Genomic DNA, 49,167 nt, shown 5'->3' with positions numbered 1-49,167 from the left:
ACTTCGAAGGCCGCTCCTGGCCGGGCTGGCATCACCACGTCATCCTGGTCACCGCCGCCCGTGCCTTCCTCACCGAGCAGCGGCTGGCCCCAAAAGCCGACACACCGGACTCACCCTCTACCAGATTCTCGACGCCCTCCAGGGCCTGCTGAACTGCTGGACCGGCATCTGCACCACTTGCCACCAACCTCTGCCCAGCATGGCCACACCAAGATCAAGACAAACCTAACGGAGTCCTACTAGTCAGGTTCGGCAGTTCGGGTGGTGGCCGCCTGGATGACGAAGTCCTCGTCGCCAGGCTTGAGCAGGCTGGGACGCCATGCGGCCCACTGAGGGTTGAGGCAGGCCGGGCCGATCGCGTTGAACCAGTGAATCACGTCCGGACGGTGTCCTCGTCGGCCTGCACCAGCTGCGCGATCAACCAATTGTCACGACCACCAGCACAGCGAACTTATGCGGTCACAGCGCTAGCGGTGTCCCAGCGCACCGTGGAGCGGTACGTCGCGGGGACGTTGAAGCGGATGGTGGACGACATACTGGTGCCTACGGGGGACGATGCGGCCGCCGCTCAGTCCCGTGCGGAGGTTGCCCCGCTGGGCGGGGTCCAGGGGCACGCGGTAGCGTCCCTGGTATGACCGGCTTAGGGCCCGTCCGGTGGAGCAGGCGACTGCTGGTTCGTCAGGCCGGTTTCAGAGTCGGTTTGACGCCAGGCGGCCCGTAGCTCGTGGACGGCGTGAACAAAGCCGACACAGGCACGGAGAACGCCTGCGGCGGCTTTGGGGAGACGGGATGCCGCCGTGAGGATCACACTGATACCTCCGAGGGCGGCCAGGATGTGAGTGACGCTCATGTGTACTACTGTCGTCCCGCTCATCGGCGGTACGGACGAATTCCTACAGCAGCCGACGCAACCGGACAGGGGGACAGGGTGGGCGTGCCGGGGCAGTTCAAGAAGCCGTCTCTACCGGCGGGCCGATTGCGGGATCTCAATGACGCCCTTCACGCGCTCCACCTGATCGCGGGGCAGCCGAGCCTGGAGACCATGCACCGCCTGCTGCAGAAGCGGATCTCACGGACGCGTCTGCACGATGCCTTCACCGAACCACGGCTTCCGCCGTGGGACACCGTCGACGCGCTGGTCGAGATACTTGCGACACGGGCTCCGGGCAGAACGCCTCAGGAGGTCCTGCCCGAGGTCCACGCCCTCTGGGTCCTCGCGTCCCAGCAGAGGTCCCTGCTCAATCCGAGCGGGCGTGAGGTGCAGGACGAAGTCATCGCGACCTTCGCACAACTGTTGGAGATCAGGCCGCGTGAGGTCGAGGCGGCGATGGACGTATCGATGCTCGACTATCTGGAGGGCTTCGATTCGTATGTGTTGTTGCAAGTCGTAGGCGCCCTTGAGAGATGTTTCAACCTCAAAGCAGGCGAGTTGGATGACGCCCACTACGCGGAAACCATCAGGGAAGTAGTGGCTTTGACCCTCTTGGCTCTGGAGGCCCCGAGCAAAGGGCCAACAGAATGATCAACGATGTGGCCCGCTTCCACCCGTCCCGGGGGCAGGGCATAGTGCACCGCGGTGCCCGAAGGAGGAGCCGTGATGCGGCTCGCGGCATCGCGATGCCGCAGGATGCTGCGGCACTGCGTTCGCAGATCATCCATGGCCCGCTCCAGCAGGGGCGGCGAGTGACTGCCGAGTGTCTGAGGGCCGGCCGACCCTCAGACACACCACTGGCGGGGACGGTTGTGGTCAGTGGCCGCCTCTCGGGGGCTCGCAGCCGGTGCCGTCGGGGTAGCCGCCGAAGGCGTCCGCCTCGGTGGAGTCACTGCCCATCGTGCCCTCCACACACCAGGGAGAGGCGCCGATGTCGATGAGGAAGCCGACCCCGGAGGGGCCGTCCTGGTACGCCTGCACCTTCCCGGCGGAGTAGCCGAGGCTGGTGAGCGCGCTGCGGACGCTGTCCAGGGCGAAGTCACCGCGATGGCGCAGCGGTTCGAGTGCACTCTTGACACGTCCGACAGCCGTGAGTCCGTCGCAGCGGCTCTGGCCGTGGAGAGGGAGGGGAACTCTGAAGCCGTGGTTCTCGGCGTAGTGGTCGGTCGGCGGCGCGGTTGAGCTGGGTGTAGTGGCGGCTGTGGGCGCCGTCGGCTTGGGGCTCTCGCCGGGGCAGGGGAAGTCCGCCGGTGTACTCGGCGTCGAGATGCCGGTCGGCGTCGGATGCGAACGCCGGTACGCGTCGGCGGCATTCCCTGCCCGCTGCGTTCCGCACCCCGCCGCCAGCAGAACCATCACCGCCAACGGCAGCATCCTGACCCGGGCCTTCGTTTTCCTTGGCGTCGTCACCCCCCGATCCTCCCTCGCAGGTCGGTGGGCGTCATGAGTCCTTCTACTCATCGGGTCGCCTCCGGCCACGCGGAGCACTATGGAGGCAAGGAAAAGCACGACCAGGACCAGGACAACATCGCCGAACCCGCGCGGCCGTTGCTCAGAGCAGCACAGGCCCATGAGGTGTCGGACGGGCTGTCAGAGGCGATGGACGGCGTCGGACGCTTCCTGCCAGTGCGCATCGCCCGCGTCCATGACGCGCACGCTGCGTGGACGTGGCTCCCGCTCGATCACCCGAGCAGGGCGGTGTACTACGAGGTGGAGTTCGGCATCTCCCGCGCGCTGGCGTACCAACCGCTCGACGTCACCCACGCCCCGGCACGGCGAAGGTCCTATGCCGAGGCCTTCATAGTTCATCGACTGGGCGCCTCCCGCGGTCCGTTTCCGTTGTGAGCGGGGTCTGGTGCGAGACGGAGCCATGAACATGTGACAAAGCGATGACAGGAACAAGATCATGTATGCCTAGGATGCCTCATGGATCGACAGCACATCTCACATTCCGGTAACCGAAAGAGGTAAGTCATGCATCCCCTAGGGCGTTTCGCGGCGGCAGCAGTGGTCTCCGCCGCGCTCCTCGGCGGCCTGGCGGCGGCCGCTCCCGCCGCCTCGGCGTCCACGTCCTCCGACCTCTGCGCCAGGAGGCACGGCAACCTGCCCAAGCCTGTGACGGAGAAGGTCGACAGGAAGGCCATCAATCTCCGTTCGAAGATCGGAGCCGTCAACTCTCCCTCGTTGGGCATCCTTTACAAGGGCACGAAGTTCAGCGCCCGTTGCCGCCTTGCCCTGGACGGCATCAGCTGGGACTACGGCAAGGTGCTGACCGGGGCCAACACGGGGAAGTGGGGCTGGGTCCCGTACGACTATGTGCGGAATGCGTAGGGACCAGGAGGCCCCAAGGCTTGCCAGCACGCCCATCGACCGCAGACTGTTCTCCAGTAGTGCGCCATGAACGACCGGCCAGACATCCCCGCGCCAGACCGCTCGCCCGGGGGTTTCCCTCCAGGAGATCGATAGGTCAACGGTGTTTGGGGCTCTGGGGATGAGGGCGCGTCGGCTCGATAGCTTTTCAGTAGTCCTGACGGGCTTGCGGTGCCCCGCCGGGGCAGTCGTGCGCCGCGGGCGGGCGACGGCTCCGGTGGGGCCTTCAACAGGAGACGTCGTGGGTGAGACCAGGGCGGGTTTGCTGCGACATACGCGCGCTTGCTCCGTCGACTGCCAGTATCCTCGTGGCGGACGTTCCCTGGCGCAGTTCGAACGGGCGGGAGAGTACTCAGGTCCGGGTCAAAGCAACTGCATTGGCCTTCGCCCGCACCGGGTACCACGCTGCCCCTCTGCTCTCGTGCGCGCGCCCGTTTCTTCCTCAAGCCGGCCTGCTGCTTGATCACCCAGCGGCAGCTCCGTTCATTGTGTTGCCGTTGTCAGCCGATGAGGGCTTGGTTGATCTGCCGGGTGGTCTGCGCGGCGACCCGGGGGTTGACGGCGGCGTAGGAGGTGTGGGCGTTCAGGCCGGTGGCCAGGGCCCAGCCACGCCCTCGCAGCCAGGTGGCGTCGTCCACGCCGAGCGCATCGCGGAAGACGGCTCGACTGCCGGCCGACATCAGGGTGAAGGCGATCACCATGTCGCAGGCCGGGTCACCGATGCCAAGCCCGCCGAAGTCGATGACGGCGCTGAGGCGTCCGTCGGCGGTCAGTAGGTTGCCGGTGTGGAAGTCGCCGTGAAACCACACCGGAGAGCGGTCCCATCCGGGGGCTCTCAGCGCCGTGTCCCACAGTTCGGTCATTGCTGCCGCCTCGAACACGCCGTCGACCTTGGCGATGGCGACCCGCGCCGCGTCATCCCGGTCGGACAACGGCCGGCCGGTGAGGTCTTCCCGGGTGTTCTCGGCGAGGATGTCCTTGGGTGCGAACCGCTACAGAGCGGCCAAGAACTGAGCCAGTTCAACGGCCGCCCTGGAGGAGTCGGCCAGTGCCTCGACGGTCGCCACCTCTCCGCCCAGCCAGTGGGACACCGCCCACGGCCATGGATAACCGAAGTCGGGGTCACCCACCCCCACCCCCACCGGTACCGGGATGGCCAGGGGAAGGCGGGGGGCGAGGCGCGCAGCCGGACGGACAGCTCCTCGCCAAGCCGCTAGATCACATGATCGGAGCCGGCGGGGTTCAGCAGCTTCAGGGGCAGCCCCGCCCACTGCGGGAACTGAGTGTCGACCAGGCGCCTGACCACCGCCCCATCGATCTGGGGGCGGGTGTCCGCAGTTCTCGCGACTACCAAGAGCAACTCCTGTGGTCGGCCCGCTCCGTGCGACGGGCAGTCCGAGCCATCACAGTGGTTCGCGGCTCCGCCTGTCGACCGTTTTTGCAACGCACGGCAACCTCATCGGAGCGTGGCCGGCACCCGGCACCCGGCATCACAGGCACTGAGGGGCGGTCCACCTCGTTGTGTCATGTGTTGTAAGGCCAGAGGCTGGACGACTCCCCCGCATGGCCACGCGCGCGCGAGGGAAGCCGGAGTGGACGTCATCCCCGCGAAAAACGCAGGTGGGGCCTGTTCTAGCGCTGGGGGAAGTGTGGACGATCACGTCATTTGGCTCTGTCGAAGATCTTGTGACGAAGCCGCTCTGAACTGGGTATCAACTGGGTGTGCGGTTCAGGGGATTTGGGGCGGTTGCTGCCGCATTTAGCCGGTGTGGTTCTGGAGTCGGTGGAGCGGGCCGCTGGGGTGGTCACGTTTCGTACGTCGTGCCGGGCGCTGCCAGCGCGGTGTCCGGGGTGCGGTATGCCGTCCTGGCGGGTGCACGGCCGGTACACGCGGAAGCTGCGGGATGCGCCGGTCGGGCTGACACCGGTAGTGATCGAGTTCGTGGTGCGGCGGTTCAAGTGCAGTAACTCCCGCTGTGCCGCTGTGACCTTCGCCGAGCAGGTGGAGGGCCTGACCCGGCTGCACGCCCGATACACCCCGGTATTACGGCAGATGATGTCGTCGATCGCACTCGTGCTTGCGGGTCGTCCCGGGGCCAGGCCGGCCGGGCTGCTGGGGACACCGGTGGCCAAGGACGTGCTCCTGGGCCTGCTCCATACCGTTCCGGACCCGCCGTCCGGCCTGGTCAGGGTACTGGGCGTTGATGATTTCGCCCTCCGCAAGGGCGACTCCTACGCGACCCTCCTGGTGGACCTGGAAGCCCGCCGCCCGGTGGACGTCTTGCCCGGCCGGGACGCCGAACCCTTGGCCTCCTGGCTCGCCGGTCACCCCGAGATCGAGGTGATCTGCCGCGACCGGGCCGGCGCCTACGCCGAAGGCGCCCGCACCGGGCCCCGCAGGCCCTCCAGGTCGCTGACGGCTGGCATCTGTGGCGCAACCTTGCCGAAGCCGTGGAGAAGACCGTCGGCGCCCACCACTCCTGCATCCACGCCGCGCTCACCCCGACCCCCGACATCCAGGAGCCGACCCCGACGACCCTGATGACGGCGGAGTCGTTGGAGCCGGAGCCTGACTTCGTCCCACCCGATGGCACGCTCGACGTCCTGGGCCGCCCCCGGAGGCTGGTGGCCCGGACCACCGAACGCTACGAGGCCGTCCAGCAGCGCCTCGCCGAGGGGAAGTCCCTGGCCGCGATCCGGCGCGAACTGCGGCTGGACCACTCCACCGTCCGCCGGTTCGCCCGCGCCCAGAGCCTGGAGGAACTGCTGGTCAAGGCCACCAACCGGGCCTCGAAACTCGACCCCTACAAGCCGTATCTCCATCAACGCTGGCGCGAGGGCTGCCACGACGTCCCGCGTCTCCACCGCGAGATCCAAGGGCAGGGATTCATCGGCGACGTCCAGAGCGTCCGCCGGTACTTCCGCCCGTTCAAGAAGCCGCACAGCCCGCTGCCGAAGTCACCATCCGCACCCCTGCCCCCGGTCAGGACCCTTCCCAAGCCGCGGCGCGTGGTCCGCTGGATCACGACCACCCCTGACCGGCTCCCAGAGGCCGACGTTGCAGAGCTCAAGGAGATCCGCACCGGCTGTCCGCACCTGGACCTCACCGTCCGGCACGTCCGCGACTTCGCCGCGATGATGCGAGACCGGAACGCCGAGGCCCTCCCCGCCTGGATGGACCAGGTCAAGGCCGACGACCTGCCCGCCCTGCACCGCTGGTCAACGGCTTCCATCGCGACCTCGACGCCGTCACCGCCGCCTTCGCCACTTCCTGGGGCTCGGGCCAGGTCGAAGGTCACGTCACGAGAGCCAAGCTCCTCAAGCGCATGGGCTTCGGCCGCGCGTACCTACCGCTTCTCCGCAAACGCATCCTTCACAGCCGATGACCGCGCAGTCGTCACAAGATCTTCGACAGAGCCCGTCATTCCCCAGGGGTGCGGTCACAGGATTCCCCAGGTTCTGGGAGGGGTGTGTGGGCGTCTGTCCTGTGGCTGAAGGAAACTGTTTCGACGGGCCGGGCCGGGACAGGGCATGATGCGCAGGCGTGACGACGATGAAGCAGTTCGTGATCCCGGCCGCTGCCCGCAACAACGCCGAGTGGTGCGCGTCGATGAGCCGATCGCACGGCTTGACGGGCGAGTTCGGAGTGCAGGCTTGGGCCGTCCCAGCCCGGCCGCCGCGGTACTACCCCGACGCGGTCACGCTGGTGCCGGCGGCCGATGCCGCCGCGCTGGTGGACCGGATCGATACCGCCGCTGCCGGCGCCTGTGTCAAGGACAGCTTCGCCGACCTCGACCTGGCGGGCGCCGGCTTCAAGGTGCTGTTCGACGCGCAGTGGATCCACCGCAAACCGAGCGCACCGACCACCTCACCGGATCTCTCCTGGGACGTGGTTCGGCGACCGGGACATGTTGGGGGCCTGGGCCCTTGCCTGGGATGACGGGGACGGCAACGCGGACCTCTTCCGGCCCGAATTGCTCGGTGACCCGGCCACGCCCGTGCTCGTCGGACACTCCGCTGACGGCCTGGTGGCCGCCGGGGCGGTGGCGAGCCGCAATGACCATGTTGTCGGAATCTCCAACGTCTTCGCGTTGGAGGGCGGTGCTGACCGGGCCTGGCCGGTGGTGCTTGACGCAGTGCACCGGCTGTTCCCGGCCCTGCCCGTGGTGGGCTATGAGCACGGCGCGGACCTGGATGCCGCTGTCCACCATGGCTTCGAGGCGGTCGGTCCGCTGCGGGTCTGGCTGCACGGGTAGTCGGTTCGCGGGGCAGTTCCAGTCGGCGCTTGTCCCAGGTGCCGTCCGTGTGGCCGCCGACGAACTCGGCGAGGGTACCTGCTGGTCTTGGTGAAGCGGCGTTGGCGCCCTGGCGGACGGCTTGGTGCCCGAGCGCCTGAGCCACGTGTGTGTCTTCCCGACGCCGACCGGGCCGAACAGAATTACGCACGCACCGGAATGTAGCCAGCGCAGGCCGCAAGATCACGGATCTTGGCGTAGGGCAGCTTCGGCGAGGTGTCGAAATCCAAGCCCTGCCAGGTGGCCTGCTGCTCGGACTTGGCCTTGCGCAGCCGTCGTTCACGAGCGACGGTCTCGCGGCGGGTAACCTCGTCCTGACAGAGGATCTGCAGCAAGTCGAGGTGCCCGAGTTCGCCCCTCTGCGCCTGGGTGAGGTGGGCGTCGAGAGTCTCAGCGCCAGGGTCTCCGCGGCGGCCGCGTCGTTGCCGCCGTAGTGGACCGCGACCAGTGTCCCCTCGATGGCCAGTGCCGCGTCAGGCAACGTTTGCCCTGTGTGCGGTGTGAGATATGTTCCTCGGCATGGGCGAGTTGATATTGATCAGGCACGGCGAGACCGCGTGGAGTCGGACCGGCCAGCACGCTGGCCGCACCGACCTGCCGCTGACCGAGGCGGGGGAGGCCGCGGCGCGTGCGCTCGCGCCTCGACTGGCCGGACGGGAGTTCGTCGCCGTCTACAGCAGCCCGCTAACTCGCGCCGTGCGGACGGCCGAGCTGGCGGGGCTGAGCGGTGCGGAAAACGACGCCGACCTGATCGAGTGGAATTACGGCCGCTACGAGGGGCTGACTGCCAAGCAGATCCAGGAGCTCAAGCCCGGCTGGGAGCTGTGGCGTGACGGCGTGGACGCAGGCGAGGACCTCGGGCACGTGACTGTGCGGGTCGACGCCTTTCTCGGCCGGGTCCGGCCGCTGCTGGACAAGGGTGACGTGGCCGTCGTCGCGCACGGTCATCTGTCACGCATCCTCACCGCGCGCTGGCTCGGGCTCGACGCGTCGGACGCGCGACAGTTCGGGCACCCGCATCCGGGGACGATCAACACGCTGGGTTACGAGCACGGGCTGCCCGTCGTGCTCGGGTGGAACGTGCCGTAGTAGCGACTGTCCACGCCCCGTCCGAGATATGCCTACTGCCGCATCAGGCGACGTTCGCCCTGTTCACGACCTCGCGTAGGCGCTCGTCCTGGGCGTGCTTGTTCCGCCGGATGAGGTAGCGGCGGATCATGCTGCCCTGAGCCTTGTGGGTGGGGTGGTCGGTGCCGTCCAGGGTGAAGTAGCGCAGGGCGGTGAACTGGGCCTCGATGCGGTTGAGCCATGAGCTGTTGGTCGGGGTGTAGGCGATCTCCACGTTGTTCGCCTCGGCCCAGTCGGCGGCGCGGCGGCAGCGTTTGGTGGTCAAGTGCGGGGAATAGTTGTCGCAGATGATCGCGATGCGGTTGCCGACGCGGTGGAGGGAGCGCAGGTAGCGGCAGAACTCCAGGAACTTGGAGCGATTCTTGGTCTTCTTGATGTGGCCGTAGAGCTGGTCTTTGCCCAGGTCGTAGGCGGCGAACAGGTGGCGGACGCCGTGCGGGCGGGTGTAGGTCGCGCGGCGTCGCCGTCGGGGTTCGCGGTCAGGGTCCTTGTGCTTGCCGCGGCGTTCGGCCCACTGGCGGCCGGGGTGGGGCTTGAGGTTGAGCGGTTGGGTCGGGGACGGGACGCCGTGCGCCCTTGCGGGTGTCGGTCTTCCCGTCCCCGCCCGCCGAACCGGACGTGCCCGTTGGCCGGGCATCCGGCTCTCCACGTGATCCGAGTGGGTCAGGTGAGGTGTTCGCTGACCTGGCCGACGAAGGCCATGTCGTCGTGGTCGGTCCGACGGAATCGCGCTCCGTCGGGGTCGACCTCGTCGATGTTCCATGGTGTGCTGATCTGCGCTCCGCGGTAGCGGTAGCGTTCGACCCGCATCTTCGCCGGGTTGTAGAGGACCATGCGGTCCTCGGCGATGTGGTCCGTTCCGTAGTAACGTCGCCGCAACTGCTTCCAGGTCAGGTGAGGGTGCTTACGGCGAATCCACCGAAGCATTCTCCACCACGCGTACCAGCCGAGGTGGGAGAACGTCTTCTTGGATGCGCCGTAGCGGAAGTAGCCTGCCCAGCCCCGCAGGACCGGATTGACCTTCCACAGCACCTCCGCCAACGAGAGCGAGGTCGTTCCCTGCCCCGTCAGCCTCTTGATCTTGTGCATCACCGATGCCAGCGCCTGCTTTGCCGGAATCGTCAGCACGACTCGACGTCCGTCGCCCCGGATCTTGCTCTGGATGTGAAAGCCCAGGAAGACGAAGCCGTCGTCTATATGGGTGATGTGTGTCTTCTCGGCCGAGAGAGTCATCTTCAGCTTGTTGGCCAGCAGCTCGCCGATCTGCGACTTCAGCGCTTCCGCGTCTGACCTGGCCCCGGCGACCATCACCACGTAGGGTCGACCCGAGGCGCGGTACTGGCCTTCCGACCAGCCCGTTTCCTCGGGCCGCCCTCCGAACCCGGCGTGCCCATTTCTAGGCACCGGGCTCTCCACAAGCCCCTTCAGGCTCATGGGCTTTCCTCATGCCGTGCTCGGCCAGGGAGAGGGGATCGCCGCTCCCCGGTAGCGGTAGCGGGTTGTCCGCACCGCGGCCGGATTGAACAGCTTCTTCTCTCCGTCGACAGGCCACCAGCCACCCCGGCAGTACCGACGGCGGAGTTCCTTCCAGCTGGTCTTGCGGTGTTTTCGCCGGAGCCATCCGAAGACCTGTCGCCAGACGACGGCGCGCAGGAACTCGAAGGTCCGGTGGGACACCCCCGGCCGGAAGTAGGCAGTCCAGCCCCGCAGCAGCGAATTGAGCTGCTTGATCAGAGCTTCGAGCGACAGGTTCACGTCCTGCCAGCAGATCGCCTTGATCTTCCCGACGCACGACCTGACGGCCTTCTGCGCCGGGTAGGTGTAGACGTAGTACTTGCTGGTGCCTCGCTTCCGGTGACGCTGGATGCGCCAGCCCAGGAAGTCGAGACCGTCGTCGATGTGGACCACCCTCGTCTTGTCCATCGCGAGCCGCAGCCCGAGTCCGGACAGTACTTCTGCCACCTCACCAAGCATGGCTTCGGCGTGCGCCCTGGTGCCAGACACCATGATCGCGAAATCATCTGCGTACCGGATCAGCCGGTAGTTAGCGAGTCCGTGACGGCGACGCTTGGCCCGCTCCACACGGTCTGTCCACTTCGCCGCGAAGTGCTCGTCGAGAGCGGACAGGGCCACGTTGGCCAGCAGAGGAGAGAGGATGCCCCCTTGCGGGGTTCCGGTGTCGGTGTTCCTCACATCGCCCGTTTCCCCGAGGATTCCGGCCTTCAGGAACGCCTTCACCACGGCGAGCACGCGTTTGTCTCCGATCCGATGCCGCAGCCGGTCCATCAGGGCCGGATGCGAGATTTCGTCGAAGCACGCGGCGATATCGGCCTCCAGCACCCACTCATAGGAGTTGGACGCCAGCAGCCTCATTTCCGCGACCGCGTCATGTGCTCGCCTGTTGGGCCGGAAACCGTACGAACACGGATGGAAGTCCGCTTCGTAGAGCGGCTCCAGCACCAGCTTCAAGGATGCCTGGACCACCCGGTCCCGGACGGTCGGGATGCCCAGCCGGCGGCGCTTGGCCGTTCCGGGCTTCGGGATCATCCGCTCCCGCACAGGCAACGGGCGAAAGCTCCGGTCCTTCAAGTCGGACCGCAACTCCGCGAGGAACTCCTCGACGCCCCGCACGGACTCCACGTAGTAGGCGGTCTGACCGTCCACTCCAGCCGTGCGTGCTCCCTTGTTGCCCCGCACCCGATCCCAGGCGATCAGCAAGAACGCCGGGTCGGTGACGAGATTGAACAGATCGTCAAACCTGCGATGAAGATCGCTCATCGCCCAACGGTGCAGCTTGGTCTGGATCTCCAGTACCCGGCGCTCGGCCTTCATCAAGACCCACTCCAGCTCGTCGGTGTTCACCAACGACCTCCCGGCATTCCAGCATCCTCCCTGCGAGCTTGCTGGCCCCCTTCGCCATGTGCGTACCTCTCGCACGCTCGGACTACTACGGGGCCTCCGCCCCGCCCCACGGTCATCAGCCGACGACGGACCTGCCCGCTGCTGACCTGGCTGGTCAGCAGGAAGGGCGACCGGGGACGGTTCCCACGTTCACCACACAACCGATCGACGAGGGAGGTGCCCAGCTGTTGCCCCGGCAGCATCGCCATGACTACGCCGCAGTCCTTCACCATGGCCTCCCCACCGGCGACTTCCCCCGGCTTCGGAGTTGGGCATCCCGAAGGGCCCCCACGCACTGCTGACCAGCCCATATCCACCAGATTGGAGCTGGCACGCCGTTTACGGAACTTTGGCACTGGTTCCTCTCGTACACCTTCTCGTCTCGCTTGCCGAACCCACGTCGTCTGGCAGTGCCGACGCGTCCCGGCGTTGTTAGGGCTGCTTCCCACCCTCCCCGGCGTCCCCCGGATCAGGCTGCCCTCAGCTTCACCCGACCGCTGCGACGGCCAGGCGGTGGAGTCCTTCCACCCCCACTCGGTTGTGCGGCGCCTCGTGGCGCGCGAAGTCGTCGGCGTAACGCACCAGTCGAAAGTTCGGCAGTCCCTTCTTGCGCCGGTACTGCCTGCGCCAGCGCGGACTCATCTCCTCGTTCCAGAGCCGGGCGAAGTGCCGGTCCAGGACGGAGAGATAGATGTTGGCCAACAGCGGTGAGGCGACCCCGCCTTGCGGAGTTCCGTTGAGACTGTCCGCAAAGCCACCGTGCAGTTCGACGACTCCGGCCCGCAGGAACGCACGGACCAGACGCAGGACCTTCCGGTCCTTGATGCGTTCTCCCACCAAGTCCATCAGAACGTGATGGTCGACGTTGTCGAAGCATGCGGTGATATCCCCTTCCACCACCCACTCGTAGGAGAGGCTGGTGAGATGGTGGATCTCGGCGATGGCATCCTGAGCCCGACGGCCAGGCCGATACCCGTAACTGGACGTGTAGAAATCGACCTCGAAAATCGGCTCCAGAACCAGCTTGAGGGCCATCTGCGCGACACGGTCGCGCAAGGTGGGGATCCCCAGGTAGCGGACCTTGCCGCCCTTCTTGGGGATCATCGCCTGCTTGACCGGCAGCGCGGTGAAGGATCCGTCCTTCAGCGAGGAACGCAGTTCCTCCAGGAACGGAATCACCCCGTAGTCCTCGACGTGATGACGCGTCACCGCGTCCACGCCCGCCGTTCTGGCACCCTGGTTGCCCGACACCCGCTCCCAGGCCACCAGCAAGGTGGACCGGTCGCAGATCAGGTTGAACACGTCGCCGAACCGGCGTTCCGGCTCGGCCCTCGCCCATCGGTGCAGCTTGAGCTGATGTTCGAGTACCCGTCGCTCGGCTGCGAAAATGCTCGGCCACGATATCGACGGCGCGTCGCTATTCAACAACGCTCCTCCCCGGCAGCAGCACCACTGCTATCACGCTGTCGCCCTTCCCCATGCGGCCGGCTTTCCCGACCTCGAAGTACTACGGCGACTCCGCCACGATCCGGCGCCATCAGTGAGCGTCGCACCTGCCCGCCGCCCGGCTGACTGCCGGACGGGGAGGGCGACGCCGGATCGCTTCCCACGTTCACTGAGGATCTCTACGACGGCTTCGGCACCCAGCTCTACCCCGGCGGCATCACCACGGACCGCACATCGCAGTCTTGGTCCGGGCCTCCGACCATTCAGAAGTGCGGTCGGAGAGGAGAGGCCATCGGACAGAGCACTCTCCAGTACCGCAAAGCGACCCATCCACCAGATTCGGCAGGCCGCTGACGACTCACGGGGCTTCAACCACTGGTTCAGTTTCCTTACACCCATTCCGTCTTCGCTTGCGGGCACGGACCGCCTGGTGGTCTCGGTCCACCCCTACGTTGTCGAGGCTGCTTCCGGCCTCACCCCCGACCTGGGGATCAGCCTGCCTCCAGCTTCAACCGGTCACTGCGATGACCAGCGGTGGGCTCCTCCTCCCACTCGATTCCTCAGCGCCTCGTGGCGCACGCCCGAACTCGTCCAGGCAGAAGATGACCTCGGGCTCGCCGGGCTCGGGCAGGACCTCGCCGTCGGCGATGGCATAGAGGTGCTCGACGCGAGCCTTCTTGGCGGCGTAGTCGGGGTCGTGGGAGGTCTTCCAGGTCTTCAGGCGTTGAAAGGTGACGTCTTCCTCGCGGAGCAGGATGCGCAGGCCCTCGTGGCTGATGTCGTCGACCACCCCCTCGGCGACCAGGAAATCGGCCAGCTTGACCAGGCTCCAGGTCGAGAACGGCAGGCCGTGCTCGACCGGCCTGGACTTGGCAATCTTCTTGATCTCGCGGCGCTCGGGCAGAGTGAACGTCCTGGGCCGGCCGCCCTTGTACTTGGGGTAGAGCGAGTTGAAGCCGTCGACGTTGAAGTTGTGGATCACATCCCGGACCCGATCGGGGCTGGTGAACGTCACTTGGGCGATCTTGGCCACGTCCATGCCCTGGGCCGATAAGAGCACCATCTGAGCCCGCCGCCAGGTCAACACCGATCCGGTTCCCCGGCGGATGATCCGAAGCAGCCGCTGCCCTTCGTCGTCATCGATCTCGCGGACCCGCACACGCTCAGCCACCCAGACGGCATGGCGTACAACGAGCCGCCCGGATCACCATCCGGACGGCTCGTCACAACAAGGCGAACGTTGCTTGATGCGGCACAGGTGCACTTGCACGGCCAGCATCTGCACCGGCACGTATTCGTGTGCTCCCGGCATCTCTCGCGCGCTGGCCGGGATGGGTCAGCGTGGATGTGGCTGGAAGACGTCCGCTCGGACGGGTGCATTTGGTGGCGGGCGACGCGGAGGGACGGTGGTGACGGTAAGCCAGGTGCTGCCGGTTGGGCCGTGCGGTGCTTGAGGCCGACGGCTCGTGTCTCGACCTATGGAAGTGAGTGGAAGCATGCTCCGTCGCACGCGACGCGTGATCTTCGGCCTTGGCCTCGTTCTCGGTACGGTTCTTGTCGCGCCCTCCGCGCAGGCGCGTACCGTCTCGGTGGCGGGCCTGGGGGACATCAGCTGCCTCGTCGGCAGTCAGACCGGTCACTACCAGCCGGGTCTCGCCTATACGGTCCGGCCTACTTCGTTCACCGGGCAGGGCAGTGTGTCGGGGTGTGTGGATCTGACAGGTCACGGCATTACCGGTGCGACGTTCACCACCAAGGGCAGTGGGACCGCGAGTTGCCTCACCGGCACGGTCTCCAGCCTGACGACCTACTACTGGAGCAACGGGCGGTCCAGCACGGTCAAGAACACCGGGGCGATCGAGGTCAAGCCTGATGGCATCACTGTGCTCGTGCTGACGGGCACCGTGGAATCCGGGCAGTTCAACGGTTCCACGGTCGTGCAGACCAAGACCCTGCTCAGCACCGATCTGACCGCGTGCCTGACGCCCCAGGGGCTGACATCGGCGGGCGGGCCGGTCACCGTGACGCTCACCCGGTAGCGGCAGCGGGGCTCTCCTGGCCGGCTGAGCGGGTGCGGGCAGGCAGAAAGGTGCAGGGCGCCGGTGCGAGCGCCGGACGGCACCACTGCGATCCCCGGCTTCTCGGAACGCACCGGCCGAGCCAGTACGAACCTGATGAAAGGAACTCCGTTGAACGACACCATCGCGAAGCGACGGGTTTTCGCCATGCTGGACGCGGACGGGGACGGCATCGTTTCGAAACACGAGTACCTCGCGCGTACCAAACACGTGGTGGCGGCGACGCGACGCGCAGAGAACGACCCCCTGGTCATCGCCGCACAGGTGGCCGGCGAGCAGGCCTGGGCATCGATGGACTCGAACGGCGACGGACGGATGACCTTCGACGAGTACGCGGCGTGGGCAGGTACCGAGGCGTTCGACAGCGTCTGCGAACCCACGCTCGGCGCGCTCTTCGACCTCGCCGACACCGATGCGGACGGCACCCTGACCCGGTCGGAGTTCACCATCCTGCGCGAGGCCCTGGGCAATCCCGTCGGCAATGCTCACGCCGCGTTCGATGCGCTGGACACCGACGGGGATGGGCGCATCAGCCGCGAGCAGTACCTCGCGTCGATCCGCGAACACGTCACCGGAGAAGGGTCTCCCATGGGCGAGGCCCTGTACAGCGACGTGACGGCGGCGCCTTAGTACTCCGTGGGAGTTCGCCATTCCCACTGGTCAGGGGCACTGTTTCGAGCCTAGCGGACTGACGGTGGGTCAGGACCGGGTTCGGTGAAGTCGCTGTGTGCGGGCGGCGAAATCGGGCACGGTCGGGGCGTGATGGCGAACTTCGTCACGGGACGCTGGACGGCCGAGCTGGAGGACTTGTTCCTGCGGGTGAGTGGGCGGTTCGGCCGGGTAGAGGTGCGGCGCCGGATGCGGGACTACGTCCGGGGCCTGCTGGGCCCGGTCGGCCGCAAGAACAGCCGGCCACTGGCCGAGTACGCCGGTCACACCGGTCCCTATGGGTTGCAGCATCTGCTGTCGTGGAGCCGATGGATCCCCGATGAGCTCCGCGATGACCTGCAGGACTACGTGGCCGAACGGCTCGGCCGCCCGGACGGCGTCCTGATCGTGGATGACACAGCGTTCATCAAGAAAGGCATCGTCTCCGCAGGGGTTCAGCGGCAGTACTCCGGTACCGCCGGACGGACCGAGAATTGCCAAATATGCGGTCTTCGCTGCCTATGCGTGCAGCCGAGGGCGGACGCTGGTGCTGCGGGTGGCTGCGTCCCGGCTGCCGATCTCCTGGATCACGGCGGACAGCGCCTACGGGCAGGACTGCTCCTTCCGCCGGATGCTCGGGGAAGCCGGCGTCGGCTACGTCCTGGCAGCTCCGAAGTCCCAGCTCGGCCGTTCCCTGCCAGGTGTCCACCGGGGCCGAGGGGTCACGGCCGCAACGGAACCGACGGTGGCCGTCAGACCCGCCGCTGCCACGAGGCCGATCGTCGCCCCGAGGGCGCGCAGCCGAGGCATGTGCCTGGGGAGCCGGGCTGTGGCGTTCGGTCGTCATTGCGGGTCTCCTCCCAGCGACCGTCGCCGACACGCTGTTGTGGGCGTACGAATGCGATGGCGTCTCAGCGCTGCCAGCTGCCGGCACCGCAGAAGCCGTACCGCTGTCCTGGGCGGTGCCAGCGAGCGGCGGTGCGGCACGGACGGATTCTGGGAACGGACTGGTGGGCGGCCCGGGCGAGGACTACGGCGGTCAGCGCGGCGAGTTCCTCCTCGTCGGCCTAGCCCTTCTCCACGCGGAATACGGGGACGGTCACTTCTGTGTACCTCACTGGGGTGGGTTGCCGTGCTTGCGCAAGGGCAGATCGGCGTGCTTGGTGCGGAGCATTGTGAGGGAGACGATGAGGGTCTGCCGGGTCTCGGCGGGGCCGATGACGTCGTCGACCAGGCCGCGCTCCGCGGCGTAGTAGGGATGCATGAGCTCGGCCTTGTACTCCTTGACCATGCGTGCCCGCATGGCTTCGGGGTCCTCGGCCTGGGCGATCCGTTTGCGGAATATGACGTTCGCGGCGCCCTCGGCGCCCATCACGGCGATCTCGTTCGTCGGCCAGGCGTAGGTCAGGTCGGCACCGATCGACTGCGAGTCCATGACGATGTACGCACCGCCGTACGCCTTGCGCAGGATCAGCGAGATCCTCGGCACGGTCGCGTTGCAGTACGCGTACAGCAGCTTCGCGCCGTGCCGGATGATCCCGCCGTGCTCCTGGTCGACACCGGGAAGGAACCCCGGCACGTCCAGGAAGGTGACGATCGGAACATTGAAAGCGTCACACATCTGCACAAAGCGCGCAGCCTTCTCGCTCGCCTCGATGTCCAGCACACCGGCCAGCACCTGCGGCTGGTTGGCGATGATGCCGACCACCTGGCCGTCGAGGCGGCCCAGCGCGCAGATGATGTTCCGCGCCCAACGCTCGTGGACCTCCAGGTACTCGCCGTCGTCGACGATCTCCTCGATGACCTTGGCCATGTCGTAGGGCCGGTTGCCGTCCGCCGGGACGAGGTCGAGTAGATCGTCGGAGCGCCGGTCGACCGGGTCGGAGCACTCCACCCGCGGCGGGTTCTCGCGGTTGTTCTGCGGCAGCAGGGAGAGGAGGTAACGCACCTCGGCGATGCAGGTCTCCTCGTCGTCGTACGCGAAGTGACACACACCCGACGTCTCGGCATGCACATCCGCGCCGCCCAGACCGTTCTGCGAGATCTCCTCACCCGTCACCGCCTTGACCACGTCCGGGCCGGTGATGAACATCTGCGACGTCTCACGCACCATGAACACGAAGTCCGTCAACGCCGGCGAATACGCCGCGCCGCCGGCGCACGGGCCCAGCATCACACTGATCTGCGGGATGACACCGGACGCCTTGGTGTTGCGCTGGAAGATGCCGCCATATCCGGCGAGCGCGCTGACACCCTCCTGGATCCGGGCGCCCGCGCCGTCGTTCAGCGACACCAGCGGCGCACCCGCCGCGATCGCCATGTCCATGATCTTGTGGATCTTCGTGGCATGAGCCTCGCCCAGCGCACCACCGAAGATCCGGAAGTCATGCGCGTACACGAAGACCGTACGGCCCTCGACCGTCCCCCAGCCGGTGATGACACCGTCGGTGTACGGCTTCTTCGCCTCCAGCCCGAAACCCACCGCCCGATGCCGGCGCAGCTGCTCGACCTCCTGGAACGACCCAGCATCCAGAAGCAGCTCGATCCGCTCCCGCGCCGTCAGCTTGCCCTTGGCGTGCTGCGCCTCGGTCGCCTTCTCACTGGGGCCGCGCAACGCCTGCTGCCGTACATCGGCCAGGGATGTCACAGCAGCTTGTATGGCACTCATCTTGTTCTTCCCTCTCTGCGGAGCAAATGACGGACCGCCAGGGAGCGGGTGGTGTGTTGTGTCGGGGGATTCGCCGCCTCACACCACCCGCGGTTTTGGTGCCGACCCGTTTACCGCGTGGCCTCTTGAGCGGGCGTGAGCAGAGAGAGCACGTGTTCGATGAGTCCCGTGGCGGTGGGGTAGTTCCAGAGGACGGTGACAGGCAGGTGGATGTCGAAGAGTTTCTGCAACCGTGCGCAGACTGCGGTTGTCATGACGGAATCCAGTCCGAGTTCACTCAGGGGCCGGCTGCGGTCCAGCTCGTCGGCGGGGATCTTCATCTCGCGAGCCAGACGACTCACGATCTCGTCGCTCACCCGCGTGGCCAGTTCCTCGGCAGGCAGGGCACGCCACTCGGATTCCGGCCGATTCAGGTCGGCGGCCGCCGTTCCCGACGGCGGAGCCAGTTCCTCCAGGATGTCCTCCTCCGTGTTTTCGTGGGCGGACCGGCCTGTGGGGTGCAAGGCGCCGAAGCGGGTGCCGGGCAGCCAGGCGCGCAGCCTTCCTTCCTCGTCGCTGATGGTGATGTCGACGACGTCGTTGGCCCGGTCGGTGAGACGGATGTCGACGTAGCCGGTCTCGGGTGCCTCGCCCATGACGCGTACCTCTCGGATGTGGGCGGGCATGCGCACCATCGGTTCCCCGCCGTAGATGACGGGAACGACGCCGAGAGCCGCGTCCAGCAACGGGGCCCAGGTGATCTGATCGCCCGGCACCGCCGGGGCATGGATCTTGGCTCGGATGATCCCGTCCCCGGCGAGCAGCTCTTCCACGGTCCAGGGCCACGCGATGCCTTCTACGCCGATGGCGTCCAGACGACCGATGACGATGGACTCGTCGGCCTTGTGCAGCCCTTCGGGCTTCTTGACCGTGATCTGTTCCACGGGGAACGGAGCGGCGTTGTCGGCCATGGTGCTGGAGGTCGTGTGCACGAGCCAGTTGCCGGGTCCGTGTCCGGCGACGTTCGTGGGGCGAGTGCTCAACCGGAGCGTCAGCCCTTCCTGGACGACCTGCACTTCGCGCGGAGTGGCCAGTGCGATCGGGAACTTCAGCGAGACATCGAACAGTGCCTTGGCACCGCCCTGGCCGGGGGCCGCCTCCAGGAACGTGTGAATGATCGACGATGCCGGAACGATGGAGGTTCCGTGCAGGGCGTGGCCACCGGGGAAGGGACGCGTGGCGTCGTCGAGGTAGGTGGTCCAGACACGGACCGGGGTGTCGATGCCCACGTCGACGGGGCGTCCGAGCAGAGTGTGTCCGGTGACGTCGTGCTGCTGCGGCGTGGCGGCAGCCGCAGGCAGTTGGGCGTCGAGCCAGTGACGGCGGTGCTGCCAGGCGATCGGCGGCAGTTCGGCCAGCTCCCCCTCGCCGTGGAGTGTGCGCCAGTCCACAGCCTCGCCGTCGGCGTGCAGGGCGCCCAAGTTGGCCAGCACAGAGCGTAGTTCGGGCTTGTTCCGGCGCAGGGTGTGTCCGACGTGCCCCGCGGATATCTCCAGATACGCAAGGGTCTCTGCGATCGAGTGGGCAACCACGGGGTGAGGGGAGACTTCCAGGAACCTCCGGTGGCCGTCCTCGACGGCGGCGGTGACCGCCTGCGCCAGCCGCACCGGGTTGCGCAGGTTGGCCACCCAGTACTCCGCGTCATGCTCGGCCCGTGTCCTCGGGTCCGCCGACACCGTGCTGTAGAGCGGGACAGCGGGCCTGCGAGGCGACAGTTCACGCAGCGCCTCGCGTAGTCTCCCCGTCAGCGAGTCCATGTGCGGGCTGTGGAAGCCCACGTCGGAATTGACCTGCCGTATGGGCAGTCCCCGCCCGCTCCACTCCTGGACCAGCGCGGTGACCGCCCCCGCGTCCCCGGAGATCACCGTGGACGTGGGCGAGGAGGCGATGGCCGCGCCCAGTGCGGGGTTGTCCGCGAGCCGCTCGGCCACCTCGGCGAAGGGCAAAGCCACCATCGCCATGGCCCCCTGACCCGCGACCTGCCGGAGCAGTGTGGAACGGCGGCCGCTGAGCCGGGCGCCGTCCGCCAGGCTCAGGGCACCCGCCACCACCGCCGCGGCGATCTCCCCGACCGAGTGCCCGATCACCGCTGAAGGCCGGTGCCCGCTGGCACGCCAGACCTCGGCAAGACCGACCTGGACCGCGAAGATCATCGACTGGGCTCTGTCGACTGCCTCGAAGTCTCCCTCTTCGATGGCCTGACGGGCAGAGAAGCCAAGTTCCTCTTCGAATATCGGGTCGAGCTCATCGATAACCGCCGCGAACTCGGTACTCATGGTGAGCAGTTCACGGCCCATCCCCGCCCACTGCGAGCCGTGACCGGAGAACACCCACACCGTGCCCTTGTCCGTGCCACGGCGCACCAGCCCCTCGACCACGGCCTCCGGCAGGTCTTCGGCACCTTCCGCCAGCGCGCGCAGTCCCTCCACCAGCTCCGCCCGGCCGGCTGCCACCACCACCGCGCGGTGGTCCAGATGGGTACGCCGGGTGGCAAGCGTGTGTCCCACAGCCGCCAGCGGCGTGTTCGGGTGTCGCTCCAGCCAGTCCGCGAGCCGTCCCGCGTACGCGGACACTCCCTCCCGGGACCGATAGGACAGCGGATAGGCCGTCAACGGCACATCCGCGGCGCCCTCCGTATCCGCGGATGCCGCGTCCTGCTCGCGCACCGCGGGAGGAGCCTCCTCCAGCACCACGTGCCCGATGGTGCCGCCGTATCCGTAGCCGGAAACACCCGCACGGCGCGGATGGTCGCCCTTGGGCCACGGCTGGTGCTCGGTCACCAGACGCAGCCCCCATTCCTCCCAGGGGATGTCCGGGCTCGGTTCGCCGGCCAGCACCGTCGCGGCCATCTCCGCCTCACGCAGCATCAACGTCGCCTTGATGATGCCCGCCACCCCCGAGGCCGGTTCGGCATGCCCGATGTTCGACTTCACCGAGCCGATCCAGCACGGCTCGTTCGCCGGACGCCCCGCGCCGAACACTGCGTGCAGCCCCGACGCCTCCACCGGATCGCCCAGACGGGTACCGGTCCCGTGTGCCTCGATGTAGCCCGCGGTCGCCGGGTCCACACCCGCACGCTCCCATGCCAGCTTGAGCAGTTCACGCTGGGCGTCCGGGTTCGGCGCCATGATGCCGCTGGTGTAACCGTCCTGTGCGACGGCCGTTGCTTTGACCACCGCCAGGATCCGGTCCCCGTCGCGCTGCGCGTCCGACAGACGCTTGAGTACGAGGACGCCACAGCCCTCGGCCCGCCCGTACCCGTCGCCCTCCGCGTCGAAGGGCTTGCTGCGCCCGTCGGGAGACAACGCACCCGCCGCCTCAAGGGTCAGCGTGTACGCGGGCGACAGGATGATGTTCACGCCGCCGGCCAGCGCCAGCGACGTCTCTTCGGACAGCAGACTCTGGCACGCCAGATGAACAGCCACCAACGAGGCCGAGCACGCCGAGTCGAGCACGAAACTCGGCCCGTGCAGGTCCAGGACGTGCGACACACGGTTGGCGATGCCCGTCAGCTGCGCCCCGATTCCGGTCCAGGGCTCGATGCGCGGCAGGTCCTCCAGCAGCCGCCGCCCGTAGTCGTCCGAGCAGGTCCCGATGTACACCCCCGCATCCGTCCCGGCCACCGAACGCGGCGCCATGCCCGCGTGCTCCAGAGCCTCCCACGCCACCTCCAGCACCAGACGCTGCTGCGGATCCATGAACTCGACCTCACGCGGTGTGATCCCGAAGAACTCCGCGTCGAAGCCATCGACGTCGCCGATGAAGTTTCCGGGACGTTCAGCCCGGCGCAGTGCCTCGCTGAACTCCGGGCTGATCTTCGTGTAAGGACGCCAGCGATCCTCAGGGGTCTCCTCGACGGCTACCTTGCCCCCGGACAGAAACCCCCAGAAGGATTCAGGCGAATCGATGCCGCCTGGGAACCGGCAACCAATGCCGACCAAAGCGACTGCCTCTTTCTTCTCCACTGCCGTTCCAATCCATGAAGTGAGGACTTGCAGGGAATCAGTGCCAGAATTCATCGTCACCTGGAGCGGTCAGCCCGGGAGTGGCACAGCCACCGGCGGCACGGACCGTACCCGGTGCAGGCCGAGGTTCTCGTGGATGTCGAGCGCGGCGGTCGAGCGGTTGAGCGTGATGTAGTGCAGGCCCGGCGCGTCTTCGGCGAGCCGGGCGGGGAACACCGCGTTGCTCAGTTCGGCGAAGCGCCGGATGCCGCTCTCCCGGTCCGGCGACCTCGGATGGCGTTCGGGGAAGGCCGCCACACCGACGCCGAAGTTCACTGGCTCCGTATGTCACCGACACAAAGGTCGGGGCGTACGACTCTATGCGTCGTATCGACCTCCACAGCGACTGCTCCGTGCGTGGGGACCGGGGCGGGAAGAACTCGAATGAGTACGAGGTCCGGCCCGGTTCCGGTAAGCGGCGGGGCGGCGTCGGCGGATTCATGCGGTCAATCCCTCCAGGTGGGGTGCGACGGCCCTTGTCGAGGCCGGCCCGTAGGTGTCCTCGACGCGCCGCAGCACGTTCGCCGGATCGGCGGTGTATCCCTGGGCTCCGAGCCCCTCCAGCGCGAGAGAGGCAAGGGCGCACCCGAGCCTGGCGGACAGATCCAGCGGCTCCCCCCAGCACACCCCGGCAAGGAATCCGGCCCGGAAGGCGTCTCCGGCACCGGTCGGGTCCATGATCTGCCGTGGTGTCGCGGCGCGGACTGTGCGCGGGGCCTCACCTGCGGCCTCCATGCGTACGCCGGCCGCGCCGAGCGTGGTCAGCCACACCCCTACGCGGGACAGCACGTCGGCGTGTGACCAGCCCGTACGCTCCTGGAGCAAGGATGCTTCGTACTCATTGGTGAAGAGCCATCGTGCTCCGGTGACAAGCTGACGGGCTTCGTCGTGGCCGAGCCGGGCCAGCTGCTGCGAGGGGTCGGCTGCGAACGGGATGCCCAGGGAGCGGCTTTGCTCGGTGTGGATGAGCATGGCGGCCGGGTCGTTCGGGGAGATGAGCACGGCACCGATGCCACCCGCCCGTCGTACCACCTGCAGGAGGTCGATGTCGCGTGCCTCCGCCATGGCTCCGGAGTAGAAGGAGGCGATCTGGTTCTCCTCCCTGTCCGTCAGACACACGAATCGTGCGGTCCGACGCTCGGACGAGATGTGCACGAAGTCCGTGTCGACCCCGGATTCCTTGAGCCGGACGCCGTACTCGCCGAAATCCCCGCCCGCCGCTCCGACCAGGACCGGTGCCTGGCCGAGGCTGCCGAGCCCGTAGGAGATGTTCGCAGCGACGCCGCCGTGCCGGATTTCCAGGTCATCGACGAGGAATGAGAGCGAGATGGTGTCGAGCTTCTCCGGAATGAGCTGTTCCGTGAACGTCCCGGGAAAGGCCATGAGGTGATCGGTGGCTATGGAACCGGAGACGGCTACACGCACGATGACTCCTGGTGTTCGAGGGGGCGGCGGATGTTGCGGGCGGGTCTCCGCGCGCACGCGCAGCGGCTCACCGGTGGGCAGGCCGCAGGTTCCCGCGCAAGCCGGAACCCCTCGCCGACCTCCATCGCCCAGCTCAACTTTGCAGACCCAGCAAACGGCCATGGTAACGACGTCCAGGTCCCGTGTAATCAGGGTTAACCCTCAATTCCCGTGTTTCTTCGGCTGATTAATCGGCAGGCTGAACAGCGTTGACAGGCGCACCGTGTTGCGTAGTACACTCACGCAGAATTCAGCTCAACTGACAGTTGAGAAGATTCAACTGTGGATGACCGACGGGAAATCGCAACCGACGGGAAGTCAGATGAATCATCCGTTCCTCGATATGCTGGGCAGTTTCGGAACCAGCGAAGCGATGATCTTCAACGGGTCCGCCAGCTCTTATGCGGACCTGTGCGACATGGTTGCTTCCTGGGCGCGGGAATTCGATCGGTGCGACGTGCGCCCCGGGCAAGTGGTCTGCTTGGAAGCGGCCTATACCCCCGCTTCCTGCGGGGCTCTCCTCGCGCTGATGGCACGCCGGGCGATCGTCGTCCCGCTCGCTCCGCTGCCGGCCGCGAAGCGGGCCGAGTTCCTCGACCTGGCGCAGGTCGAGAAGGTCGTCAGCCTTGATGCCGACGGCAGCCCGACGATCGCTCCGACCGGGGTCACGGAATCCCACCCGCTGTACGGACGCCTCAGGCGGGCGGCGACCGGTGGTCTCGTCCTCTTCAGCTCCGGAACCTCGGGGCGCAGCAAGGCGTCCGTGCTCGACCTCTCCAAGGTGCTCGGCCGGTACGGCGCCCCGCGGCGGGCGAAGCCGAAGCGCACGTTGTGCTTCCTCACGCTCGATCACATCGGTGGGATCAACACGTTCCTGCACACTCTGAGTCAGGGCGGCACGCTCATCACCATTCCCGAGCGGACCCCGGAAGCGGTGTTCTCCGCCATCGAGCGGGATTCGGTGAACATTCTGCCGACGACCCCGACATTCCTCAACCTCGTACTCATCTCCCGTGCATACGAGAGATATTCGACGCGATCACTGGAACTCATCACCTATGGCACGGAGCCCATGCCGGCGCACACATTGCGACGGCTGCACGATGCCCTGCCGGATGTCCGTCTCAAGCAGACCTACGGACTCTCCGAACTCGGCATCATGCCCACTCGGTCGCGCAGTGACGATTCGCTGTGGCTGGAACTGGGAAAGGCCGGTTTCGACTACAAGGTCATCGACGGTGTGCTGTGGATACGCTCCGACATGGCCATGCTCGGCTATCTCAACGCGCCGGCCGACTTCGACGACGACGGCTTTTTCAACACCCAGGACGTCGTCCAGCTCGACGGTGACTACGTGCGCATCCTCAGCCGGAAATCGGAGCTGATCAACGTCGGCGGGGAGAAGGTGTACCCGGGCGAGGTGGAGAACGTCCTGCTGGAGATGGACAACATCGCCGAGGTCACGGTGTGCGGTCTGCCGAGTCCGGTGACGGGCACGGTCGTGAAGGCCACCGTCCGGCTGGTCGAGGAGGAGGACCACCAACAGGTCTCCGCTCGCGTACGGGAATACTGCCGCAGCCGTCTGGAGCCGTACAAGGTGCCGCTCTCCGTGGAGGTCTCGACCGCGCGGCAGTACTCCGAACGCTTCAAGAAGATCAGGGCTTCCCGGTGAGCGGGGCCGACGAGGAGCCTCGGGTCGCTCTGGTCAGCGGGGGGAGCAGAGGACTCGGCCGACTGCTGGTCGAACGCCTGCTCGCCGACGGGTGGCGGGTGGCCACGTTCAGCCGCGAACCCGCCGTCGGCCTCGGCGTGGACGCCGGCGGCGGGTACGACGAGAGCAGATTCTTCTGGGGACGCGCCGACCTGACGGACCCGGGCTCGCTGCGGGCGTTCGTCGCCGAGGTGCAGCGCCGGTTCGGACGCCTGGACCTCCTGGTGAACAACGCGGGCCGGCTCCACGAGGGCCTCCTTCTCACCACCCCGCTGACCAAGGTCACGGAGCTGATCGCGGTGAACCTGACCGCCTCCGTCGTCCTCGCCCAGTGCTGCGCGAAGCCCATGGTCAAGAACGGCGGCGGAGCCATCGTCAACGTGTCGTCGATCAACGCAATCAGAGGCTTCCGTGGCGTGTCGGTCTACGCCGCGGCGAAGGCCGGCGTCGACGGCTTCATGCGAAGCCTGGCCCGGGAGCTGGGCGCGTTCGACATCCGGGTCAACTCCGTGGTGCCGGGCTTCTTCGACAGCGACATGACATCACACGTGCCCGAACAGCAGCGCAAACGCATCGAGGGCCGCACCCCGTTGGGGCGCCTTGGCACCGCACAGGAGGTCGCCGACGCCGTCCTCTTCCTCGCCTCTCCCGCTGCCCGGTTCATCACCGGACAGTCCATCGTCGTCGACGGAGGAATCACATGCTGAAGACCACCGAAGTCCGCACCATCGTGTACGAAGTCGTCGCCGCCCTGCTGCGCGAGGACAGCCCCGAGGTCCCGGAGCTGTCCGGAGACCAGGAGCTGAGCGCCCTGGGCCTCAGCTCGCTGACGCTGGCCCGGCTGGTCATCGAACTGGAGGCGGCCACCGGGGTCGACCCCTTCTCCGAGGATGTGGTGCTCTCCGACGCCAGGCACCTCGACGACCTGGTGGGCGTGTACGAACGCGCCCTGGCCGCCTGCGGCGCCTGACGGACGGGAGGAAGAGATGTCCAAGCCGTCGAGGGAGACCTTGATCGTCGTTGGTGACCGCTTCGAGGAGTTCCTGCGCACCCCGGGCACCATCGCGGCGTCGGCAGTGGGGGCACGTCTGGAGGCGGGGGACACCGACGGCCTCGACCTGATGGCCGGTCAGGGACTGTCCGCGGAACTGCTGGCGGAGCTGGACAAGCACTGGTCGGCGCAGAGGCCCGCCCCGCTGGAGCTGACCCACAAGCGGCGGATGAAGAATGTGATGGTCGGCGAACCGACGAGGGCCGACGACTGCTATGAGGTTCCGCTCGTTCTCGACGAACGGTGCGAGACCCTGGAGGACCATCTGACGGGCCGGCATATTCCGGCCGTCGCACTGACCGAGGCGGCCCGGCAGACCTGGACCGCGGTGACGGAGAGGTTCTTCCCCACCGGCCTCGACCCGGCCAGGTTCGTGATCGACGACTTCCACGCGTCGTTCCACGCCTTCGTCTTCCCGCTGCCCGCCACGCTCGGCTACGAGGTGCTGGAGCACGAGCCGGGCACCGTGCAGCATCGCTTCCACTCCATGGTCCGCGTGCGCCAGTCGGACGCCGTCGCGGCCGAGATCGAGGTCCGCTTCCGCGTCGTGGCCGAGAAACTCGCGGACAAGCAGGAGGCCTTGGTCGCGCGGCAGGCCGTGGCCGACTGCCTCCGCGGGTGAGCAGCGCCACCCGTGTAACACCACACATAACCACCAACCGAAGCAGGAGTCAGTCAATCGTGAGCGCCACCGGAAACATAGGGAACTTCACCACCGTGGACACGGCCCCGGACAGCGGCTGGTTCATCGGCTTCATGGACATCGCCAACGCGCTTCCCGAGTACCGCGTGATGAAGGACGAACTGGCGGCCGCCATGGGCGACCTGGACGGCAAGACCGTCCTGGAGGTCGGTTGCGGCACCGGGGACGACGCCAGGGAGGTGGCCGCCCTGGTCGGTGAAGGCGGCAAGGTCGTGGCGACGGACCTGAGCACCACCATGCTGGAGGAGGCTCGGCGGCGCAGCGCGGGGTCGACGCTGCCGGTCGAGTTCCGGGTCGCGGACCTGAGCGGTCTGGACTTCCCCGACGACACCTTCGACGCCGCCCGCGCCAAGCTCGTCCTGATGCACTGCGAGGACATCGAGAAGGGCCTCGACGAACTGGTCAGGGTGGTCCGGCCCGGCGGCAGGATCGCCGTGTTCGACTACGACTTCGACACCACCATCGTCGATCACCCGGACACCGAGGCCACCCGCCGGGCCATGCGCTGCTTCTCCGACGGCCATCGCAACAAGTGGAGCGGCCGCCAGCTGCTGCGGCGGATGCGGGCCAGGGGCCTTCAGGACGTGACGATTTCGCCGCTCACCGTCGTCATGCCGTTCGGCTTCTTCCGCACGCTCGCCGCCGGCCGGCTCGCGAACGCCCAGGAGAGCGGTCAGCTCGGCCTCACGTCCGAAGAGCTGGAGCAGTGGTGGCTGCCGCTCCTGCGGGCCGAGGAGGAGGGGACGTTCTTCGCCTCGTTCACCGGCTTCGTCGTCGGGGCGGCCAAGCCGTGAGGAACGCCCAGGCCGGTACGGGCGCCTACGCCTTCTTCGACGTCGACGACACGGTCGTACGGCTGAAGACGATGTTCAGCTACCAGGAGTACTACTACACGCACACCGGCCTCCTGCCTTCCGTCCTGGGACGGTGGCGTGCGGAGAGGTACGAGGCGACGCGCCGGCGTCAGCTCGCGCAGGGCCGCCCCAGGGAGTTCATCAACCGGACGTACTACCAGACGTTCCGCGGCAGGCGCCCCGAGCAGGTGGCCGATCTCGCCCGGCGCTGGTACACGGAGGTGCGTCACCAGGGGGACGGGCTGTACCTGCCGGGCGCGCTGCGCGCGCTGCGGGAACGCCAGGAGGCGGGGGACGAGGTGGTCTTCGTGTCCGGCTCGATGGTGGACATCCTCCGGCCGATCGCCGAAGAACTGGGTGTCACCAGGATGCTGGCGACCCGGCTCGTCACGGAGGGCGGCCGCTACACCGGCGAGATCGTGCCACCGCAGACCATCGGGCTCGGCAAGGCGGAGGCGGTCCGTTCCTTCCTGCGGGACTCGGGTGCGTCGCCCGCCGTGTGCTGGGCGTTCGGCGACGACCGCTCCGACCTGCCGATGCTCGCCGAGGTCGGCCATCCCGTGTTCGTCTCCGCACAGCCCGAGATCGCCGAACTCGCCGGCACGCACGGCTGTCAGCTGATCCGCCCTTGATCCGGTGCAAGGAAGGAGCCCATGAGCACGCCTACGTCCGACATGAGCACTCCCGAGTACGAGGAGTCGCTGCTTTACGACACCTGCCTGGTGGACGGCGAGTGGCGCGGCGCCGACGACGGCCGCACCTTCGCGGTCACCGACCCGGCGACCGGCGAGGTGATCGCGTCGGTGCCCCTCATGTCCACCGCGGAGACCGAAACGGCCATCCGCGCGGCTGAGGCCGCGTTCGGCCCGTGGCGCACCCGCACGGCGAAGGACCGCGCCGCGATCCTCTCGCGCTGGGCCGCGCAACTGCTGGAGCACCGCGAGCAGTTGGCCCGGCTGCTCACCCGGGAGCAGGGCAAACCACTGGCAGAGGCGCGCGGTGAGATCGCGTACGCCGCCTCGTTCCTCACGTTCTACGCCGCCGAGGGGGAGCGGGTACGGGGGGAGGTGATCCCGGCTCCGGCCCAGGAGAGCAGGATCGTGGTGCTGCGGCAGCCGATCGGCGTCGTCGGGTGCATCACGCCGTGGAACCTCCCGGCAGCCATGGTCACCCGAAAGGCCGCACCCGCACTGGCCGCCGGTTGCACCGTGGTCATGAAGCCCGCCGAGCAGACTCCGTTGTCGGCCCTGGCCATCGCGGCCCTCGGCCGACGGGCCGGGGTGCCGCCCGGTGTCCTCAACGTCATCACGGGGGATGCGCCGTCCATCGGCCGGACCCTGTGCGACAGCCCTGCCGTACGGCTGCTGTCCTTCACCGGCTCCACCGAGGTGGGCAGACTCCTCGCGGCCCAGTGCGCGCCCACGGTGAAGAAGCTGTCCCTGGAACTGGGCGGCAACGCTCCTTTCCTGGTCTTTCCGGATGCGGATCTGGACGCCGCGGTGGACGCGGCGGTGCTCTCGAAGTTCCGGCACAGCGGGCAGACCTGTGTGTGCACCAACCGGTTCCTGGTCCACGACGACCTGTACCCGGAGTTCACCGAGCGGTTCGCCGACAGGGTCGGCAAGCTGACGGTCGGCAGGGGCGATCAACAGGGCGTGGACGTGGGGCCGTTGATCGACCAGGACGGCCTGGCGAAGGCGGCGGCCCATGTGGCCGACGCGGTGGCGCAGGGCGCGGAGGTACTGGTCGGGGGCGGCAGGCACCGGGAGGGCGGGACGTTCTTCGAGCCGACCGTGCTGCGCGGGGTCACCCCGGGGATGCGTGTCATGCGCGAGGAGACCTTCGGCCCGGTGGCAGCGGTCGCCTCGTTCCGTACCGAGCGGGAGGCCGTGGACCTGGCCAACGACAGCCGCTCGGGGCTCGCGGGCTACGTCTTCACGCGCGACCTGGCCAGGGCCTGGCGGGTGACGGAGGCGCTGGAGGTGGGCATGGTCGGCCTCAACACCGGTTTCCTGTCCGTGGAGACGGCGCCTTTCGGGGGAGTGAAGGAGTCCGGTCTGGGCCGGGAGGGATCCCACCACGGCATCGAGGAGTTCCTGGAGCTGAAGTTCTGGCACATCGGTGGGCTCAGCTCTCCTGATGCAGCAGCAACTTCCTGAGGAAAGAGACCAGCTGGGCCTGGTCGGCCTCCGAGAAGGGGTCGACCAGGCCCGTGCCGGCCTGTGCGTGGACGATCACGGCCTTGGCGGTCACCGCCAGGCCCTGATCCGTCAGCGCGGCCAGCAGCGAGCGACGGTCGTCGGGGTCGAGCCGGCGTGAGACGAATCCGCGTTTTTCGAGCCGGGTGAGGCGTTTGGTGAGGCCGCCGGAGGAGATCAGCAGCGACCGGTTCAGCGTGGCCGGGGCCAACTCGTGCGGTGGTCCGCTGCGCAGCAGCGTCGCCAGCACGTCGAACTCACCGGGATCGAGGCCGAACTCCGCGAGTGCCTCGGCGTAGCGCTGCTCCAGGTTGCGCGCCACCCGCGTGATCCGTTTCGCCACGGCCATGGCAGCGAGCGGCAGCTCGTACGGCGATTGCTGCCACTGCCGCAGCAGCACGTCGATGGCGTCTTCACGGTCCACGTCACCCAGACTATCAGCTCTCTTCCCGGAAAGTACCTTTCCAGGAAATTGCTTCTCGGAAAGATATAAGCTAGCGTGCAAACCATGCGAGCTTCCCGTGCGGACCATGTCCCCCTCTCCACCGAGCGGTTATCACCCACTCCGGCCCCCACGCGGCGGGGCGGCGGCTCCCTGGCCGTCGGCTTCATCACCCTGCTCGTCGTGGGAACCGATCTGTTCGTGGTCTCCCCCCTGCTGCCCGCCATCTCACGGCACTTCCACGTCTCACCGGGCGCCGCCGGCAACGCGGTCACGGTCTTCTCGATCGTCTACGTGCTGGGCGCACCCGCCTTCGGCTCCCTCGCCGACCGGATCGGGCGCCGCAAAGTCCTCGCGGCGGGCCTCGTCGGCTTCGCCGTGGCCAATGTCCTGACCGGCCTGGCCCCCTCCTTCGCGGTGCTCCTGCTGGCCCGGGTCCTGGCCGGACTGACCGCGGCCGCCGTGAGCCCTTCGGTCTACGCACTGGTGGGCGCCGCGGCCCCCGCCCACCGGCGGGGCGTGTGGATGTCCACCGCGGTGGCGGGCTTCCTGATCTCCCTGACCACCGGCGCTCCGAGCGGCACGGCCCTGGCCGCCGTGTGGGGCTGGCGCGCCGTGTTCGTGATCCTCGCCCTGCCGGCCGCGGCCCTGGCCGTGGTCAACCTGGCCGTATGGCCCGACACGCCGAAGCCGGGCGCCTCCGCCGCCACGGCCCCCGTTCCCATCGGCCTCCTCACCCGGGCCAGGGCCGTCGCGGTCACCGGACTCTGGGCCTTCGCCGTCTACGCGCTCTACACCTATCTCGGCACCGGGCTGCGGGCGGACGCCAAGTTCTCGACCGGCCTCGTGGCCCTGGCGCTGATCGTCTTCGGCGTCGGCGCGGTCGTCGGCAGCTTCGGCGGAGGCAGGCTGGCGGACCGGTTCGGAGCGAGGCGGGTCGCCACGGCCAGCCTCGCGCTGGTCGGGGTGACGATGCTGCTGCTCGACCTGGTGGTGCGCGCCCCGGTGCCCCTTCTCATGGCCGCCCTGTTCCTCCTCGCCCTCTGCGCCTACCCGTGCCTGCCCGCCTACCAGGCCCAGTTGGTGTCCTCCTTCCCACAGCACGTCGGTTCGCTGCTGGCGTGGAACAGCAGCTGCATGTACCTGGGAACGGCGCTCGGATCGGCGGCGGGCAGCGCCCTGCTGTCCACGGCCGGCTTCCGCGCAATCCCCCTCGCGGGCGCGGCAGTGGCATTGCTCGGCGCGTTCTTCTGCGCTTTCTGGGCCATCTCCCAGAGATCGGAATGAGGGTCAGCCCTGATGTCGTGAGGTTTTGGGTCGACTAGCCTCGCCCTGCCACTCACTCGACACGAAGGTGATGCCGATGCTCTGGGCCGTGCATTGTCTTGACGCCGACGACGTCCTGGAAATCCGGCGGGAGAACAGGGCGGAGCATTCGGCCAGGCTCCGCTCCGGAATCGTGGATCCGGTCTGCTACGGAATGCTTGTCTCCGACGACGGCGGGCATCCCGTCGGCAGCCTGATCCTGGTGCGCGCCGAGGACCGGGAGACGGTCGAACGGTACGTCGCACAGGACCCGTTCATGATCAAAGGTGTGTGGCGCCAGGTCACCGTGGGCGCCTTCACCGAGTCCGAAAACTCGCCGGCCCGCCTCACCGACACCTCGTCATGACAGAGGAGACCAACCGATGACCAGGCCTCTTCCTCCCCATTTCAGCGAGAGTGATCTGACGTCCGCCCTGAACTCCCTGAGGGATACGCTCGGGGCGGCCCGGGTGTTCACCGAGGAATCCGAACTCGCCCAGTATCGAGATCCTTTCCCTGTCCTGGAAGCCGATCACTTCAGCCCGTCGGCTGTGGTTCTTCCGCACACCGTGGAGGAGATACAGGAAGTCGTCCGGATCGCCACCTCATCGGGCCTTCCGCTGTCACCGATCTCCACGGGGAAGAACCTCGGATTCGGCGGCGCGGCGCCCCGGCTGCCCGGGGCCGTGATCGTCGACCTGAGGCGGATGAACCGCATCCTGGAGGTCAGCGAGAAATTCGGATACGCACTCGTGGAGCCGGGCGTCACCTATTTCGATCTGCACCAGCACCTTCAGCAGCACGGCAGTCGGCTGATGCTGGACGTGCCCGATCTCGCCTGGGGCAGCATCGTCGGCAACACGCTCGAACGAGGCGTCGGCTACACCCCGTACGGGGACCACTTGTCCATCCAGTGCGGGATGGAAGTGGTGCTCGCCGACGGGGACGTGGTCAGGACCGGCATGGGCGCGCTCCCCGGAAGCAACACCTGGCAACTGTTCAAGTACGGTTACGGGCCGCAGTTCGACCCCATGTTCACTCAGTCGAACTTCGGCATCGTGACGAAGATCGGCATCTGGCTGATGCCCAGACCAGCGGGGTATCAGGCGTACATGATCACGCTGCCGCGGGAGGAGGACCTCGGCCCCTTCGTCGACGCGCTGCGCCCGCTCCGCCTCGACGGGACGATCTCCCATGTGCCGACGCTGCGCAGCCTGCTCCTCGACGCCGCGGCGGTGGCGCCCCGCTCCGCGTTCCACCCGGGCCCCGGCCCGATTCCCGACAGCGTGGCCAGGAGGATCAGCGAAGATCTCGGTATCGGCCGCTGGAACTTCTACGGTGCGCTGTACGGTCCCGATGCCGTGCGTGCCGCCACCTGGTCCGTCATCAGGGACGCCCTCTCGGGCATCCCGGGCGCGGGGTTCCACTTCGCGGGGGAGCACCCGAGCCCCGTACTCGCCACCCGGGCCAAGATCATGGCGGGTCTGCCCAACCTGGAGACGTACGACATCCTCCAATGGCACGACAACGGCGGCCACATCGACTTCGCTCCCGTCTCGCCGGCCACGGGCGAGGACGCGATGCGCCAGTACGAGCTGGCCCGCGACCGGTGTCTTGAGGCGGGCAAGGACTACATGGGCAACTTCATCGTCGGGCGACGCGAGATGCACCACATCTGCATGCTCATGTTCGACACCGCCTCGCCCGAGGACCGCGCCACGACCCTGGAGCTGTGCCGGACCCTCATCAAGGAGGCGGCGGACCTCGGTTACGGAGAGTACCGCGTGCACCCGGCGCTGATGGACGACATCGCCGCCACGTTCAGCTACCACGACGGTTCCCTGATGCGCCTGAGCGAGAAGATCAAGGACGCGCTCGATCCAGCGGGCGTCCTGGCTCCCGGCAAACAGGGGATCTGGCCGCGTCACCTGCGCGGCAGCGGGCTGTGAGCCCGCCGGAATGAGGTCTGCCGTGCGCGTCGTCGTCACAAGAACGAACCTCGTCGGCGAGCGGCCGCGCGCTGTTGGCCCGAACCCCGCCACCAGCGGCGCCAACGTGGCTTTCGGGCTCGGCCAGTTGGGCGTCGCGGTGACGAGGGCCGGCACCGGGGCGGGCGCCGCCCGCGTCGCACGCCTGCTGCAGGAGCACCGCGGCGCGGACCTGGTGGTCATAGCGCCGGACGTCCCGTGGGCCATGCTCGGCCACGCCCGGGAATGCAGGAGGCTGGCGGTGCCGTTCACGGCGGACCCCGGACCCGGCGTGACACGCACCGGGACAGAGGACGCGCGTGCCCTGATCCGGGGCGCGCACTGGCTGTTCACCGGTGCGAAGGAACGGGAGCTGCTCCTGGAGGCCACCGGATGGCGGAGGGAGGAGGTGCTGCGGCACGTCGGCGGGTGGGTGACCACCCTCGGCGCCCAGGGCGCGCGCGTCGAGTCGCGCCGCTTTGCAGAGATCAGGGTCCCGGCGTGCGAGGTGAGACGGGTGGTGGACCGCGACGGAGCCCGGGACGCGTTCCGCGCCGGATTCGTCGCCGGTGTCGTGAGCGCTCTGACTGTCGAGCGCGCGGCCCAACTCGGCTGCGCGACAGCCGGGTTCGCGCTGGAGTCGCTCGGCGCACAAGGGTACGCGGTGCCGCTGCGCGCGCTGCTCGCCCGGATGGGAAGCAGCTACGGGCGCCACGTGGAGATCGAGCTGGCGGCGCGCATCCGCAAGGCCGGCCCCGAGCCCGAATCGGATTCGAACGCATGGATTCCGTCAGTGTGACCAGGCAACCTTGTGACGGGGAGCGCCTTTTGGGAGCATTGCACTCCTGTAACGAGCCTACGTGCGCAGTCGCAACAGATACCGGGGGACGCGTGAGGTGCGTCAGCGGTGTGGTGTGGCATCGGCGGATCTGCTCGGCCAGCCCCGGACGAGCCGGTTCCCGAAGGCCATGTCATGTCCCGTGAGGGCGGTTCGGCGACCTGTCGCGCGTGCCTCACGAGGGAGCGCACGCTCGATGAAATCCGTGGCGAGGTCAGGGAAGTCCGCAGACGCGCGAGCGATCAGGCAGTTGCTGCGCGCGTGCGAGACGCGGTTCACCGACTGGGAGGTACCGACCCCCTTCACCATCACCAGACTCGTCGAGCACCTCAGTGACCGACGCAACCGGCTGATCCACCTGATCCCCACCGAGCTGGGCGCCGACCGGCCGTCCGGGATCTGGCTGGCTCTGCCGGCCCTGGACGTCGTGATCTACGAGTCGAGGACCAGCCGCACCCATCAGGAGCACATCATCGCCCACGAGCTGGCCCACATGCTGTGCGAACACACCCAAGAGGCACCGCTGGACAGGGACACCGCGGGGCGGCTCTTCCCGGGCCTCGACCCCCGCCTCGTCCAGCAGATGATGGGCAGGACGAAGTATCCCGACGGCGACGAACTGGAGGCCGAGGTCATGGCGTCGGTGATCCTGTGCCGTATGAACTCCCGCCCGCCGAGCGGGACGTCCGTACCCGACTCGGACTCCCGGGGCATCCTGCACCGGCTCGAACGGTCCTTCTCGATCGGCGGCGGGAGTGCCGTGTGACCGATGCGCTGCACCTGACGTGCCTGATCGTCGGAGGCACCGTATTCCTCTGCAGGGCGTGGGCGCTGCCGTCCAGGGCACATGACACCGTTGCCGTCGCACTCTGTGTGTATGTCGGCCTGTCCGCGTTGAGTTACCTGGTGCTGCTGCCACCGGTGTATGTGTCCATAGACCGATGGGCCGGCCTTCGTAATTGCGCGGGTATGGGTTCGGGCGTGAGCGTGCTGGGTCTCACCGTCGCCCAGCAGTATCTGCTGATGCACTGGACGTACCCCAGGAGCGTGGCGCGGCGCCGCTTCCGGCGCAGGCTCGCTCTCGGCCTCGTCGTGATCGTCACCTATGTCGTGACTTTCTTGGTGTTCGCACCCGGGCAGGAGCGGCTCCACGACTTCTACCTGGAGTACACCCATCGGCTCTTCCAGGCCCCGTACTTGGTCATCTACACGCTGGCCTGCCTGGGCGGCCAGGCCGATGTCGTGCGGCACTGCTGGCGCTATGCGGCGATCTCCCGGGGCACCTGGCTACGCCGGGGCATGCTGACCACCGCCGTCGGCGGGGTGCTGATCCTCGGTTACGCGGCCATGCGCGTGGCCGATCTCGTCGCCGGCCCGCTCGGCTACGACCTGCGCGGCATGGAACCCGTCGTGTGGCTGTGCGGGGACGTCGGCTCGGCGCTCTCGCTGATCGGCTGGATGCTGCCCACCATGGGGGAGCGGCTGTCCGCGGCTGTCCGGTGGGTCCATGCCTACCGGATCCACGGACATCTGTACCCCCTGTGGCGGGCCCTGCAGGAGGAGGTCCCGGGCGTCGCCCTCGGTCCGCAGCCGTCCAGGCTCGCCGACCGGTTGCGCGTGCGGCGCATCGACTTCTGGCTGCACCGCAGGGTGATCGAGATCCACGACGCCCGCCGGGCCCTGCACCTGGCTTCGGCTGCTGACGACCCGGGAGGGCCGCCCGGCCGGGAGCGAGGGAGGTCCGCGCTGCTCGCCGCCCTGCGCCGGGCCGACCAGCGGGCCGGCTTCGTCTCATCGCCCCGGGACCGCGACTTCGACGGGGAGGTCGAGTGGCTGACCGGTCTGGCGAAGGCGTTCCTCGCCGAGCGGAGGGTTGCCTCGTGAGGCATGCTCAGGACGCGGACAAGCCGGTGGGAACCTCCCGCCGAGCCGACAGGTCGTACACGGAGCGCTGGCGCTGGGACAGCCCGCAGCGCACCGCCTCCGTCCGATCGGGTACGACACGCACCAGGCTCAGCACGACGCGCCCCCCGTCGCGGTCGTACCAGGCACCGAGCATCAGCTCCGGGTCCCGGCCGAGGACGTCGGTGTGGTCCCGCAGATACGCCTGCAGCGCCCGGGGACCGTCACCTGCGAAGAAGGAGGCAGCGGGCTCCACCTGCGCGCTGGAACGCCCGGTCGCCACCGCGTACCCCGAGCTGGGAGCGGATCCCCGGCGTGGGTCGACGGTGAACCCGCCCGTCCTTTGGGCCTGTTCGACCAGGCCCCCGAGGCAGGCTTCCACGGCGAGGAACCCCTGGGGGGCGGCACGGTCGCCGCCGGGCATGTCACCTCTCATGGTCGCCGAGGCGGCGACGAGCGCGCAGACCATGGCGAGAACGCATCGCACATTCCGACACCGCGTCACGAGGCGGGGCGGCGGCCGAGGTAGGTGACCACGGCCATGACCCTGCGGTGTTCATAGGGACTCTGCTCCAGTCCGAGCTTGTAGAACAGACTGCGCAGATGGGCCTCCACCGTCTTGGGGCGCAGGCGGAGCTCCCGTCCGATCGCCAGGTTGGACCTGCCGTCGGCGACGAGCTCAAGGACCTGCCGCTCCCTGCCGGTGAGCTGGCCCAGTAACGTCTCCGTAGGCGTCTGAACGGGCACGCGTCCTCCTCGCTGCGATTCAACTGATGGTTGAGTTCTATGAACCAGTAGACGATTCGGGAGCTTCGCCTGCAAGGGTGCCCGCTCTATTGTGATCTGCACCACAGGTGGGTGAGGGGTGGATACTCTTGAATCTTCCCTTGGAATACTTTGCGCACCACGGAGGGCGGGAATGGCTGCGGAGAAGAACGAACCGGTGCTCGCTGAGCGTCTGGACAGCCTCTTCCGGTCGAGCCGTCCCGAGGGGCGTCCGTGGACCAACGACGAGGTGGCTGCCCGGCTCAAGGAGGCGAACCCCAAACTCCGCGTCAGCGGCGCATACCTGTCCGCGCTGCGCAACGGCAAGCGTGAACGCCCCTCCCGTGAGCTTCTGATGGCGCTGGCTCAGTTCTTCGGGGTGCAGCCCGCGTATTTCTTCGACCAGGGCTACGCGGACCAGGCCCTCACCCAGCTCGCCCTGCTCGACGAGTTGCACCAGGCCGGAGTGCGCTCCATCGCCCTGCGCGCCGCGGGACTCCCGCCTGAGAGCCTGAACGCGGTGATGTCGGTGCTGGACGAGATAAGGAAACTCCAGGGCCTGCCGCCCGTCGAGGAGTAGCGCCGGGCTTGTCAAGTTGCGCCCATTATAGGCGAGTTGAGGCGTGACCAGTGTGCGGATGCCTCGGCCATGCGCGCCTCGGCCGAGGCCGTTCTTGCACTTCACCATGCGTCATCGTGAAGTTGGAGAACGCTCGCTGGAGGTATGGGGAGTTATGACGCCGGCTCCGTAGCAGGGCGAGCGCAGCTCAACCGCCGAAGCCGTCGTGTGAGCCGCCGAGGGGTGCTGGCTGGCTGAGGTGGCTGCCCAGTGCGTCGACGTCGTCGCACAGCCGGGCGCTCAGCCCGTGCAGGGATGCCTCCGTGAACAGCGGGCGCGGCGGCTGCGGTCACCGTTCCCCTCCGGGGAGCCTGGCCGCGCATACGCCGGGCCGGCTTCGTTGATCGTCGTGGGCCGTGATCGGCCGCGCCTGCCTCATCTGTTGCACCGAGCGTGTGGCCGCCGCCGACGGGTATCCACCGGGTGCTGTGTGGATCAATCCGGTAGCTGCGGACGAAGGACGGGTTGCTCGGCCCAGATGGTCTTGCCGGTGCCGGTGTGGCGAGCGCCCCAGCGCTCCGTGAGTTGGGCGACGAGCATCAGCCCTCGCCCGCCCTCGTCGAGGACGCGGGCGCGGCGTATGTGCGGCGCGGTGTTGCTGGCATCGGAGACTTCGCAGATCAGCGCGCGGTCGTTGATCAGCCGAAGTCGGCTGGGCGGGGCGCCGTACCGGACGGCGTTGGTGACCAGCTCGCTGACCACCAATTCGGTGACGAAGCCGAGATCGTCCAGGTTCCAGGCCCCGAGCGAGCGGACGCCCAGGAGCGGGCCGCGGCGACCACCGCCGGATCTGCAGGCAGGTCCAGAACGGCGACCTGGCTCGCGTCCAGCGCCTGGGTGCGGGCGATGAGCCGCGCGACGTCGTCCGCGGGTCGCTCGGCGAGCATGGTCTTGAGCACGGTGTCGCCGGTCGACTCCAGCGGGCCGACGACCGCGGCCAGTACCGTGCGCAGGGAGTCCTGCCCTTCGGTGACATCACGGTGAGCGTCCACGACGAGGCCATCGGTGTAGAGCGCCAGGAAGCTGCCCTGCGGTACCTCGAATGCACTGCACTCGATCGGCAGCCCTCCGCCCAGTCCCAGCGGTGGGCCCATCGGTAGGCCGAGCAGATCGGCGGTGCCCTCCGGGGTCACCAGAACCGGAGCGGGATGGTCCGCACTGGCGAGAGTGCATGTGCGGGACACCGGGTCGTAGATCGCGTACAGGCAGCTGACGCCGTACGCACCGGCGATGCGCTCTCGGCTGCCGCTGTCGGCGTCGAGCCGTATGACCAGGTCCTCCAGGTGGGAGAGGAGTTCGTCGGGGGCCAGGTCGACGTCGGCGAGGGTGCGTACGGCCATACGCAGCCGTCCCATGGTCGCCGAGGCATGGATGCCGTAACCGGACACGTCGCCGACGACCGAGGCGACGCGAGCACCGGAAAGTGGGATCACGTCGAACCGGTCGCCCCCGGCAACGGACGGCGAACCGGCCGGCAGGTAGCGGCCGGCCACCTCGACCGCCGCCTGTGCGGGCAGGCGCTGCGGCAGCAGGCTCTGCTGAAGTGCCAGGGCGATGCCGTGCTCACGGGTGTACCGGCGGGCGTTGTCGATGCAGACTGCGGCCCGCCCGGCAAGCTTCACGGCTATCTGGAGGTCCGCCGGTTCGAACGGCGGCGCGGCCGACCGCGCCGGGCGGGTGAAAACCGCGACGCCGAGATTGGTGCCACGAGCGCGCAGTGGCGCTACGAGGAAGGAGTGCGGCTGGTGCTCGCGCACCCAGGCAGCACGGGCGGGATCCTGTGCCGGCCAGTCCATGATCTCGGGGGTCTGTCGGCAGGTGGACGCCGCCCCGGCTGGTGAGGAGGCAGCGGGTCGGTGGCGAACCGGCCGGGTAGTCGGCCAGCCGGCCTGCTTCGAGTGCGGGCTCGACGGTGGAGCGCAGTGCGGTGCGGTGCGGCGGCAGAGGCCCGGCATCTGGGATCGGGGCGGGCTCCTCGCCGTGCAGCACGGCCTCCAGCAGATCGACCGAGATGACGTCGGCGAAGCCGGGGACCGCGATGTCCGCGAGCTCCTGTGCGGTGCGGGTGACGTCCAGGCTGCTGCCGATGTGTTCGGGGCCTGATTGAGGAGGGCAAGGCGCGAGCGGGCCGTGTCCTGCTCGGTGTGGTCGAGGGCGGACAGCAGGACGCCGCGGACGAGTCCCTTCGAGTCCCTGAGCGGGGACAGGTCGACGCCTCAGGCGTGTGCCCGTGGCTCGCCCGGAAGGCGGACGTACCGTTCGACGTGCTCGGCCTCCCCGGTCACCGCGACACGGTCCATGACCGTCTGGTCCGCGTCGAACGCCGGGCCTGCAGGGCCTCGCTCAGCCGGAGCCCACTCGGTTCCTGCGTGGTGGCGGCGGCGTTCCGCTCGAAACGGTGGCTGATCCGCACCAGCCGACCTGTGGTGTCGAACAGGCGCAGCGCGAAGGGCGACTGATCGAACGCCCAGCGCAGCAGCCGGTCCTCACCGTCGGCTGCCGCACCGCCGTCCTGCGAGAGGGCGGCCGCCGGCAACCAGCCGGTCCGTTCGTCACCGGTGACCAGTGGGCGAGCACGCTGTGTGCAGTGCACCAAGTCTCCGTCCCGGTGGCGCAGTGTCACCGGAGCGCCCCAGCCTTCCCGCGCGGCCAGGTGCCGGCGCGCCGTGTCGGGGAGGGGGCGTGCGAGGAGACCGGCTGCGCGTCGGCCGATCACCTGGGCAGCGGAGTACCCCAGGAGTTGCTGCGCGTCGAAGGTCCAGCTGGTAAGCGCCCCGTCGGGGCCCGCCACGGCCGCCGCTGCCGGTGTGTCCACGGTCGATCATCTCGCCTTCGCTGCCTCTGCTCACCAGCATCCCCGGAGGCCACGGGATCAAGTCGACCCGTACGAGGACACCTGGCGTGAGCAGGCATCGGAGCCGCTGTTCCGGCGGGTCTGCCGGCGGGGGTGCCTCCGGTCCCAGGCCGGGGCTTCGGCTCGGGGAGGCGTCCTGGCCGGCCGCTCAGTAGGGTGCCCGAAGCTGGAGCCAGCAGGAGAGTCGGTCGTCCGGGTGGGCGAGGTCGACACCGAAGAGCTCCGCGGCTCGGCGCAGCCGGTACTTGAGCGTGTTCGGATGGATCGTCAGCCGCGCGGCGGCCTCGCCGACGTTGCCCACGGCGTCCAGCCAGGCGGTGACCGAGGCAGCGAAGGCGGTGCCCTTGGCACGGTCGTGCTCCAGCATCGCCTCGATGCCCGGATGGCGCAGCTGCGGGCGCCGGGCCAGTTCGTCGGCGACGTGCGCGAGCAGCACCCGGGCGTGGGTGTCGCGCAGCGTTGCGAAGGCCGGTGCCTCTGGGTCGGCCGTGGTGACCCGCAGGATGTCGTCGACCTCCGACCGCAGGTCGGGCAGCTCCTCCGGGTCGGAGGCGACGCGGGAGGCGGCGGCCCGCAGCGGTGGTGCGATGCTGAGGTCGAGTACGGCCGCCGCTTGATCACCCAGCCGCCGGGCGGTCGCGAAGGCGGTGGGCTCGTCGTCCAGCGGCAGCAGCACGTAGACGGTGCGGCCGATGGTCGCGATCGAGGCCTCGGCGTGTACGGCCGGCCAGTGCCGGGTGGACGCGGCGGCCAGGTGTACCAGCACGTCGTCCCCGGGGGCGTCCGAGCTCCTCAGCGGGGCGAAGCCGAGCAGAGCCAGCGGTCGCTGGCGAGGCAGGCCCAGCTCGAAGCGCACCTCGCGGGCGGTCCGCCGACCGTGCAGGGCGGCGCGCAGCGCCTCCTCACGGGCCTGCAGCTCCAGCTCGGCCGCGCTGCGGCGCCGCAGCATGTGAAGGGCGGCGAGCCCGGCCCCGTCGAGCATCGCCCGTTCTCCGGCGTCGTCGATCGGGCGCTCGCCCTCGATCGCCCAGATAGTGCCCAATGGGCGCCGCCCGGCCCGGATCGCGACCGCCGCGCGGGGCAACTCCTCCTCGGCCAGCACAGGCAGCCGGACCACGCCCGGCGCGGCCAGCACCTCACGGTACTGAGCAAGCTGCTCCGGCTGCTCCGGGACCCGGCGATCCAGGATGCCCCTGCGCCGGAGCTCGTCGATCCGCTGGTCGGGCAGGGTCGAATGGGCAAGCACCCGGCGATCCAGATCCTCGATCGCCACGGCTGCGCCCGTCGCCGCCCCAACGGCGTCGGCGAGGGCGTACAACTCCTCGCTCGTGCCGCTATGGGTCGGCAGATTCGCCATGCTCACCCTCCTATCTTAGGCAAAATCGCCAATGACTGGGGAGGGCAGGGGGCTGAACATAAGGCGAGCGCCTCGGGAGAGCGACACACCTCGGGGGAGTGACACAAGCACGCAAGCATGGCGAGGAGTGGCTGATGGCAGCGACGCGGGCAGCGCGGGAGTTGGTCGGGCTCTTCCCGCCGGGGACCGGTGTGGACCACTCCGGCGCGCTGGTGCTGGGCGGCGTTCCCGTCGCTGAGCTCGCCGAGGCCTACGGCACCCCCGCACTGGTCGTCGACGAGGCCGCGATCCGGGCCCGGGCCCGCCGGTACGCCGACGGGCTCGCCGCCCGCTGGCCGAACTCCCGGGCGACCTTCGCCTCCAAGGCCTTCCCCTGTACCGCTGTCTACCGGCTGCTCGCCGAGGAGGGCCTGGGCATCGACGTCGCGGGCGGCGGTGAGCTCACCCTGGCGCTGGCGGCCGGCGCGGACCCGGCCGGGCTGGTCGTGCACGGCAACGCCAAAACCGACGAGGAGCTGCGCCTCGCCGTCGAGGCCGGCGCCGGGACGATCGTCATCGACAACTTCGACGACATCGACAAGCTGGAGCGGATCCTCGCCGCCACTCGGGGCGAACAAGGCGTGCTGGTCCGGGTGACCCCCGACATCCGCCCCGACACCCACGAGGCGGTCTCCACCGGCCAGAACGGCTCCAAGTTCGGCCTGCTGCTCCCGCAAGCCCGAGAGGCCATCGCCCGGCTGCGCGGCAGCGAACGGCTGCGCCTGGAGGGCGTCCACGTCCACGTCGGCTCGCAGATCCTGGATACCGAGCCCTTCGCCCGTGCGGTCGAGGCGGTCGCGGAACTCGGCGAGTTCGCCGTCTACGACCTCGGCGGCGGTCTCGGCGCCCGGTATACGTACGCCGACCGGCCCCCGACCGTGGAGGAGTACCTCGACGCCCTGACCGACGTCGCCAAGCGGCTGCTCCCCGCCGACGCCCGCATCCTGATCGAGCCGGGCCGTTCCATGGTCGCCGAGGCCGGCCTCTCGCTGTACCGCGTCGTCTCGGTCAAGCGCGGCGACGGCCCCACTTTCGTCGCCATCGACGGTGGCATGGCGGACAACCTGGAGGTCTCCCTCTACCAGCAGCGCTTCGAGGCGGCCGTCGCCACCCGCCCAACCGGTCAGGGCGAGCCATGCCGGCTGGTCGGCCGCCACTGCGAGTCCGGCGACACCCTCAGCATCGGCGTCCCGCTGCAGGACCCGCGCGTGGGAGACCTGATCGCGGTGCCGGTCACCGGCGCCTACACCTACGCGCTCAGCAACAACTACAACGGTGCCCGCCGACCGCCCGTCGTCTTTGTCCGCGACGGCGCGCATCGGGCGGTCGTCCGCCGCGAGACCTACGACGACCTGATGCGGCGCGATCTGCCATGAGGCCGTAGCCACCAAGAGACTCCCGTCCCGTACCTCACGTCCGGGACGTACCCCGACCTGCCCCGCACCGAAAGGCCACCCCGCCATGCCTTCGAACGATGTGAGACTCCGTCAGCAACTGCTGCGCCGCAAGCCGGTCTCGGCCTTCCTGGCCGATGCCGAGGCAGGCGCCGAGCAGGGCGACGCCCATGGCAGCGGGCTGCACCGGACCGTAGGCAGCTTCCAGCTCACGATGATCGGCGTCGGCGCGACCATCGGTACCGGGATCTTCTTCACCCTCAGCACGGCCGTGCCACAGGCGGGACCGGCCGTGATCCTCTCTTTCGTGATCGGCGCGATCACGGCCGCGCTGACCGCCCTCTGCTACGCCGAACTCACCTCGGCGGTGCCGGTCTCCGGCTCGTCCTACTCCTACGCCTACGCCACGCTGGGCGAGCTGGCGGCCTGGGTGGTCGGCTCCTGCCTGCTGCTGGAGTACGCCGTCTCCGGCGCGGCCATCGCGGTCAGCTGGGGCCAGTACCTCAACGACCTGACGCAGCGCCTGTTCGGCCTCACCATGCCGGCGGCGATCGCCGCGCCACCCGGGGACGGCGGCTACGTCAACCTGCCGGGCGTGGTCCTGGTCGTGCTCTGCTGCCTGCTGCTGATGCGCGGCGCCAGGGAATCGGCCCTGGTCAACACGGTCATGGTGCTGATCAAACTGGGCGTGCTCCTGCTCTTCATCGTCATCGGCGTCACCGGCTTCCGCTCCGCCGACCTGCACCCCTTCGCCCCGCTCGGGTTCGCCGGAATCAGTGCGGCTGCCTCCTCGGTCTTCTTCTCCTTCATCGGCCTGGACGCCGTCTCCACCGCCGGTGAGGAGGTCAAGAACCCGCAGAAGACGCTGCCGCGGGTCATCATCGGCGCGCTGCTTGTGGTCACGGCCTTCTACTGCCTGGTGGCCCTGGTCGGCGTCGGCGCGCAGAAGTGGACTCTCTTCAACGGCCAGGACGCCGGCCTTTCCGAGATCCTGCAGCGTGTCACCGGCCAGAGCTGGCCCGGTGCGATCCTCTCCGCGGGCGCGGTGATCTCCATCGTCAGCGTCACGCTGGTAGTCATCTACGGCCAGACCCGCATCCTGTACTCGATGGGCCGCGACGGCATGCTCCCACCGGTCTTCCGCAGGGTGAGCGTGCGCAGCGGCACGCCCGTCGGCAACACTCTGATCGTCGGCGCCTTCATCGCGCTGCTCGCCGCCTTCGTGCCGCTGGACTGGCTGGCCAACCTTACGAGTATGGGCACCCTGGTCGCCTTCGCCGTGGTCTCGGTCGGCGTGATCGTGCTCCGGGTACGCGAGCCCGAACTGACCCGCGGCTTCAAGGTCCCCGGCTACCCGGTGGTTCCCGCCCTGTCGGTACTGTTCTGCGGCTACCTGATCTGGAACCTGCCCGCTGACACCTTCGTGCTCTTCGCCGGCTGGCTGCTGCTGGCCCTGGTCGTCTACTTCGGCTACAGCCGCCGGCACTCGCGGCTGGCCACGAACGAGGCGGCGGCCGTGCGGTCCACCGCACCCCAAAGCTGAAGGTCCCCCCCGAGATGCGGAGGACACTGACAGAGGTCAGAAACAGAGGTCAGAAACAGAGGTCAGAAGCTCGCCGGCGATCTCGGTGTGCACGCGTTACCCCAGCTCAGATGCCATCCGTCCGGCCCAGCGGTCGGCTATCTGGACCCTGGGGGTCGGGGCTCAGGTCGCACTGGCGCAGCGCCCGGACGGCGGCAACCAGCTCGCAGCCGGCCACCAGACGATACGCACCGCACGCGCGCAGGGTCTGCCGCGCGGCGAGCGAGGCGCTCAGGCGAGGACGGCCATCCCCCAGGAGAGTGACGTAGAGCATGCACGGGCCTGGCGGGCGGGAAGTCTCTTGCCGGTCCGTACCTCCAGCGTCTCTCCTTACGAGAGGGAATCACCGTGATGTCTGTCCGCCGCATCGTGACCGTTGCAACAGTGAGCGCACTGCTTTCCCTCGGAGCCATCGCCCCCGCCGTAGCCGACCAGCCCCGGAGCACCGACGACATCACCGACGGTCTTCTCGAACAACCCGTCAGCACTCTTGTGGGCTCCCCCCTCGGCCTCCCTCTCGGTATCTGATCCGTAGGTCGGCATGGCCCGGTAGCCGCCGTCGACTGAACAGGTGTCTGTCGCTCAGCATCGCCCACAGCACGTCCACCCTGCCGCGGGGCAGGGGCAGTAGTGTGTTGGGTCTGTGCCTGTTGCCGGTTTTGCTTGCGTCCTGAGTCGCGGGGCACGGGAGCGAGGCCGGCATGGGCAGTCGGCGTTTGTCCAGGTCCAGGATCTGCTGGGCCAGGTCGCCCACGAGCCACGAAGAGTGGTTCTCGCACGCGGCCATGCGCACCTCGCGTCGGGCAAGCCAGGCGGTCAACCACCCGGCTCCCATGTGACGTATCTCGGCCGGCGTCCGGTAGCCGGTCAGCAGTTGGAGCTCGCTCGTCATCTGAGCCAAGGCCCCGACGGGGCGGAAGTCCCGGCGCCTGCGTGCGGTGTCCGCGACCCGGCTTCCCGGACCGCAACCAGCCTGCAGCGCCGTGGGACCACACCAATGGTTTCAAGGCTCGCGCTCGCGGTTGCCGAGGCTGACGACAATGGTTCACGCAGCTGTCACCCGTGGAACGCGGGTTTCGTAGAAGGTGCCGTCGCGGAGCATCGCGAACAGGAAAGTCGCCTGTTCGAGTTGCCGGTTGCTGCCTCTGGGCGCGTGTTCGCCGTGGATCGAGGTACCCGACGACCTGTTGTCGGGGCGAGGCCGGCGTAGGACGCCAGGTGGGCGGCGATGGGGAAGCTGGTGCCGTCGTCGACGGTCATGAGCAAGGGGGCGGCGGTCCTTCAGCCGACCGGCACGGTCAACTCGGCGGTGACCTCGTCGGTGAGCTCCAGTGAGCGCAGGATGTGGCCCCGTGACCGTGGTGGGCGCCCTTGTCGACGTCCAGGCCGAGGAAGAGCCGACGTCGTCTATGTCGTACAACCCGTCCTCCCCGCAAGTTCGTGCGGTGCTGGCCGGAGGGCGATGGCGCCGTACGCGCGCATTCAAGTCGTGCAGACCTGCCCCCCGAATACGGCGGGCATTCCGCTCGGCCTGGCGGTAGTCGGAACTCTCGTCAGCGACCTCCGGCGGCACCTCCGGGCCCGGAGGCCAGCGGACCTCTAGCGGTTGCGGTCGGCAGGGCGGTCAGGGACAGAGATCCTGCCCCTGTTCCTGACCGCCCTGGGCGTGGGTGGATGGATTTCTTCGATGTGAGGTTGTGCGGTTGGCAGGCAGGGACTACTGCCAGTCGTCTCTCAGTTGCAGAAGTTGAGGAGGTCGAGGATGCCGTTGCCGCACTTGTTCTCGTCCCCGCCCTCGCCATGGCCCCCGGCCGGGGCGGCCTTCATGGCGACCTGTGTGGCGGGCGTCGCGGCCACGGAGGATGTGGCAGTCGCCACCCCCGCCGCACAGGCGACGGCCACGGCGACACTTACCGCGAACACTCGCGGCATCCGGGAAACTGTCTTCTTGGGGTGAGGAGTAGTGATCATGATCTCACCATGCACACCCTCGCGACCGGTGTCGCGCTGAACGCATCCGAGCGGGTGAGCCACCCCCAGGGCCGGATCAGAATCCGCTTCCCGGGCTACGTCCGCCCAGGCTGACCGCGATACGCGGCACACTGCTCAGAGACCTCTTCCATCCTGAGTATTGGCAGGTCAGGAGGATGTGGATGGCTGCGACGGTCCTGCCGATGTGGTTAGTGCAGCAGTGTGCTTGCCGCAGCAGTTGCCAGGACATGAGGTGGGCGAAGGCGCGTCCTCCGGGGGTGCGGATGGTGGCGCCGACGCCCTGGTAGGCGCGGTCCTCCCGGACCAGGAGCTGGCGGGTGAGGCAGGACTGGACCATGCCGTGCGCGCGGACCGCCGTCAGGTCGTGGGTCCGTCCCGGGGGCGCCCGCGAGAACCAGAGCGGTGTGCCGTCGGTGGCGATGAGAGTGCCGCCTGGGATGACGAAGTCGCCTTCGCCCAGGCCGACGAGTTCCTCGCGCATCCCCGATAGCCAAGAGGCGAGCACTTCGATGGTCTCGTACCCGTACCACCACGCCGGCGCCTCGGAGACTCCGAACCCGGCGCCGACCTGTGCCAATGTCTCGCTCTTCCGCAGATGCGCGGGAACCAGCGACGCCTGCTTGAAGCACCCCAACTTCCCCCAGTTCGACTGAATTTCGCGTTCGAGCGTGGGCGTTTGTAGCAGCAGAGGGCCGCGGCGAGGGCGAGGAAGGCTTTGCAGCCATCGCCGCAGGCCAGGAACATCGCACGCTTTGCCAGCATGCAGCCGCTGGGGCTCGGAATGGGCGTTGTGGGATTCGTGTCCTACGTGGAAATGGGCCACCATCGGCTTGAGCCCGAGACCGTCGTGAGTGTTGGCCGCAGAGAGTCCGACGCGCACGTTCTGGTGCGGCCTTGCCCAGACCCCCGTACGCGACCAGATCGGGCGTGGGCGGTGCACTCCCCGACGCCCATTCCCATGACCAAACCAACGACCAACTGGCCATGTAGGACGCGGTGTCAGTGGTGCCGTTGGGGTGTACCCAACGCGACAGACGCATTGCAGGCGCGGGGCCCACTCAGATGTACCGAGGCCAACGACTACTTGCTGATCTGGGGTTTTTGCGCTTGTTGGCATTGAAGCGTGCCCTCTTCTGACGATTTCCGCTCATGTTCATGTCACGCCATTTGCGGGTACGACTTTGGCTCGTGTCGAAGAAGGTGGCTCGGCAGGTTAGCGATGCACGCAAGGCCAATTTTCCGTCTCGTTCGCCTGCGATGATGCTGATCGAGTCGGCAGCGACAATGCTTAGGGCATCTTCTAGGCAGGAAGCCGAGCTAAGTTGCCATTGCCGATTGCTCTCGGGCGTCAGGATAGCCGCGGCCCGACCTTGAATGCTGCAGTCATTGATGACTTGGACGGCAGACGCGGGGAGAGGGGCTTGGATCGCGGTCGCTGTCAAGGCGGCGTGAATTGATTCACTCCGTTCCCAAGCGAGTTCGAGCTGGGCGGTGGTGCAGGACTCCACGGTGCGGCTGTTCGCTGCCAGCCAGTCGACGAGAGGTCATCTCATTTTGGGTGCTCGATAGGCTTCAGATGTGGGGATCGTTGAGCGGCTGGTGCCGGATGAGCTGTGGGAGTT

General features: G+C 68.2%; 41 protein-coding genes and 13 pseudogenes. 28 read left to right on the top strand and 26 right to left on the bottom strand.

The window, feature by feature from the left end:
- Positions 1-152, top strand: a pseudogene (locus tag IE277_RS41790) (IS701 family transposase); the annotation flags it as partial.
- A 105-nt stretch (positions 153-257) separates the two neighbouring features.
- On the opposite strand, the pseudogene IE277_RS41785 reads toward IE277_RS41790, so the two are convergent.
- Positions 258-421 (bottom strand): annotated as a pseudogene (locus IE277_RS41785) (IS630 family transposase); the annotation flags it as partial.
- Between the two features lie 513 nt (positions 422-934).
- Between IE277_RS41785 and IE277_RS41780 the strand changes: the two are divergent.
- The gene (locus IE277_RS41780) at positions 935-1,522 is read left to right on the top strand and encodes an acyl carrier protein (RefSeq protein WP_189958941.1); all 588 of its coding nucleotides are present in this window, start codon (positions 935-937) and stop codon (positions 1,520-1,522) included.
- Between the two features lie 225 nt (positions 1,523-1,747).
- On the opposite strand, the gene IE277_RS41775 is transcribed toward IE277_RS41780, so the two are convergent.
- A complete protein-coding gene (locus IE277_RS41775) occupies positions 1,748-2,287 on the bottom strand; it encodes a hypothetical protein (RefSeq protein WP_229882406.1) in 540 nt (179 codons plus the stop codon).
- Positions 2,288-2,374: 87 nt separating this feature from the next.
- Between IE277_RS41775 and IE277_RS41770 the strand changes: the two genes are divergently transcribed.
- Together IE277_RS41770 and IE277_RS41765 are read left to right on the top strand one after the other, a co-directional pair.
- Positions 2,375-2,776: a YbbD family protein gene (locus tag IE277_RS41770; protein ID WP_189958940.1), complete on the top strand. Its 402-nt coding sequence runs from the start codon at positions 2,375-2,377 to the stop codon at positions 2,774-2,776.
- A 129-nt stretch (positions 2,777-2,905) separates the two neighbouring features.
- Complete coding sequence (locus IE277_RS41765; RefSeq protein WP_189958939.1) at positions 2,906-3,262, top strand: SH3 domain-containing protein; 357 nt, start codon at positions 2,906-2,908, stop codon at positions 3,260-3,262.
- Between the two features lie 539 nt (positions 3,263-3,801).
- Here the strand turns inward: IE277_RS41765 and IE277_RS41760 are convergent.
- Positions 3,802-4,655 (bottom strand): annotated as a pseudogene (locus IE277_RS41760) (aminoglycoside phosphotransferase family protein).
- A gap of 504 nt (positions 4,656-5,159) precedes the next feature.
- On the opposite strand from IE277_RS41760, the gene IE277_RS41755 reads away from it, so the two are divergent.
- From IE277_RS41755 to IE277_RS41745, 3 genes and pseudogenes are all read left to right on the top strand, one after another.
- On the top strand, positions 5,160-5,843 hold the full coding sequence (locus IE277_RS41755; protein WP_189958938.1) for a transposase family protein: 684 nt from the start codon (positions 5,160-5,162) through the stop codon (positions 5,841-5,843).
- Entirely contained in the window at positions 5,753-6,796 is a 1,044-nt protein-coding gene (locus tag IE277_RS41750) for a hypothetical protein (RefSeq protein ID WP_189958937.1), read from the top strand. The genes IE277_RS41755 and IE277_RS41750 overlap by 91 nt, the downstream gene beginning before the upstream one ends.
- A gap of 49 nt (positions 6,797-6,845) precedes the next feature.
- Positions 6,846-7,557: pseudogene (locus IE277_RS41745) on the top strand (hypothetical protein).
- Between the two features lie 182 nt (positions 7,558-7,739).
- Here the strand turns inward: IE277_RS41745 and IE277_RS48275 are convergent.
- Positions 7,740-7,931: an ATP-binding protein gene (locus IE277_RS48275; protein WP_229882405.1), complete on the bottom strand. Its 192-nt coding sequence runs from the start codon at positions 7,929-7,931 to the stop codon at positions 7,740-7,742.
- Between the two features lie 184 nt (positions 7,932-8,115).
- Here IE277_RS48275 and IE277_RS41735 point away from each other — a divergent pair, with 184 nt between their 5' ends.
- A complete protein-coding gene (locus tag IE277_RS41735; RefSeq protein WP_189958947.1) occupies positions 8,116-8,685 on the top strand; it encodes a histidine phosphatase family protein in 570 nt (189 codons plus the stop codon).
- A 43-nt stretch (positions 8,686-8,728) separates the two neighbouring features.
- Here the strand turns inward: IE277_RS41735 and IE277_RS41730 are convergent.
- From IE277_RS41730 to IE277_RS41710, 5 genes and pseudogenes are all read right to left on the bottom strand, one after another.
- A pseudogene (locus tag IE277_RS41730) lies at positions 8,729-9,274 on the bottom strand (transposase); the annotation flags it as partial.
- 113 nt (positions 9,275-9,387) lie between these two features.
- Positions 9,388-10,158, bottom strand: a complete 771-nt coding sequence (locus tag IE277_RS41725; protein ID WP_189958936.1) for a group II intron maturase-specific domain-containing protein — start codon at positions 10,156-10,158, stop codon at positions 9,388-9,390.
- 9 nt (positions 10,159-10,167) lie between these two features.
- Positions 10,168-11,586, bottom strand: coding sequence for a group II intron reverse transcriptase/maturase (gene ltrA / locus IE277_RS41720; protein WP_189958935.1), 1,419 nt, complete (start codon positions 11,584-11,586; stop codon positions 10,168-10,170).
- 525 nt (positions 11,587-12,111) lie between these two features.
- The gene (locus tag IE277_RS41715; protein ID WP_189958934.1) at positions 12,112-13,050 is read right to left on the bottom strand and encodes a reverse transcriptase domain-containing protein; all 939 of its coding nucleotides are present in this window, start codon (positions 13,048-13,050) and stop codon (positions 12,112-12,114) included.
- A gap of 562 nt (positions 13,051-13,612) precedes the next feature.
- Positions 13,613-14,242, bottom strand: a pseudogene (locus IE277_RS41710) (helix-turn-helix domain-containing protein); the annotation flags it as partial.
- 325 nt (positions 14,243-14,567) lie between these two features.
- Here IE277_RS41710 and IE277_RS41705 point away from each other — a divergent pair.
- The 3 genes and pseudogenes from IE277_RS41705 to IE277_RS50210 form a co-directional block, all read left to right on the top strand.
- A complete protein-coding gene (locus tag IE277_RS41705) occupies positions 14,568-15,110 on the top strand; it encodes a hypothetical protein (protein WP_189958933.1) in 543 nt (180 codons plus the stop codon).
- 150 nt (positions 15,111-15,260) lie between these two features.
- Positions 15,261-15,779 (top strand): EF-hand domain-containing protein, encoded by a 519-nt coding sequence (locus IE277_RS41700; protein WP_229882402.1) that lies wholly within the window; start codon positions 15,261-15,263, stop codon positions 15,777-15,779.
- A 132-nt stretch (positions 15,780-15,911) separates the two neighbouring features.
- A pseudogene (locus tag IE277_RS50210) lies at positions 15,912-16,479 on the top strand (IS701 family transposase); the annotation flags it as partial.
- A 229-nt stretch (positions 16,480-16,708) separates the two neighbouring features.
- On the opposite strand, the pseudogene IE277_RS41690 reads toward IE277_RS50210, so the two are convergent.
- The 5 genes and pseudogenes from IE277_RS41690 to IE277_RS41670 form a co-directional block, all read right to left on the bottom strand.
- Positions 16,709-16,852, bottom strand: a pseudogene (locus tag IE277_RS41690) (acyl-CoA carboxylase epsilon subunit); the annotation flags it as partial.
- 59 nt (positions 16,853-16,911) lie between these two features.
- Positions 16,912-18,465, bottom strand: a complete 1,554-nt coding sequence (locus IE277_RS41685) for an acyl-CoA carboxylase subunit beta (protein WP_229882401.1) — start codon at positions 18,463-18,465, stop codon at positions 16,912-16,914.
- Between the two features lie 110 nt (positions 18,466-18,575).
- On the bottom strand, positions 18,576-22,445 hold the full coding sequence (locus IE277_RS41680; protein ID WP_229882400.1) for a type I polyketide synthase: 3,870 nt from the start codon (positions 22,443-22,445) through the stop codon (positions 18,576-18,578).
- 93 nt (positions 22,446-22,538) lie between these two features.
- Positions 22,539-22,950: pseudogene (locus IE277_RS41675) on the bottom strand (methylenetetrahydrofolate reductase).
- Positions 22,947-23,933, bottom strand: coding sequence for a carbohydrate kinase family protein (locus IE277_RS41670; protein WP_189958931.1), 987 nt, complete (start codon positions 23,931-23,933; stop codon positions 22,947-22,949). Before IE277_RS41670 ends, IE277_RS41675 begins: the two are co-directional and overlap by 4 nt.
- Before the next feature lie 325 nt (positions 23,934-24,258).
- Here IE277_RS41670 and IE277_RS41665 point away from each other — a divergent pair, with 325 nt between their 5' ends.
- The 7 genes from IE277_RS41665 to IE277_RS41635 are packed head-to-tail and all read left to right on the top strand — an operon-like array spanning position 24,259 to position 30,450.
- Entirely contained in the window at positions 24,259-25,644 is a 1,386-nt protein-coding gene (locus IE277_RS41665; RefSeq protein ID WP_229882399.1) for an ANL family adenylate-forming protein, read from the top strand.
- Entirely contained in the window at positions 25,641-26,390 is a 750-nt protein-coding gene (locus tag IE277_RS41660; RefSeq protein WP_189958930.1) for an SDR family NAD(P)-dependent oxidoreductase, read from the top strand. The genes IE277_RS41665 and IE277_RS41660 overlap by 4 nt, the downstream gene beginning before the upstream one ends.
- Positions 26,384-26,653 carry an acyl carrier protein gene (locus IE277_RS41655; protein ID WP_189958929.1) on the top strand — a complete coding sequence of 90 codons (270 nt, stop codon included), beginning with the start codon at positions 26,384-26,386 and terminating at the stop codon, positions 26,651-26,653. Before IE277_RS41660 ends, IE277_RS41655 begins: the two co-directional genes overlap by 7 nt.
- A 16-nt stretch (positions 26,654-26,669) precedes the next feature.
- Positions 26,670-27,356 carry an AfsA-related hotdog domain-containing protein gene (locus IE277_RS41650; RefSeq protein WP_189958928.1) on the top strand — a complete coding sequence of 229 codons (687 nt, stop codon included), beginning with the start codon at positions 26,670-26,672 and terminating at the stop codon, positions 27,354-27,356.
- Positions 27,357-27,415: 59 nt separating this feature from the next.
- Complete coding sequence (locus tag IE277_RS41645) at positions 27,416-28,231, top strand: methyltransferase domain-containing protein (protein WP_189958927.1); 816 nt, start codon at positions 27,416-27,418, stop codon at positions 28,229-28,231.
- Positions 28,228-28,923, top strand: a complete 696-nt coding sequence (locus IE277_RS41640) for an HAD family hydrolase (RefSeq protein WP_189958926.1) — start codon at positions 28,228-28,230, stop codon at positions 28,921-28,923. Before IE277_RS41645 ends, IE277_RS41640 begins: the two co-directional genes overlap by 4 nt.
- A gap of 21 nt (positions 28,924-28,944) precedes the next feature.
- Positions 28,945-30,450, top strand: a complete 1,506-nt coding sequence (locus IE277_RS41635; RefSeq protein ID WP_268252725.1) for an NAD-dependent succinate-semialdehyde dehydrogenase — start codon at positions 28,945-28,947, stop codon at positions 30,448-30,450.
- Here the strand turns inward: IE277_RS41635 and IE277_RS41630 are convergent.
- Positions 30,419-30,913 (bottom strand): MarR family winged helix-turn-helix transcriptional regulator, encoded by a 495-nt coding sequence (locus tag IE277_RS41630; protein ID WP_189958925.1) that lies wholly within the window; start codon positions 30,911-30,913, stop codon positions 30,419-30,421. The two genes, IE277_RS41635 and IE277_RS41630, sit on opposite strands and share 32 nt — an antisense overlap.
- Positions 30,914-30,997: 84 nt before the next feature.
- Here IE277_RS41630 and IE277_RS41625 point away from each other — a divergent pair, with 84 nt between their 5' ends.
- The 6 genes from IE277_RS41625 (at position 30,998) to IE277_RS41600 (ending at position 36,925) form a co-directional block, all read left to right on the top strand.
- Positions 30,998-32,218: an MFS transporter gene (locus IE277_RS41625; RefSeq protein WP_189958924.1), complete on the top strand. Its 1,221-nt coding sequence runs from the start codon at positions 30,998-31,000 to the stop codon at positions 32,216-32,218.
- Between the two features lie 76 nt (positions 32,219-32,294).
- Positions 32,295-32,603 (top strand): YciI family protein, encoded by a 309-nt coding sequence (locus tag IE277_RS41620; protein WP_189958923.1) that lies wholly within the window; start codon positions 32,295-32,297, stop codon positions 32,601-32,603.
- A 16-nt stretch (positions 32,604-32,619) separates the two neighbouring features.
- Complete coding sequence (locus IE277_RS41615; RefSeq protein ID WP_189958922.1) at positions 32,620-34,185, top strand: FAD-binding oxidoreductase; 1,566 nt, start codon at positions 32,620-32,622, stop codon at positions 34,183-34,185.
- 22 nt (positions 34,186-34,207) lie between these two features.
- Positions 34,208-35,002: a PfkB family carbohydrate kinase gene (locus IE277_RS41610; protein WP_189958921.1), complete on the top strand. Its 795-nt coding sequence runs from the start codon at positions 34,208-34,210 to the stop codon at positions 35,000-35,002.
- Positions 35,003-35,237: 235 nt separating this feature from the next.
- Complete coding sequence (locus IE277_RS41605; RefSeq protein ID WP_189958920.1) at positions 35,238-35,807, top strand: hypothetical protein; 570 nt, start codon at positions 35,238-35,240, stop codon at positions 35,805-35,807.
- Positions 35,693-36,925, top strand: coding sequence for an MAB_1171c family putative transporter (locus tag IE277_RS41600; protein WP_308433473.1), 1,233 nt, complete (start codon positions 35,693-35,695; stop codon positions 36,923-36,925). The genes IE277_RS41605 and IE277_RS41600 overlap by 115 nt, the downstream gene beginning before the upstream one ends.
- A 7-nt stretch (positions 36,926-36,932) precedes the next feature.
- On the opposite strand, the gene IE277_RS41595 is transcribed toward IE277_RS41600, so the two are convergent.
- Both IE277_RS41595 and IE277_RS48270 read right to left on the bottom strand, forming a co-directional pair.
- A complete protein-coding gene (locus IE277_RS41595) occupies positions 36,933-37,430 on the bottom strand; it encodes a hypothetical protein (protein WP_189958918.1) in 498 nt (165 codons plus the stop codon).
- 14 nt (positions 37,431-37,444) lie between these two features.
- Entirely contained in the window at positions 37,445-37,690 is a 246-nt protein-coding gene (locus IE277_RS48270) for a response regulator transcription factor (protein ID WP_229882398.1), read from the bottom strand.
- 172 nt (positions 37,691-37,862) lie between these two features.
- Between IE277_RS48270 and IE277_RS41585 the strand changes: the two genes are divergently transcribed.
- Positions 37,863-38,288, top strand: a complete 426-nt coding sequence (locus IE277_RS41585) for a helix-turn-helix domain-containing protein (protein ID WP_189958916.1) — start codon at positions 37,863-37,865, stop codon at positions 38,286-38,288.
- A gap of 474 nt (positions 38,289-38,762) precedes the next feature.
- Here the strand turns inward: IE277_RS41585 and IE277_RS49355 are convergent, their stop codons facing one another.
- The 4 genes from IE277_RS49355 to IE277_RS41575 all read right to left on the bottom strand — a co-directional run bounded on the left by IE277_RS49355 (position 38,763) and on the right by IE277_RS41575 (position 42,538).
- On the bottom strand, positions 38,763-39,029 hold the full coding sequence (locus tag IE277_RS49355; protein WP_308433472.1) for an ATP-binding protein: 267 nt from the start codon (positions 39,027-39,029) through the stop codon (positions 38,763-38,765).
- On the bottom strand, positions 38,966-40,282 hold the full coding sequence (locus tag IE277_RS49350; protein ID WP_373310995.1) for a PP2C family protein-serine/threonine phosphatase: 1,317 nt from the start codon (positions 40,280-40,282) through the stop codon (positions 38,966-38,968). The genes IE277_RS49355 and IE277_RS49350 overlap by 64 nt, the downstream gene beginning before the upstream one ends.
- A 326-nt stretch (positions 40,283-40,608) precedes the next feature.
- Positions 40,609-41,142: a PAS domain S-box protein gene (locus IE277_RS49345; RefSeq protein WP_308433470.1), complete on the bottom strand. Its 534-nt coding sequence runs from the start codon at positions 41,140-41,142 to the stop codon at positions 40,609-40,611.
- A 187-nt stretch (positions 41,143-41,329) separates the two neighbouring features.
- Positions 41,330-42,538: a PucR family transcriptional regulator gene (locus tag IE277_RS41575; protein ID WP_189958915.1), complete on the bottom strand. Its 1,209-nt coding sequence runs from the start codon at positions 42,536-42,538 to the stop codon at positions 41,330-41,332.
- Between the two features lie 134 nt (positions 42,539-42,672).
- Between IE277_RS41575 and lysA the strand changes: the two genes are divergently transcribed.
- Positions 42,673-43,953 (top strand): diaminopimelate decarboxylase, encoded by a 1,281-nt coding sequence (gene lysA, locus IE277_RS41570; RefSeq protein ID WP_189958914.1) that lies wholly within the window; start codon positions 42,673-42,675, stop codon positions 43,951-43,953.
- 85 nt (positions 43,954-44,038) lie between these two features.
- The gene (locus IE277_RS41565) at positions 44,039-45,514 is read left to right on the top strand and encodes an APC family permease (protein WP_189958913.1); all 1,476 of its coding nucleotides are present in this window, start codon (positions 44,039-44,041) and stop codon (positions 45,512-45,514) included.
- A 127-nt stretch (positions 45,515-45,641) separates the two neighbouring features.
- Here the strand turns inward: IE277_RS41565 and IE277_RS48265 are convergent.
- Positions 45,642-45,782, bottom strand: a pseudogene (locus tag IE277_RS48265) (aromatic amino acid lyase); the annotation flags it as partial.
- A 155-nt stretch (positions 45,783-45,937) separates the two neighbouring features.
- On the opposite strand from IE277_RS48265, the gene IE277_RS41560 reads away from it, so the two are divergent.
- The gene (locus IE277_RS41560; RefSeq protein WP_189958912.1) at positions 45,938-46,081 is read left to right on the top strand and encodes a hypothetical protein; all 144 of its coding nucleotides are present in this window, start codon (positions 45,938-45,940) and stop codon (positions 46,079-46,081) included.
- A 517-nt stretch (positions 46,082-46,598) separates the two neighbouring features.
- On the opposite strand, the pseudogene IE277_RS41555 reads toward IE277_RS41560, so the two are convergent.
- The 4 genes and pseudogenes from IE277_RS41555 to IE277_RS41540 all read right to left on the bottom strand — a co-directional run.
- A pseudogene (locus tag IE277_RS41555) lies at positions 46,599-46,834 on the bottom strand (transposase); the annotation flags it as partial.
- Between the two features lie 453 nt (positions 46,835-47,287).
- Positions 47,288-47,524 carry a hypothetical protein gene (locus tag IE277_RS41550; protein ID WP_189958911.1) on the bottom strand — a complete coding sequence of 79 codons (237 nt, stop codon included), beginning with the start codon at positions 47,522-47,524 and terminating at the stop codon, positions 47,288-47,290.
- Between the two features lie 151 nt (positions 47,525-47,675).
- Positions 47,676-48,206, bottom strand: a pseudogene (locus IE277_RS41545) (IS5/IS1182 family transposase); the annotation flags it as partial.
- A gap of 397 nt (positions 48,207-48,603) precedes the next feature.
- A pseudogene (locus tag IE277_RS41540) lies at positions 48,604-49,086 on the bottom strand (CGNR zinc finger domain-containing protein); the annotation flags it as partial.
- Positions 49,087-49,167: the final 81 nt, after the last annotated feature.

The sequence above is a fragment of the Streptomyces alanosinicus genome (genome assembly GCF_014650595.1).
GTDB lineage: Bacteria > Actinomycetota > Actinomycetes > Streptomycetales > Streptomycetaceae > Streptomyces > Streptomyces alanosinicus.
Note: the sequence above shows the minus strand (reverse complement) of the source record. Positions and strands in the feature narration are given on the sequence as shown.

What these genes read in the sequence shown, in the direction of transcription:
- IE277_RS41775 (WP_229882406.1), bottom strand. Translation starts at nt 2,287, where the DNA reads ATGGTTCTGCTGGCGGCGGGGTGCGGAACGCAGCGGGCAGGGAATGCC.
- IE277_RS41770 (WP_189958940.1), top strand. Translation starts at nt 2,375, where the DNA reads ATGAGTCCTTCTACTCATCGGGTCGCCTCCGGCCACGCGGAGCACTAT.
- IE277_RS41765 (WP_189958939.1), top strand. Translation starts at nt 2,906, where the DNA reads ATGCATCCCCTAGGGCGTTTCGCGGCGGCAGCAGTGGTCTCCGCCGCG.
- IE277_RS41755 (WP_189958938.1), top strand. Translation starts at nt 5,160, where the DNA reads ATGCCGTCCTGGCGGGTGCACGGCCGGTACACGCGGAAGCTGCGGGAT.
- IE277_RS41735 (WP_189958947.1), top strand. Translation starts at nt 8,116, where the DNA reads ATGGGCGAGTTGATATTGATCAGGCACGGCGAGACCGCGTGGAGTCGG.
- IE277_RS41725 (WP_189958936.1), bottom strand. Translation starts at nt 10,158, where the DNA reads ATGAGCCTGAAGGGGCTTGTGGAGAGCCCGGTGCCTAGAAATGGGCAC.
- IE277_RS41705 (WP_189958933.1), top strand. Translation starts at nt 14,568, where the DNA reads ATGCTCCGTCGCACGCGACGCGTGATCTTCGGCCTTGGCCTCGTTCTC.
- IE277_RS41685 (WP_229882401.1), bottom strand. Translation starts at nt 18,465, where the DNA reads ATGAGTGCCATACAAGCTGCTGTGACATCCCTGGCCGATGTACGGCAG.
- IE277_RS41665 (WP_229882399.1), top strand. Translation starts at nt 24,259, where the DNA reads ATGACCGACGGGAAATCGCAACCGACGGGAAGTCAGATGAATCATCCG.
- IE277_RS41655 (WP_189958929.1), top strand. Translation starts at nt 26,384, where the DNA reads ATGCTGAAGACCACCGAAGTCCGCACCATCGTGTACGAAGTCGTCGCC.
- IE277_RS41650 (WP_189958928.1), top strand. Translation starts at nt 26,670, where the DNA reads ATGTCCAAGCCGTCGAGGGAGACCTTGATCGTCGTTGGTGACCGCTTC.
- IE277_RS41635 (WP_268252725.1), top strand. Translation starts at nt 28,945, where the DNA reads ATGAGCACGCCTACGTCCGACATGAGCACTCCCGAGTACGAGGAGTCG.
- IE277_RS41625 (WP_189958924.1), top strand. Translation starts at nt 30,998, where the DNA reads ATGCGAGCTTCCCGTGCGGACCATGTCCCCCTCTCCACCGAGCGGTTA.
- IE277_RS41620 (WP_189958923.1), top strand. Translation starts at nt 32,295, where the DNA reads ATGCTCTGGGCCGTGCATTGTCTTGACGCCGACGACGTCCTGGAAATC.
- IE277_RS41615 (WP_189958922.1), top strand. Translation starts at nt 32,620, where the DNA reads ATGACCAGGCCTCTTCCTCCCCATTTCAGCGAGAGTGATCTGACGTCC.
- IE277_RS41605 (WP_189958920.1), top strand. Translation starts at nt 35,238, where the DNA reads ATGAAATCCGTGGCGAGGTCAGGGAAGTCCGCAGACGCGCGAGCGATC.
- IE277_RS41585 (WP_189958916.1), top strand. Translation starts at nt 37,863, where the DNA reads ATGGCTGCGGAGAAGAACGAACCGGTGCTCGCTGAGCGTCTGGACAGC.
- IE277_RS49350 (WP_373310995.1), bottom strand. Translation starts at nt 40,282, where the DNA reads ATGCCGGGCCTCTGCCGCCGCACCGCACCGCACTGCGCTCCACCGTCG.
- IE277_RS41575 (WP_189958915.1), bottom strand. Translation starts at nt 42,538, where the DNA reads ATGGCGAATCTGCCGACCCATAGCGGCACGAGCGAGGAGTTGTACGCC.
- lysA (WP_189958914.1), top strand. Translation starts at nt 42,673, where the DNA reads ATGGCAGCGACGCGGGCAGCGCGGGAGTTGGTCGGGCTCTTCCCGCCG.
- IE277_RS41565 (WP_189958913.1), top strand. Translation starts at nt 44,039, where the DNA reads ATGCCTTCGAACGATGTGAGACTCCGTCAGCAACTGCTGCGCCGCAAG.
- IE277_RS41550 (WP_189958911.1), bottom strand. Translation starts at nt 47,524, where the DNA reads ATGATCACTACTCCTCACCCCAAGAAGACAGTTTCCCGGATGCCGCGA.